The organism is Sphingomonas sp. ACRSK (assembly GCF_022346685.1).
Lineage (GTDB): Bacteria > Pseudomonadota > Alphaproteobacteria > Sphingomonadales > Sphingomonadaceae > Sphingomonas > Sphingomonas molluscorum.
On sequence record NZ_JAKRNR010000011.1, the window covers coordinates 1 to 55,476 of the forward strand.

The window sequence follows — 55,476 nt, forward strand, 5'->3', positions numbered from 1 at the left end:
GGGTAGACGCTTCCGGGCCCGTGTTCTGGATAGCGAGAGCGGGGGGGCATAAGGTCGCTATCCGAAGAACAAAACGTTGCGTGGGGGCGGTGGTTCCGGGGAAAAGCGCTCGGGGAGATTCTTTTTTCCGCAGCGGCGTAACGACCCGCGGAAAGCCGTGGATCAGCGCGCCGAACGCGCGCTGATCGCGATTTCATAGGCGCCCACCAGCGGATCGTGGTGGAGGGGGGAGCGCAGCTGACGCGAGAGGCCGAGCAGCACCCGGCCATAGCGCGAGGCAACCAGCTCGCTCAGTTCGGCGCTTTCCACCAGCGCCGGCGAACTCACCCGCAACACCACCTGTTCGGGCTGCGACACCTTGGCCGAGATGCGCGCCTGGGTGCTCGGATTGACCATCATCGCCAGCTCGATCAGCTCGGTCAGCAGGAACGAGACGGCGACGCCGACGTCCTGCGACACCAGCAGCGGCTCGACATCGATGGTGATGCCGAGGCCGGAGGCGTGTTCGGGGGCGGTCGCACGGATGTTGGAGGCGAGTTCGCCGATCACCGCGCGCAACTCCAGCCCGCGATTTTCCTCCAGCTCGGCGAAATGGTGGCGGTGCACCACGGCCAGCGCGTCCACCCGGCGCTGGATCGAGGCATAGGCCTCGCTCGCGTCGGCGCTGGGCGCGCTGCGCGCATGGAAGTTGATCAGGCTGGCGATGACCTGGAGGTTGTTCTTGACCCGGTGATGGACCTCGCGCGTGAGCTTGGTCTGGCGCACCAGCCCTTCGGCGAGGTTGCCCTCATGCTCCTGCACCGTGCGGGTGATCGCCTGGAAGGTCTCGCCGAGCTCGGCGATCTCGTGGGCGGGGACGGCGCCATAGTCGACGCTGCGGATCACTTCGCCCGGGGTATAGGAGGCGACGCTCGCGCGCAGACGGCGCAGCGGGCGGATCAGCAGGCGGTCCACCACGAACCAGCCGATGCCGGCGGCGGCGGCCCACATCAGCAGCGGCAGCAGCATCGCGACCAGCACGGGTGAGGTGATCGGGGCGCTGCGCACGGACATGGAGAAGGCGAGCTCGTCGAAGCCGAGCGGCACCACCAGCGTCTCGCGACGTTCGAGCGCTCCCCTGCGCGGCAGGCCCTGGAGCTGGAGCGGCATCTCGTCGCCGCGCTGCAGCTCGGCCGCATAGGGGGGCACGAAGCCGCTGGGGCGGGCGACGTCGGCAAGGACTTCGGTCGGGAAGAAGGCGTCGGCACGCGTGCCGTTGGGCGCATCGGGCAGGTGGACCAGCAGGCCCTGCGCCGGGAGCAGCGTCACCTGGAGGCGGCCGGGATCGGAAAGGGCGGGCAGCGGCACCGGCAGTTGCGCGCCGCACAGCGTGCGGCCGGTCGCATCGGCGATCTCGAAGCGGATGCCGGCGGCGGACTGCTGGGCGAAGATCCCCTGGACGCGGGCGCAGCTAGGCGCGTCCTGGACATCGCTGTCGATCGCCCGCAGCGCGACGCGCAGTGCCGTCAGGTCACCGACGAGCTCGTTGGCAAGCGCGCGCGACGCCTCCAGCCCGGCCACGCGCAGGCGGGCGCGCGTCTCTACGTCCACCGTCCGCGTCGTCTGCAGCGTCGCGAACAGGGCGATCAGCGCCAGCGGCAGCAGCGCGATGCTGAGAATCAGGAAAACACGCGCACCCGTCGTCAGGTGCTGAAACGCCGCCACAGGCACCATCGGCCTGCGGCGTTCGAGATCGTCTTCGGCCACGAAGGTGGCGCTATTTCAGCTTGCTGAGCAGGTCGAGCATCTCGTCGGGGATCTCTTCCCCAGCGGCATCCTGATAGACAGCGCGCAGCGCGTCACCGACGTTCTTCTGCTTGCCTTCCTCAGGCTTCTGCTTGCCGTCCGCGGTTGCGGCGCGTTCCTGCCGTTCCGTCTCGTTCGAACCCGTCACCAACTGCACACCCTAAGCCCCCTAAGCGCGGCACCCGTGCCGTGCACTACATGAACAAATGCGGCCACGCCAACCCGATGGATGCATGCAGGGGCTGCTGCCCGCATCCGCATGCAGGCAAAGCACCGGCGCATGGCGTGAAACCAAATTCGTCCTCGTTGGTTCCAACCCCGACGCGAAATCGGGGGAGAGCGTCTCTTCCGCCGTCGTGAAAGTGAATTGCAAACGTTTGGACGGCTCCCCAGAATGGCCGTCCACCTCTGGAGGAGACCTACCCGATCATGTCGCTTGGACAGCAACTGGCGCCGCATCTTCCTTTCCTGCGGCGCTACGGTCGTGCGCTCACGGGCAGCCAGTCGGAAGGCGACCGCTATGTGCGCGCCGCCCTGGAGGCGATCGTGGCGGCGCCCGAGGAATTCCCGCGGGACGTCGATCCCCGGCTTGGCCTCTATCGTACCTTCCAGGCGATCTGGTCGTCGACTCACCCTGCCGAAGACGCCGCACGCGAAGAAGCAAGCGGCGATCAGGAGGCGATCGCGCGTGCCCGGCTCGCCCGCATCGCGCCGCTGTCGCGTCAGGCGCTGCTGCTGACCGCGATGGAAGGCTTCACCAACGAGGACACGGCCTATCTGATCGACACCAGCGAAGAAGAAGTCGAATCGCTGGTGGCCGAGGCGCTGCGCGAGATCGAGGCGCAGACCCGTTCGCGCGTGATGATCATCGAGGACGAGCCGCTGATCGCGATGGACCTGGAAACCATCGTGCGCGACCTGGGCCATGACGTGACCGGCGTCGCCGTCACCCGCGATGAGGCGGTGGCGCTGGCGATGGAGGATCGCCCGGGCCTGGTGCTCGCCGACATCCAACTCGCCGACGACAGCTCGGGCATCGACGCGGTCAAGGACATCCTGGCCGAGTTCAACGTGCCGGTGATCTTCATCACGGCGTTCCCGGAGCGGCTGCTGACGGGCGAGCGGCCGGAGCCGACGTTCCTCATCACCAAGCCGTTCCAGCGTTCCACCGTCAAGGCGGCGATCAGCCAGGCGCTGTTCTTCGACCAGTCGACGGTGCCGACGATCTGATACGGAGCCAAAACGATCCTGGGGGGTTTAGGCAGAATGGTCGACGATAAGCGAACCCATCTGAACACCGATCGTGCCCGTGCGGGCACGACCCCCGGGATGACCCGCTACATCCTGGGGGTGTCGCTGGCGCTGGTGATCGTCATTTTCGCGATCATTCTCTGGTCCTGACCCGCGACCACGCGTCCGGCCGGCGCGCCCGCTGGCAATCGACGGACGCATCCCCTATGTTGGCAACACGGCGCCGTCGCGAGCTTGCGGCCGCCCACCGATCGGATTTTCATGACTGAACCGGAAGTTACGGGCGAAGAGACTGGTGCGACCGAGCACGTCGCGCTGTCCGACCCTGAGTTCAAGAAGCAGCTGGCGCAGGTCATCCCGCACCTGCGCGCCTTCGGACGCTCGCTTTCCGGCAGCCGCGATCTCGCCGACGACCTCGTCCAGGAAACGCTGTTGAAGGCGTGGGCTGCGCGCCAGCGCTTCCAGGCCGGCACCAACATGCGCGCCTGGACCTTCATCATCCTGCGCAACCTCTATCTCTCCCAGATGCGCCGTGCGCGCTTCAAGGGCGAGTGGGACGATCTGGTGGCCGACCGCATCCTGGCGGCTCCGGCGAGCCAGGATCGCCACGTCGAGCTTTCCGACATGCAGCGCGCCTTGCTCCACCTGCCGCAGCCGCAGCGCGAGGCGCTGATCCTGGTCGGCGCCGGCGGCTTCGCCTATGAGGAAGCGGCCGAGATCTGCAACGTGGCGGTGGGCACCATCAAGAGCCGCGTCGCCCGAGGCCGCGTGGCGCTCGAGACCCTGCTGACCGAGGGCCAGCTTCCCACCCGTGCCTCGCACCCGGGCAATGGCGAGCAGAGCGCGCTCGAGGCGATCATGGGCGAGGTCAACGAGCTCAGCCGCGACCGCTGACGGCTCTGCCGGGCTTCTGCGCAGGCGGGGCTCGGTCCTCGCCGCGCGACGCCGGTGTCCGCGCGCCTGCCTCCGGGCCGGTGCGGCACTTTCCAGAACGAGAAGCAAGGCCGGTGCGGCTGGGCCTCCTAGCTCGCGTCAGCCGACGGGCCGCGTCAGTGTCGGTGGCTGATCCCGTCCAGCAGGCGGAGGTAAGGAGCGAACTCGTCCGGCAAGTTCTCCATGCCGTCGAAGCTCTGACGAAGCGCGTTTCCGATCGCGTCGCGGGGCCGGGGGCGACGCACAACGACGCCGCGCGACCTGTTCGCGTCAGAAACGGCATCGGGGGCCCGGCGGGGTGGCGAAGTAACCATCGGCCTAACAACTCAACATCTTGATATTTGTTGCTTTCGCATCGCGCTTTTGTCGTTGCGCCCGTGTCCCGAACCATCGCACCAGAGGGCATGGACCTGAACTCGGCAATTCTGCGCGCGCGGGAGCACTCCCCGTTTCTTGCCCGGCTGCTCGAGCTGGAGGCGCCGCTGCTCGACGGCGAATGGGCGGACGATCCGCTCGCGCACGCACGGATCGACGATCCGGACATGGCGGTTGCGCGGCGGCTGCGGATCGAGCGGCGGCGCGTCGCGCTGCTGGTGGCGCTGGGCGACCTTTCCGGCGCCTATGACCTGCGCCGCGTGACGGGCCTGCTCAGCGCCTTTGCCGATCATGCGCTCGACGTGGCGATCCGCGCGGCGATCGAGGAGCGGACCCCGGGCGCGCCGCCGCAGGGGTTCGTGGCGATCGCGCTCGGCAAGCAGGGCAGCCGCGAGCTCAATTATTCGTCCGATGTGGACCCGATATTCCTGTTCGACCGCGCGACGCTGCCGCACCGCGAGCGGGAGACGCCCGACGAGGCGGCGATCAAGATCGCCCGGCGCGCGACCGAGCTGCTCCAGACGCGCGACGGCGACGGCTATGTGCTGCGCGTGGACCTGAGGCTGCGGCCCGCGCCCGAGGCATCGCCGATCGCGCTGCCGGTGGGCGCGGCGATCAGCTATTATGAGTCGCAGGCGCTGCCGTGGGAGCGCGCCGCCTTCATCCGCGCGCGGGCGGCGGCGGGCGACCTGGCGCTGGGGCGGCGGTTCCTGGTCGCGATCCGTCCGTTCGTGTGGCGGCGTGCGCTGGATTATGGCGCGGTGGCGGAGATCCGGCAGATCTCCGGGCGGATTCGCGATCATTATGCGCAAGGCCAGGCGTTCGGCCCCGGCTATGACCTGAAGCGCGGGCGCGGCGGCATCCGCGAGGCGGAGTTCTTCGCCCAGGTGCACCAGCTGATCCACGGCGGTCGTGACCGCAGCCTGCGCGCGCCGGCCACCCTGGATGCTCTCGCCGTGCTCGCCCGGGCGGGCTGGATCGACCCCGAACAGGCCGCCACACTGGCGGAGGGCTACACGCTGTTCCGCACCATCGAGCACCGGTTGCAGATGGTCGACGATCGCCAGACGCACAGCCTGCCGACCTCGCCGGAGGCGCTCGACAATGTAGCGCGGCTGCACGGGCTGGCGGACGGCGCCGCCCTGCTCGACCTGCTGCGCCCGCAGGTGGAGGGCGTGGCGGCGGTGTACGACACGTTGGGCGCGACCGATCGGCCGGCGGTGCCGGCGGACCCGCAGCTGCTCGAGGCGCGGCTGGGCGAGCTCGGCTTCGACCCTGCCGACCAGGCGGCGCGGCGCATCGCCGACTGGCGCAGCGGCCGCTATCCCGCGCTCCGCAGCCCGGCTGCCCGCACCGCGCTGGAGGCGGCGCTGCCGGAGATGCTGAGCAGCCTGGCGAGCGCGAGCGATCCCTATCAGGCGCTGATCCGGCTGGACGGCATGCTCGGGCGGCTGCCGAGCGCGATCAACCTGTTCCGCCTGCTGGAGGCGCAGCCGGCGCTCGCCAAGCTGCTGAGCGCGATCCTTTGCCATGCGCCGACCCTGGCGGAGGCGCTCGCCCGGCGGGCGACGCTGCTCGACGGGCTGATCGATGCGAGTGCGCTGGAGCCGGTGGGGGAGGTGACCGAACTCGCGGCCGAGATGGTCCCGCGCGAGGCGGGCGCGTCCTATGAGGCGGTGCTCGACCACGCCCGCGCGATCGTGGGCGAGAAGCGCTTTGCCCTAGGCGCGCAGATCATCGCCGGCACCAGCGACCCGATGACGGTGGCGGCCGGCTATGCGCGGGTAGCCGAGGCGGCGATCGAGACTCTCGTCGCCGCCACCGTCGCCGAGTTCGCGGCCCAGCACGGGCGGGTGCCGGACAGCGAGCTGGTGATCGTGGCGCTCGGACGGCTGGGCGGCGGGCTGCTCACCCATGCCTCCGACCTCGACGTCGTCTATCTCTTCACCGGCGACTATCGCGCGGAATCGGACGGGCCCAAGCCGCTTGGAGCGGTGCTCTACTACAACCGGCTGGCGCAGCGGGTGACGGCAGCGCTGTCGGTTCCAACCGCCTCCGGCCCGCTCTATGAGATCGATACGCGGCTGCGGCCGTCGGGGGCGCAGGGGCCGCTGGTGGTCTCGCTGGAGGGCTTTGCCCGCTACCAGCGCGAGAGCGCCTGGACCTGGGAGCACATGGCGCTGACGCGCGCGCGGCCGGTGTTCGGCTCCGCAGGGGCGCGCGAGCAGGTGGCCGGCATCATCCGCGCGGTGCTGGAAGGCGACCGGCCGGAGCGCGACATCGTCGCCGAAGCGCGGGAGATGCGGGCGGAGATGGCGCGGCACAAGCCGGCCGGCGGGCCGCTCGACGTCAAGCTCGCCCCCGGCGGTCTGGTCGACCTGGAGTTCGCCGTGCACGTCGTCCAGCTGGTCCATCGCACCGGCTTCCATGCCGACCTGCCGGGGGCGACCGCGGCCCTGGAGGCGGCGGGGCTGCTGCCCGACGGGCTGGTGGAGGCGCATGCGCTGCTGACGCGCGCGCTGGTGACGTTTCGCCTCGTCGCGCCCGATGCGCAGTTGCCGCCGCCCGCGTCGCGGGCGCTGGTCGCGCGGGCGCTCGGCCAAGCCGATTGGGACAGCACGGTTGCCTCGCTCGATGCGGCGCGGCAACGGGTTGCCGCTGCCTGGGCGGCAGTGAGCAACGGGAAGGACGCGGGATGAACGAGGGCGATGCCATTCCGGCAGTGACGCTGACGGCGAGCGACGGGACCGCCATCGATCTTTCGTCGGTGCGGCCGCTGGTGGTCTATTTCTATCCCAAGGCGGATACGACCGGCTGCACGCGCGAGGCGCTCGACTTCAGCGACCTCCAGCCGCAGTTCCGCGCGGCCGGCGTCGAGGTGATCGGCGTGTCCAAGGACTCGCCTGCAAAGCTCGAGCGGTTCGTGGCAAAACATGGCCTGTCGGTTCGGCTCGCGAGCGACGACGGCGCTGCGTGCGAGGCCTTCGGCGTCTGGGGCGAGAAGAAGCTCTACGGCCGCAGCTACATGGGGATCGAGCGGGCGACCTTTCTGTTCGATGGCGAGGGGCGGCTGGTGCAGGCGTGGCGCAAGGTGAAGGTGCCCGGCCATGCCGAGGCGGTGCTGGCCGCTGCCCGCGCCATGAAGGCGGCCGGATGACGAGCATCGCCGAGGCCTGCCGCGCCGTTCTGGAGACTGCCGACCCGCGCACCAAGGTGAAGCGGGCGCGGGCGGCGGCGCGGGCGTGGCGGCGGGGCGAGCTGGCGTTCGCGTTCGACGTCGCCATGCCGGACCGGCCGGGCCGGCCCGAGCGGCCGGAACTGCTGCCGCCCAATCGCATGCCCAAGCGCGGCAAGGGCGGATCGGAACGCGGGCGGCTGGCGCTGCTGCACGCGCTGGCGCACATCGAGTTCGTGGCGATCGACCTGGCGTTTGACGCCGCCGGACGCTTCGGGGCGGAGTTTCCGCGCGGCTTCACCGACGACTGGATCGGGGTGGGGGCGGACGAGGCGATGCACTTCGCCGTGCTCGAACGGCGGCTCCGGCACCTCGGCAGCCACTATGGCGCGCTGCCGGCGCACGACGGGCTGTGGGACTCCGCGATCGAGACCGCGCACGATGCGCTGGCGCGTCTGGCGGTGGTGCCGATGGTGCTGGAGGCGCGCGGCCTGGACGTCACCCCGGCCACCGTGGAGCGGGCGCGGGCGGGTGGCGACGAGGCGACGGCACGCATCCTCCACCGCATCTACACCGATGAAATCCGGCATGTTTCGGCCGGCACCCGATGGTTCCAACATCGTTGTAAAATCGAACGAATCATTCCCGCGCCGCATTGGCAGGCACTGGTGCGGCGGCACTTCCGTGGGGCCGTTAAGCCACCGTTCAACGATTCAGCGCGCGCGTGTGCCGGTCTGACGCGGGATTATTATGAGCCGCTTGCAGAAAGCTGACGCGTCGGGCCAATCAAGGCTCGTCAAAGCGCGGAGGGGCTGCAGCTGAGACATCGATGAAGGGCGAACGGCCTGAAACCGTTCGCGAAACTTGGATCGCCGGACTCAGTATGACCATCAGCAACGTCGTCTCAGCCAACGCCGCGATTGCTAAGCGGTTCCGTCGTTTCTTCACTTTCCGCGATTTCATCCTGCACGATGGCCGCTCCGGCCGCCGGGTTCGCATCGCTGCCCGCACCCAGGCGCTTGCCGCGACCGCCGCTGCGCTGACCCTCGGCTTCTCGGGCTATGGCGTCGCCAACGCCGCGGTGGACACCGCAGCGGCAGCCGGCCTCACCCCGCAGGCCGAACAGGCCGCCACCGTCGCCCAGATGCGGCAGCGGGTCCGCGCGATGGAGGCCAATGTCGCCGAGCTGCGCCAGGTCGCCGCTGCCCATGCCGCCCGCATCGACCAGCGCCAGGCGATGATCGCCGCAGTGCTGACCGGCGAAGGCGATCCGGCCGCGCTCGCCGATGCCGCGCTCGCCCCCCTGCCGCAGGGCAGCAAGGCGGTCGCGAGCGTGACCGCGCCGCTCCAGCGCGCCGAACAGCGCCAGGCAGAGCTTGCCGCCAAGGCACAGGAAGTCACCGCCGAGCGCTACGCCGAAACTGCCAAGCAGCTCCGCAAGCTGGGCCTGCGCCCTGAGAAGCTCGCGATGGGCGGCCCCTATGAGCCGGTGAGCACGACCGAGGCCGCCGCCGTCACCGCAGCGTCGAACGAGGCCGATGCCCAGTTCCGCAACCTGTTCATGACCTGGAAGAAGCTCGACACGCTCGAGCAGGCGGCGATCGCGATCCCGTCGCTCCAGCCGGTCGACAACATCAAGCTGTCGAGCAACTTCGGCGTCCGCTCGGACCCGTTCCGCGGCACCGCCGCGATGCACGCCGGCATCGATCTTCCGGGGCCGATCGGCACGCCGGTCTATGCCACCGCCGACGGCATCGTCGGCCGCGCGCAGCGCGCCGGCGGCTACGGCAACCTGGTCGAGCTGAACCACGGCAAGGGCATCCAGACCCGCTACGGCCACCTGTCGAAGATCCTGGTCGGGCCGAACAGCCGCGTGCGTCGCGGCCAGCTGATCGGCCTGATGGGCTCGACCGGCCGCTCGACCGGCAGCCACCTTCACTACGAAGTGCGCATCAACGGCGCTGCCGTGAACCCGATCCCCTATCTGCAGGCAGGCGACCAGCTGCTGGCGGCGCAGGATCGCGCGGCGCGCAACCGCCAGCAGGCGGTCGGCGGCCCGGCGAACTGATCGCGCGACTTCACGAGACGGAGAGGAGAGGGGCCACGGCGACCATGGTTGCCGATGGCCCCCGTACCTCTTATCTCCGGCCCATGGCCACCATCCCCGTTTCCGAAGTCGGCCTGACGCCATCCGCCGCGGCCCGTGTCGCCGCGATCGCCGCGCGTCAGGGCAAGCCCGCCATCCTGCGCCTGTCCGTCGAGGGCGGGGGCTGTTCCGGCTTCCAATACCGCTTCGGTCTGGCCGATGGCCCAGAGGGCGACGACAGCGTCACCGAGACCGACGGCGTCCGGCTGGTCGTCGATTCGATGAGCCTGGACCTGGTGCGCGGCGCCCAGGTGGACTTCGTGGAGTCGCTGGGTGGCGCCGCGTTCAAGGTCGAGAACCCCAATGCCGCGTCGGGCTGCGGCTGCGGCACCAGCTTCTCGATCTGACGCCCAAGCGTGCGCATCGTCACCTACAACGTCAACGGCATCAAGGCGCGCCTGCCGCGCCTGCTGGAGTATCTCGCCGAACAGACGCCCGACGTCGTCTGCCTGCAGGAGCTCAAGTCGAGCGACGAGACCTTCCCTGAGGCGGAGATCCGCGCGGCCGGCTATGGCGCCGTCTGGCACGGCCAGAAGGGGTTCAACGGCGTCGCCGTGCTGGCGAGGGGCGCCGATCCGGTCGAGCGCCAGCGCGGCCTTGCCGGTGAGCCGGAGGACGAGCACAGCCGCTATCTGGAGACCGAGGTCGACGGGGTGGTGATCGCGTCGATCTACCTGCCCAACGGCAATCCGGTGCCCGGACCCAAGTTCGACTATAAGCTGCGCTGGATCGAGCGCCTGTCCGATCGCGCGCGTGCGCTGCTGGCCGAGGAGCGGCCGGTGGTGCTGGCGGGCGACTACAACGTCATCCCCAACGACGACGACGTCTATTCGGTGCGGGCGATGGCGAGCGACGCGCTGATGCAGCCGGAATCGCGCCAGGGCTATCGCGCGCTGGTGGCGCAGGGCTGGACCGACGCGCTGCGCACCCGCTTCCCCAAGGGCGGGGTGTGGACCTTCTGGGACTATCAGGCCGGCGCCTGGCAGCGCGACGCGGGCTTTCGCATCGACCACCTGCTGCTGAGCCCGATCGCGGCGGACCGGATGCAGGACGCCGGCGTCGACAAGGAGTATCGCGGCCGCGAGAAGGCGAGCGACCACGCGCCCACCTGGGTGCGCCTGCGTTGAGGCGGATCGCCGGGGCCGCACTCGCGGCCGCGCTGCTGACGCCTGCGGCTGCCCAAGCGCGGGACTATTGCCCTACGCGCCCAGGCCTGGGCGAAAACCCGTGCGTGGTCGAGAAGGGCGCCGTCTCCGTCGAGACGGCGCTGGCCGACTGGGAGCATGATCGCAGCGCCGAGGAGCGCACCGACACGCTGCTCGTCGCCGACACACTGCTGCGTTTCGGCGTCGGTGACCGCGCCGAGCTGCAGCTGGAATGGCAGCCCTATGGCCGCGACGTGACGCGCGACCGGGTGCTTGGGGAAACGGAGCGCAAGGACCGCGTCGGCGACGTGACCCTCGGCGCGCGCGTGAACCTCGCCAATCCCGACGGCTCCGGCTTTTCCTGGGCGGTGCAGCCGTCGGTGACGCTGCCGGTCGGGCGCCAGCCGATCGGCGGCGGCGACTGGGGCGCGAGCCTGATCGTGCCCGTCGCCTATGCGCTGGGCGACACGCTCACGCTCGAACTGACGCCAGAGGTGGCCGCCGAAGTCGACGAGGACGGCCGCGGCCGGCACCTGGCCTATGGCAACGTCCTCGGCCTGGAACTGGAGCTCACCGACGCGCTCACGACCACGTTGGAAGGCGAGGTGCGGCGCGACGACGATCCGGTCGAGCCCGCCACCACGGTCCGTGGCGCCCTGGCGCTGGCGTGGATGGCGAACGACGACACGCAGCTCGATGTCGGCACCGCCTTCGGCCTCGACCACGACACGCCGGACCTGCGCCTCTACGCCGGGATCGCCCGCCGCTTCTGACGCCTGCCGGCGCGCTCCGCCAGCGTGGCCAGGTCGACGGCCGAGCGGGGGTGGAGCGGGCAACGAGCATCCGCCGCCCTTGTCCTAGTGCACTGCGGCTTTCGAGAAGACGTTCATCACGACCACGCCACCGATGATGAGGCCCATGCCGACCACGGCGGGGGCATCCAGCTTCTGCCCCTGGAACACTGCGGCGACGGTGGCGATCAAGACGATCCCCACCCCGGACCAGATTGCATAGGCGATGCCGGTCGGGATCGTCTTGAGCGTCTGTGAAAGGCAGAAGAACGCGACTGCGTAGGCCACGGCCGTGACCAGGCTGGGGGCGAGCTTGGAGAAGCCCTGGGACTGCTTCATGAACGTGGTGCCGATCACCTCGGAGAGGATCGCGATGGCGAGAAAGACGTAGTTCAGGGGGACGCTCCGTGCGCTGGATCAGCGGGCGGGCTTGTTCGAGCGCAGCGCCCCCTGACCGGGTCAGGTCGACGCCGTGGCAGGGAAGAACCCGCGATACGGGCGCAGGGGCTACCAGCCTGCTGCTCTATTTCCGGCAAGCCCTCCCTACACCGCCTTCGCCCGAGCGTCACGTCCGCAGCGAGCCCTTTGGAGTGGAGCGCTGCTGCGGGGCCGTTCGATCGCAGAGGGTATCTCCGCCCCAGCGATCGATCCAATTGGGGGAGGGCTCGGACTCCGCTCGCCGGCCAGGGCGATCCACACAGCACCGGACGGCCTGGACGGCGAATGAAAAGCGGCTTGACCCGCGCCCCGGACCGCTGCGATGCCGCCCTCGTTACGCGAATGGGGGGCAATCGCAGTGCACGTTCATATTCCGAAGATGCCGCATTCGGTGCGCGAATTCCTGGTCGAAATCAGCACCATCACCGTCGGCATCCTGATCGCGCTGAGCCTGGAGGCGGGCGTGGAAGCCTTGCACCACCAGGAACTGGTGGAGCAGGCCCGCGCGAACCTTCGCCGGGAACTCGAGGACAACCGCAACGGCCTGGAAAAGGCGCTGGCGACCGAACGCAGCGCCGTGGCCGGCCTGAACCGCATGTCGGCGTATCTTCAGTCTGAATCCGCTGGTGAAAAGGCGGCTGGCGAAAACATCGCCATCAACATCGATTTCACCGAGATGCGTACTGCAGCCTGGGAAAGCACGGTCGCTACGCAAGCTCTGGCCCACATGCCCTACGACGAAGCGCAGGCCTTGGCCCTGGCCTATTCCGCCAGCCGCACCTTCAACGGGCTCCAGCAAGAAGCGCGCAAGCCCTATGTCGAGATGGCGGCCACCATGGCTGACGATCCGACCTCGATGAGCAAGGAGCAGGTGGTTGAGACGCAACGCGCGATCCGCCTCAACCGGATGTATGCGACCACCACCGTGCAGACGGGGGAGGACCTGCTGAAGGTCTACGACCGCGCTCTAGAAAAGCTGGACTGATGCCCAGGCGCGGCGGCTTGCACCCGTTTGCCGCCGCAGGTGCCTTGGAAACCCTGAGGCTATCTCGTGAGCGTCCGCAACGGAGCGTCCCGGGACCCACGACCTAGTCGAGCATGCCGGCGATGGTGCGCACCGTGCGCAGGTTGCGGGTCGTCCAGATGCCGGCGCCCGGGCCCAGTCCCATCTTGGAGCGGCCGGCGCCGTCGCCGAAATAGAGCCACAGCGCGTCCCCGCGAAGCTCGACCCGCTCCCGCGCCCCGGCACGGCTGCGCAGCGCGGCGGCATCGGCGACTGTCGCCGCTTGCTTGCCGATGCAGAGCATCACCAGGTTCGGCTCCCTTTCGCCTTCGGCCGCGAAAGGATGGTCGACCAGATACGCCCGCCATTCGGCCGCCGATCGCGCGACCACGTCCACCGCAAAACCGAAGCGCCGCTCGATCGCTTGTTCGAGAACCTTCTCGGCCGCCCGAGCAGGCACGTCACTTGCGAACACCAGGTTGCCGCTCGCCACATGGGTGCGGGCGCCCCGGAAGCCGATGTCCTGCGCCAGCATCCGCAACTCGGCCATCGGCACCTGGCGATGGCCGCCGACGTTGATCCCCCGCAAGAGCGCGATGTGACTGGGCATGGCGACCTGCTGTTGTTGCCGCCGATACCTATCACAGGGCCGAGGGAGCGCCACTGTCCGACCAGGTAGGGACGCTGGCAAACGTTCGCTTGGAAACCGCGCCACCTGTCGGTGAAATCCACCATGGTTCGGCGGCGAAAGACGCCAGGGCCCGAGGCACGTCGAGCTAAGTCGTTGAAAAGGCGCGGCGCCGCTGTTTGGCACGCATGATGCACTACCCTGTTTGTCAGCCAAGTGGCTGCCTAGTCAGGGAGAAAGATCATGACCATCCGTGTTGTTGCCGCCGCCGCTGCCCTCGTCCTGGGCGTCGCCACCGTTGCAGCCCCGGCCATGGCCGAGCCCCGCACCGTGCCGGCTCCCGCCACCACCACCGAAAGCGCCGACACCGCGAGCACGACGTCGGGCACCAAGGCGAAGCGGGAGACCCGCTACTGCGCCGAGACGGAGATCACCGGTTCGCGGCTGCCGCGCCGCCAGTGCCAGACCCGCGAAGACTGGCTGCGCGACGGCGTCGACCCGCTCGACTATCTGCCCCGCTAAGAAAGACGGTGCGCCGGGGGCAGGGCCCGCCCCCGGCACCGCCGACCGGCGCTACAGCGCGCGCTGATAGACCTGGTAGACGCGGTTGATCCGGCTCTGGATCGCATCGGCGATCGCGATCATCCCCTGGTTGTCGTCCAGGATCCAGCCGATCTCGCCGCGCGACGCGCCATAATGGGCGACGGCATCGCGGCGGATATATTCGATCATCATGAAGGCGAGCTGGCTCGCCATCCGCGACGACTGCAGCCGCTTCACGACGCCCATCAGCGGCACGCGCATCGTCCGCACCTTCGGCCGGCGCAGCCACAGCAGCAGCTTGGCCCAGCCGAACGGGAGGAGCGAGCCGTTCAGCGGCTTGATCGCCTCGTTCATGTCCGGGAGCGTGATCATGAACGCCACCGGCTGCCCGTCCAGCTCCGCGATGCGGATCAGGTCCTCGAACACGATCGGCTTCAGCTTCTTGCCGACGTCGTCGATCTCGGGCTGGGTGAGCGGCACGAACCCCCAGTTGTCGGACCAAGCATCGTTGAGGATGCCCAGGATCACGGCCGCTTCCTCGTCGAACCGCGACTTGTCGACCTTGCGGATGCGGATGCGGTCGTTCTTCTCGCCCGACTGGATGATGCGGTTGACGATCGGCGGAAAGGACTGGGTGATGTCCAGCTCATAGGTGACGAGCTGCTTGGCGGGTCGGTAGCCGGCCGCTTCCACCCAGCCCTGATACTCGGCCCGGTGGTGGCCCATCAGCACGGTCGGGTCCTGGTCGTGGCCCTTCACCAAGAGGCCCGGTTCTTCCCACACCGACAGGCTCACGGGGCCGACGGCGCGAGTCATGCCCTTGCCGCGCAGCCATGCCTCGGCCGCGGCGATCAGCGCAGCGGCGGTGGTGGCATCCTCCGCCTCGAACATGCCCCAGAAGCCGGTGCCGGGACCGAAACCCTGCTCGGCCGGCATGGTGAGGGCGAGCGTGTCGAGATGCGCGGAGATGCGCCCCACCACCTGGCCCTCCCGCTCGGCCAGCATCAGCTGCACCTCGGCATGGCTGAACCAGCCGTTCTTCTTGGGATCGATCTGCCCGGCCACTTCGCTCTTGAGCGGCGGCACCCAGTGCGGGTCGTTCGCATAGAGGCGGAAGGGCAGGTCGATGAACGCCTTGCGGTCCGCCTTCGACTGGACGGGACGGATCGTCGGTTGGGTGGCCACGCATGCCTCCGGAAGAATGGAATGGGCCGCGTGTAGCGTCGCAGAACCCGGAAGGCGAGGGGAGGGATCGAGCGGGCCCGTCACAGTGATTGATTCAAGTCATCAAGCCGGCACAGTCCGGTGCCTACACATGCCACGCTGTCGCCACTATCTCAGCGCTATGGAACAGGTCATGGAACCCACGCTTGCCCTTTCGCGGGATGCCGCCGGATCGGCGGACGCCCGCGTCGTCCAGCCCAGGCCGCGCATCCTCGACGACAAGACGATGCTGCGCACGGCGGCCGAGCTGACGCGCGACCTCAACACGCCGAACCGCGCCTTCTACTGGGGCGACCTGATCGGATCGGCGGTGCTGGGCTATGGCGCGCTGGTGGTGGCGGTGCTGGCGTCCTCCACGGTGGTCACGGTGCTGGCGGCGGTGGTGTCGGTGCTCGCCTTGTACCGCGCGCTGCTGTTCATCCACGAAGTCAGCCACATGAAGCATTCGGCGCTGCCGGGCTTCCGCCTCGGCTGGAACCTGATCGCGGGCATCCCGATGCTGGTGCCGTCCTTCATGTACGAGGGCGTGCACAACCTGCACCATGCCAAGACGCGCTATGGCACCGCGGACGATCCCGAATATCTGCCGCTGGCGCTGATGAAGCCGTGGACGCTGCCGGTGTTCATCCTGGTCTCGCTGCTCGCGCCGATCGGCCTGTTGATCCGCTTTGCGATCCTGTCGCCGCTGTCCTGGCTGTCGCCCAAGCTGCGCGAGCTGGTGATCGCACGCTATTCGTCGCTGTCGATCAACCCCGCCTTCCGCCGCCGCATCCCGGCCGGCGAGCAGCGGGTGCTGTTCGACCGCCTCGATGCCGCGGCGAGCGTCTGGGCAATCGCGCTGGTGGCGCTGGTTGCGACCGGCGTGATCCCGATGCGCGGCTTCCTGATCGGGCTGGGCATCGGTTCGGCGGTGGCGCTGCTCAACCAGGTCCGCACGCTGGTCGCGCACCTGTGGGAGAATGAGGGCGAGCAGATGACGGTGACTGCCCAGTATCTGGACTCGGTGAACGTGCCGCCGCCGTCGCTGCTGCCGGGCCTGTGGGCGCCGGTGGGCCTGCGCTACCACGCGCTCCACCACCTGCTGCCGAGCCTGCCCTATCATTCGCTGGGCGAAGCACACCGCCGGCTGAGCGCGGTGCTGGAAGAGGGCTCGCCGTATCACAAGGCGAGCTACCGCAGTGCCTTGGGCCTGATGCACCGGATCGGCCGGAGCACGATGGTCCGGCGCTGAGGGGCGAGGAAGGAAGAGGGCGGTCCGAGAGGCCGCCCTTTTTCGTATCGGCTAGCTCCAGCGCGGACGCCTGTTCCTCCCCTCCCTGGAAGGGAGGGGCTGGGGGTGGGTACCGCCGAGGCACTCGGCGGCCTGCTCCAGAATGTGCTGCACGGCGCCGTCCGGATTGGCGAGCACCTCCGCATTCCACAGCCGCAGGACGCGCCAGCCCTGCGCTTCCAAATATGCCGTCCGGCGCGCATCCGCCTTCACGATGTCGAGATGCTGGCTGCCATCCAGCTCCACCGCCAGCCGCGCCTGTCGGCAGGCGAGATCGACGATGAACGGCGCGATGATCAACTGTCGGGTGAACGCCGGGCGATAGCGAGCGATGCGGTGCCAGATCGCAAGCTCCGCCTCGGTCGGGTTGTTGCGCAGCTCGCGCGCCCGGGCGGTTAGGGTTGGATCGACGCGGCGGAGCATGGGGCCAGCGTAGAGCGGCTTCGCTTCGCTCGCCAACCCACCCCCGGCCCCTCCCTTGCAGGGAGGGGAGTTGTTGTGTCGCTGAGGCTCATCTTCTCCCCTCCCTGGAAGGGAGGGGCTGGGGGTGGGTACCGCCGAGGCACTCGGCGGTCGTGCCCTCCGGGGGAGGATTAAGCGGCTATTCCTCCGTGCGGATCAGCACCAGTTCGCCGATCAGCAGGAACAGCAGGAACGGCGCCCACGCCGCGAGGAACGGTGGGTATGCCCCCAGGTTGCCCATCGCCAGCGCGAAGTTATCGGCGACGAAATAGGCGAAGCCGAGTGCCATGCCGATCACCGCGCGCACGAACAGCCGGCCGGAACGCGCCACGCCGAAGCCGGCGACCGCGCCCAGCAGCGGCATCAGCACGGACGACAAGGGGCTCGACAGCTTGTGCCACAACGCGCCGTCGAGCGCCTTGGTCGGCCGGCCGGCGGCCTCGAGATCGGCGATCGCGTCGCGCAGCGCACGGAAGGAGAGGCTGTCCGGGTCCACCGAGGCGAGCGTGAACTGGTCCGGCCGTACGCCCGAGGCGGCATGCAGCGTGCCGAGCTGCTCCATCTTGCCGGTGGCGACGGTGAAGCGGGTTGCGCCGTCCACGCGCCACTCGCGCCCGTTGAACCGGCCCTGCTTGGCCGTCAGGATCGACAGCAGCCGGCCGCCCTGGCGTTCGTAGACGGTGATGCCGCGCAGCACCGCGGCATTGCCGCGCCCCTGGATGCGATCCACGCGGATCAGGTTGGCGCCGTCGCGTACCCAGACGTTGCCGCGCTCGCCGCTGTCGACCGGCAGGGGACCGTAGTCGACCTTCTCCCACTGGGTGAGCGTGGCCGTCGCGCGCGAGACGATGCGGTCGTTGAACAGGAAGGAGATGGCCGCCACGCCGAGGCTCGCGACCAGCAGCGGGGCGAGCACCTGGTGCGCCGACAGCCCCGAGGCCTTCATCGAGATGACTTCGCTGTTCTGATTGAGCTGCATCAGCGTCAGGATCGTGCCGAGCAGCACCGAGAAGGGCAGGAAGCGCGCGATGATCTGCGGCATGCGCATCGAGACGTAATGCCAGACCTGCGCATCGGTGTTGCCGGGATAGGCGAGGATCTTGGCGCTTTCGCTCAGCAGGTCGAGCGCCTGGAGCACCAGCACCAAGGCGGCGAGGATGCCGAAGGTGCGCACCAGGAACAGCCGCACCATGTAGAGCGCGATCGTCTTGGACGGGAACGGGGAGTTGGCCTTCATGCCCTTTTCTCCCGCCGGCGGCGGCCGGGCAGGAAGCGCACCAAGGCCTTCAGCCCCTTGTCGAACACGCGTTCCAGGGCGCCGATCGGCTGGCCGCCCGGCACATGGGCGATCGTATAGTACATCCAGAACACCAGCCCGGCGAAGATCAGGAACGGCCCCCACAGCGCGATCGCCGGGTCGACACGGCCGAGCGATCCGAAGGCTTCGGCATATTCGTTCACCTTGTGATAGGTGACGATCATCACGATCGACAGGAACACGCCCAGCGCCGACGTCGAGCGTTTGGGCGGGACCCCCAGCGCCAGCGCCAGCATCGGCAGCAGGAACATGGTGGCCACCTCCACCAGGCGGAAGTGGAAATTCGCGCGCGCGCTGGCGCGCGTCTCCGGCGTCTCGCCCTGGTCGCGGCCGATGATCGCGAGCTCGGGCAGCGTGCGTTCGAGATCGCGGCCGCCGCGCGCGCGGAAATTGCCGAACTTGGGCAGGTCGATCGGCAGGTCGTGCGAGCTGAAGCTCAGCACCCGCGGCGTGCGAAAGCCCGGCTGGTCGTGCAGCAGCGTGCCGTTGGTCAGGCGGAAGATGATGGTGTTGGGATCGTCGGTGCCGAGGAACTGGCCGCGCTCGGCGGTCGCCGCCAGCCAGCCGCCGTTCGGCCGCGCCACCCGCACGAAGATGCCGCGCAGCTCGGCGCCGCCCTCATGGCTTTCCTCGATGCGCAGCGTCATGCGGTTGCCGAGGTTGGTGAACTCGCCGATCTTGATCGACGCGCCCAGCGCACCCGAGCGCAGCTCGAACCGCAGCCCCTCGTAGTTATAGCGCGCCCAGGGCTGGACGAAGCCCACGATCGTCAGGTTCAGCAGCGCCAGCGCGATCGCGTAGAAGTACGGCGTGCGCAGCAGCCGCCCGTAGCTCATGCCGACGCCGCGCAGCACGTCGAGCTCCGACGTGGTGGCGAGCTTTCGGAAGGCGAGCAGCACGCCCAGCATCAGCCCGATCGGGATGCCGAGCCCCAGATATTCGGGCAGCAGGTTGGCGAGCATCCGCCACACCACGCTGACCGGCCCGCCTTCGGATGCCACGAAGTCGAACAGCCGCAGCATGCGATCGAGCACCAGCAGCATCGCTGCGATGATGAGCGTCGAGAACAGCGGCACCGCGATGAGCCGCGCCATGTAGCGATCGATCGACTTCATGCGGGGGGCGATGTGCTTTCGAGGGCGGTTGCAGGAATCCCGCAGCTATAGCGGAGGGGCGAGCCTGTGCCAGCCCCTCGATCGGTGTTGGTCCCGCGCAGTCCACCACCCGTCATGCGCGTGCGCAGCGCGATCGCACTCCCGTATCCGTGCGCAGGCAGGGATCCAGGGTCCAGCAGGACAACGGCGGATTGCTCCTGAGGCCCTGGGCTCCTGCTTTCGCAGGAGCACGGAAAGCGTAGCAGAGGTCACTCCGCCAGAGGTAGCCGCGGGAATGCCTTACGCGAGAACGCCGACCGCCTTGCCGGCCGCCTGGAACATGCCCAGCACCTTCTGGATCTGCTCGGGCGTGTGCTCGGCGCACAGCGAGCAGCGCAGCAGATAGGTGCCGGCCGGCGTCGCAGGCGGGCGGGCCATGTTGACGTAGAGGCCGCCCTCCAGCAGCGCCTGCCACATCGCCACTGCCTGGGTCTGGTCCTCCAGGATCACCGCGAGGATCGCGGAATCGGGCGTCTCGGTGCCGAGGCGGAAGCCCATGTCCTTGAGGCCCGCGTGCAGCGTCCGCGCGCTTTCCCACAGGCGGGCGCGCTTCTCATGCGCATGCTGCAGCTTGCGGATCGAGACGGCGGCGGTCGCGACCACGCTCGGCGGCAGCGAGGCGGTGAAGATGTACGGGCGGCAGGCAAGCCGGATCGCCTCGAACTTCGGGTGGTTCGACACGCAGAAGCCGCCGACGGTGCCGACCGATTTGGAGAAGGTGCCGACGATGAAGTCGACCTCGCCCTCGCACCCTTGCGCCTCGTACACGCCGCGGCCGTTGGGGCCGTAGAAGCCCATCGAATGCGCCTCGTCGGACAGCACCATCGCGCCATGCTTCTTGGCGACGGCGACCATCTCTTTCAGCGGGGCGACGTCGCCGAGCATCGAGTAGACGCCCTCCAGCACCACCAGCTTGCCGGCGTCCTTGGGCAGGCGGCCGAGCCGCTTGTCGAGATCGGCGATGTCGTTGTGGCGGAAGCGGACGACCTCGGCATAGCCCTGCTTGCAGCCGTCGTAGATCGAGGCGTGGCTGTCCGCGTCGAGAATGACATAGTCGCCCTTGCCGGCGAGCGTCGAGATCATGCCGAGGTTGGCCATGTAGCCGGTCGAGAACACGATCGCGCCCGACACGCCGTAGAAGTCGCGCAGTGCCTGCTCGACTTCCATGTGGTCGCGGAAGGTGCCGTTGAGCATGCGGCTGCCGTTGGTGCCCGATCCGAACTGGTCGAGCGCGTCCTTGCCGGCCTGGATCACGTCCGGGTCGAACGTCATGCCCATATAGTTGTAGGTGCCGAGCAGGATCGTGTCGCGGCCGGCGATCACCGCCTCGGTCGGCGACTTCACCTGCTCCATGACGATCGCGAACGGATCGGTCACGCCGGTGTCGATCAGCGCCTGGCGTTCGGCGATCAGCGCGTCGAACTTGCTCATCAGATCGCGCTCCGGCGCGGCGGCCGGCGGATCGACGGGGAGCTGGTGCTGGGTGGCGGCGGCTTCGGTCATCTGTGTTTTCCTGGGGACACCATCGGGCCGATCCGGCGCGCGACGCGCCCGGTCCGCCCGAACGGCGTTAGTCCTGCTTGAGCTTGGCGACGGCGTCGGTGAGCTGGCCGACGGTCTCGATTTCCGCCTGCATGTTCATGGTGATGAGGATGTCGAACTCGTCCTCGACCGCTGCCACGAAGTCCATCACGGTCAGACTGTCCCATTCGAGGTCGCCCGCGAAGGTGGTGGTCTCGCTCAGCGCCACGCCCTTCTTGTTGAACGGCTCGATCAGGCGGGAGACGGTGTCGAAAATGGCGGCGCGATCGCTCACAGGGCGTCCTTTGCAGATGGGGCGGTTCCTGGGCTGCGTGGCGCAGAAATCCGGCACGATTTTGGCGCTCTATAGCAGCCGGTTGGCGCGATACCATGCCGCGGTGGCGGCGAGGCCGTCGGCGGTCGCGATCCGCGGGCGCCACAACGCTTCGGGCGGGCGCGCGTCGGGGGACGACGTCCAGTCGGGGTGCGCCATATAGGCGGCGCGATCGGGGGTGAGCTTTGCCTTGTCCCCGCGCGCCAGCCGGTCGAGCCGCGCACCCAGCCGCAGCACGCCGGCGGGAAGCGACAGCGGCAACACGCGGCGGCCGACGGCGGTGCCGATCGCGCGGGCAAAGCCGGTGTGCGTCCACGCGCCGGGCGTGCCGTCGTCCGGTTCGTAGATCGCGCGGCCGGTGTCCTGCCCGGCCAGCGCCAGCAGCAGCCGGGCGAGGTCGTCGACATGGATCAGCGACAGCCGCCCGGCCGGCGGCATCGGCAGCACGCCGAAGCGCGCGGCGCGGAACAGCTCCAGCATCTCCAGGTCGCCGGGCCCGTAGACGGCGGGCGGGCGCACCATGGTCCAGGCGAGCGGGGAGGCGCGCACCGCATCCTCCGCTCCCGCCTTGGAGCGGCCGTACTGCGACAAGCCCGGCTCGCGCGCGGCGAGCGAGGAGACGTGGACGAAGCGCCCGACGCCCGCGGCTTCTGCCGCGGCGAGCACCGCGCGGGTGCCGTCGATGTTGCCGCGGGTGAAGCCCTCCGGCGTCGGCGCGTTCACCACCCCGGCGATGTGGATCACCCCGTCGGCGCCGCGCACCAGATCGGCGAGCGCGTCCGGCGTGTCGAGCGCACCTGCCACCCAGGTCAGGCCCGCCTGCGGCGGCTGCGGCCGGCGGGTGAGCGCGCGGACGCTGTGCCCCGCCTCCAGCGCCAGCGCGAGGGTGCGGCCGCCGACGAACCCGGTCGCGCCGGTGATCGCCAGCACGCTCATGCGACCACCATGTGGTTGCGGTGGACCAGCGCGGCGCGCGGTGCGTGGCCGAGGATCGCGTCGAGTTCGTCGCTGCGGCGGCCGACGATGCGGACCGCCTCCTCCGCATCATATTCGCTCAAGCCGCGGGCGACCGGCTGGCCAGCCTCGTCCAGGATCATCACCAGGTCGCCGCGCGCGAACCGCCCTTCTACGCGGGTGGCGCCCGCCGGCAGCAGGCTGCGCCCGTCCTGGAGCGCGCGCGCCGCGCCCGCGTCGATGTGGATGGTGCCGCACGCGACGAGGCGCCCCTGCAGCCATGCCTTGCGCGCCGGCTGGGCGGGGCGGGCGACGAACACGGTGCCGCGGCCGGTGTCGGCGAAGCGGGAGAGCGGGCGATCCACCCGGCCCGAGGCGATGGCGAGGTGCGCGCCGGCCGCGGTCGCGATCCTGGCTGCCTGCACCTTGGACACCATGCCGCCCGATCCCATGCCGGAGGCGGAGCGGCTGTCGGCCATCGCCTCCACCGCCGCGTCGATGCGCTCGACGCGCTCGATAAAGCGGGCGTCGGGATCATGGGTGGGGTTGCGGTCGTAGAGCCCGTCGATGTCGGACAGCAGCACCACCCCGTCGGCCCCCGCCGCCTGGCCGACGCGCGCGGCGAGCCGGTCGTTGTCGCCGAAGCGGATCTCTTCGGTGGCGACGCTGTCGTTCTCGTTCACCACCGGCACGACGCCCAGCGTCAGCAGCCGGCCGAACGTGGCGGCGACGTTCAGGTAGCGGCGGCGCTGCTCCAGGTCGTCCAGCGTCACCAGCAGCTGCGCGGCGGTGAGGCCTCGGTCGGCCAGCAGTTCGGCCCATGCCCCCGACAGCGCGATCTGCCCGGTGGCGGCGGCGGCCTGCGCATCCTCCAGGCTGGCACGGCCGCCCTTGGGCAGCCCCAGCCGGCGCGCACCGAGCGCGATCGCGCCGGAGGAGACGACGATCACCTGCTGGCCGGCGGCGTGGCGCTCGGCGATGTCGGCGATCAGGCCGCCCAGCCAGTCGCGCCGGATCGCGCCGCCGGCGTCGACCAGCAGCGCGGACCCGACCTTGACCACCAGGCGCGGGCAGGCGGCGGGGGCGAACAGCGACATGGGGCTAGTCCGCCTGCCTCAGATCGGCGACCATTCGATCGGATCCTCGCCCTCATCGCTGTCGTCGACCTGCGGGTTTTCCGGATCCATCAGCTCGATCAGCTGGTCGAGCACCCAGTCGACGCCGACGCCGCTGGCACCCGACATCGGGATCACCGGCGCGCCGCTCGCCTCTTCCAGCTCAGCCGAAAGGGCGGCGATCAGTTCGTCGTCGAGCGTGTCGATCTTGTTGAGGACGACGATCACGCGCTTGTCGGTCAGGCCCGCGCCGTAATTCTCGAGCTCCGCGCGCACGATCCGATAGCTCTCGGCCACGTCGGCGTCATTGGCGTCGACCAGGTGCAGCAGCACGCGGCAGCGCTCGATGTGCCCCAGGAAGCGGTCGCCGATGCCGGCGCCTTCGGCCGCACCCTCGATCAGGCCGGGGATGTCGGCGATCACGAACTCGCGCATCTTGTGGCTGACCACGCCCAGCTGCGGGCGGGTGGTGGTGAAGGCATAGGCGCCGACCTTGGCCTGGGCGTTGGTCACGGCGTTGATGAAGGTCGACTTGCCCGCATTGGGCAGGCCCACCAGGCCGACGTCGGCGAGCAGCTTCAGGCGCAGCCACACCCAGGCTTCGTCGCCCGGCCAGCCGGTGCCGTGCTGGCGCGGCGCGCGGTTCGTCGAGGTCTTGTAGCTGGCGTTGCCGCGGCCGCCGTCGCCCCCGCGCAGGAACACCTCGCGCTGGCCGGCGCGGGTGAAGTCGAGCAGCACGGTCTCCTTGTCCTCGGCGAGGACCTGAGTCCCCACCGGCACCTGGATGACGAGATCGTCGCCGCCGCCGCCGGTCTTGTTCGAGCCCGAACCGCCCTTGCCGCGTGGTGCCCGGAAATGCTGGGTGTAGCGGAAGTCGATCAGGGTGTTGAGGCCGGGAACGGCTTCGAACACGATGTCGCCGCCCTTGCCGCCGTCGCCGCCGTCAGGGCCGCCGTACTCGATGTATTTTTCGCGGCGGAAGCCGACGGCACCCGGGCCGCCCGTTCCGGAGCGGACAAAAATCTTGGCTTGGTCGAGAAAATGCATGGAAGCCGCTTTACGTGCGCGCGGGGCTTTTATCCACCGCCCTCGTGCAGGACGCCATAGGAGGACAGAAGCCGCTGCCGCGCGAGCGCGCGGGCACGGTCGCGCGGCAGGCCCAGCGCCTTAGCCATCGCGCCGCCGAGCAGCGCGTCGCCGAGCGCGATCAGCACCAGGTGCAGCGTCTCGTCCGCGAGTGGCAGGTCGCTGAGGCCGGAGTCGGTCGCGAGTTCGTCGACCAGCCGGTGGATCGCATCCAGCACCGGATCGAGCAGCTGGTGGTTGCCCGACAGGATCATCCAGCTGGCGAGCGCGCCCGCACCCTGGTGCCCGAACGCGTCAAAGGTGAGGTCCACCACTTCGCTCGGATCGCCCTTGCTGCGCGCGCGCAGCGCCGCGGCGCCGATCTCCGCGGTGATGGTCGCGGCCATGCGCTCGGCCAACGCCTCCTGCAGCCCGGCGGCCGAGCCGAAATGGTGGAGCAGGTTTGCATGGGTACGGCCGATCCGCGCGGCGACGGCCTTTAGGGTCACGCTCTGCGGGCCGCTTTCGACCAGCAGCGCGCGGGCGGCATCGAGCGCCGCCTCCCGCGACTCTGCCGAAGACAGGCGGCGGCGCGTTATTGACATGAATGTAAGTAGTTCATAGCTCCATCCTGACTGGAGGAATTTCATGGCGAAGGCAAAGACTCCCGCGGACCTCACGATCACCCCGCGCGACCTGCGCTTCGGGCGTGGGCAGGCGCGGCGGCGCTGGTGGCTGAACGATGATCCCATCGGGACCGCGCTGTTCAACGCGCTGTCAGTCACCTTTCCCAAGGGCGAGGCGTTCTTCATCGAGAGCGTGCGGCGCTTCCGGGAGGGCGTGTCGCCGCGGCTGGCCGAGGAGATCGCCGCGTTCGTCCGGCAGGAGGCGATCCACACCCGAGAGCATGTCGCCTTCAACCGCCACGTCGCCGAGCAGGGCTATGACGTGTCGCGCCTGGAAGCGCGCGTGGACGAGGAACTGGCGATCGCCCGCAGCCGGCCACCGATCGTCTCGCTGGCCGCGACCCTGTGCCTGGAGCATTTCACCGCGATCCTGGCGCACGCGATCCTGGCCGATCCGCGCCATCTGGAGGGAGGTGACCAGAGTGCGGCCGACCTGTGGCGCTGGCACGCGATCGAGGAGATCGAGCACAAGGGCGTCGCGTATGACGTGTGGATGCACGCCACCCGTGACTGGAGCCGCTGGCGGCGCTGGGTGGTGAAGGCGCATGCGATGCTGATCGTCACCGCCCGCTTCCTGAGCGGCCGCACCCGCGGCATCCTCGACCTCCTGGAGCAGGACGGGTTCACCGGGCCTCGCGTGAAGTGGCGGCTGTTCCGCTATGCGTTCGGCCGGCCTGGCGTCGCGCGCAGCCTGGTGCGGCCGTGGATCGCCTTCTTCCTGCCGGGCTTCCACCCCTGGAACCACGACGACCGCGCGCTGATCAACAAGGCCGACAGCGAGTTCGCGGCGGCGCGACTGGCGACGGCGTAGAGGGAGATCCCTTCCCCAATACCCGTTCGCCTCGAGTAGCCGTCGAGCTTGTCGAGAGGGCGTATCGAGAGCTCGGTTGTTGTGGCTCTCTCGATACGGGCTCTCGACAAGCTCGATCCCTACTCGAGACAAACGGGGTGGGAGCGGGAGAAGGGTCGGAGCCCACTGGAACCCCGCCGCCCGATGCGGCATGGCAGACCCATGCGCACCATCTCGCACGATGTCGCCGTCCGGCTCTACCACCTCGACGACGAGGGAGGCGTGGCCACCACCATCCTCTACGGCACGCTGGCCGAGGCGCTGGCGCGCGCGGCGGCCGAGCCGGAGGAGGTCCAGGCCGGCCTCTATCTCCAGACCAGCAACGACGTCGTGTCGTACCTGGATTACTGCGAGGGCTGAGGCGCACCCATGCACCTGATCGCCGAGGCCATCCTGTTGTCCGTGCGCGGGCATGGCGAGCATGGTGCGGTGGTGCGGGCGCTGACCGAACGTGCCGGCGTGCAGCCGGGCTATGTCCGTGGCGGGCGCTCGCGGGCGCTGCGACCGGTGCTCCAGCCGGCGAACCTGGTGCGCGGCGAATGGCGCGCGCGCACCGAGGAGCAGCTCGCGGCGCTGACGGTGGAACTGGTGCACAGCCGCGCGCCGTTGTTCGCCGAGCCGCTCGCGGCCGCCGCGATCGAATGGGCATGCGCGCTCACCGCCACCGCCTTGCCGGACGGGCTGCCCTATCCGCGGCTGCACGCGGCGCTCTCGGCGGTGCTCGACGCGGTGGAGGCGGCGCCGGCGGCGCGGGGCTGGGCGGCAGCGCTCGCCCGCTACGAATTGCTGGTGCTGGCGGAGCTCGGCTTCGGCCTCGACCTGGAGCGCTGCGTCGCCACCGGCACCGACGAGGGCCTCGCCTATGTGAGCCCGAAGAGCGGCGGCGCCGTCAGCCGCGCCGCGGCTTCAGGCTATGAATCCCGGCTGCTCCCGCTGCCCGCCTTCCTGCGCGAGGGCGGCGAGGCGGATTGGCCCCAGCTGTTCGACGCGCTGCGGCTGACCGGCCATTTCCTGGAGCGCGACGTACTGGTCGGACGTGGGGCGGAGGCGCTGGCGGCGCGGCAGCGGCTGGTCGAAAGGCTGAAAAGGGCGGTTGCGTGAGCGAGGCGGGCGGGGCAATTCGCGAAACCCAGCCGAAGGGAATGGAATGTCGCTGATCGCCTTGTTGCCCGGAGACGGGATCGGACCCGAAGTTGTCACCCAGGCCCGCCGCGTGCTCGAGGCCTTGTCGCTCGACCTGGTGTTCGAGGAAGCGCCCGTCGGGGGCGCCGCCTATCTGCAGGAGGGGCATCCGCTGCCCGCAGCCACGCTGGCGCTCGCCAAGCGCGCCGATGCGGTGCTGTTCGGCGCGGTCGGTGATCCGCGCTTCGATGCGGTCGAGCGTGCGTTCCGGCCCGAGCAGGCGATCCTTGGGCTGCGCCGCGAGCTGGGGCTGTTCGCCAACCTGCGCCCGGCCAAGCTGTTTCCGGGGCTGGAGGACGCCTCCGCGCTCAAGCCCGAGGTTGCGGGCGCGATCGACATGGTGATCGTGCGCGAGCTCAACGGCGACGTCTATTTCGGTGAAAAGGGCCGGCGCACGACGCTCGAAGGTCTGCGCGAAGGCTATGACCTGATGAGCTACGACGAACGCGAGGTGGAGCGGATCGCCCGCGTCGGCTTCGAGACCGCGCGCGTGCGAAGCAAGCGCCTGTGCTCGGTCGACAAGGCCAATGTGCTGGAAACCAGCCAGCTGTGGCGCGATGTCGTCAACAGCGTCGCGACCGAATATCCCGACGTGCACCTCACCCATATGTATGTCGACAACGCCGCCATGCAGCTGGTGCGCAACCCCGGCCAGTTCGACGTGATCGTCACCGGCAACCTGTTCGGCGACATCCTGTCCGACCAGGCGAGCATGTGCGCGGGCTCGATCGGCATGCTGCCCTCGGCCGCGCTCGATACCGGCAAGAAGGGCCTGTACGAGCCGATCCATGGCTCGGCGCCCGACATCGCAGGGCAGGGCAAGGCCAATCCGTGCGCGACGATCCTGTCCGCGGCGATGATGTTGCGCTACTCGCTCGACGACGAAGCTTCGGCCGAGCGGATCGAGCGCGCCGTCGAAGCGGCGCTGACCGCGGGCGTGCGGACGCCCGACCTGGGCGGCACCGCCACCACTGCCGAAATGGCCGACGCGATCCTGGCCCGGCTGGCGTGAACCCGGCGCTCGCGCTCGCGGTCGTCGTCCCGGTCTTCAACGAGCGCGCCAATGTGGCGCTGCTCGTGGAGAAGCTGGCGGCGGCGCTCGCGGGCCGGGCGTGGGAGGTGATCTTCGTCGATGACGATAGCCCCGACGGCACCGCCGAGGTCGCGCGCGCCCTGGCGGCGACCGACCCCCGGGTGCGGGTGATCCAGCGGATCGGCCGGCGCGGGCTGTCGACCGCGTGCATCGAGGGGATGTGCGCCACCGCCGCCCCGGTGGTGGCGGTGATCGACGGCGACCTCCAGCATGACGAGACGCTCCTGCCGCGCATGTTCGACGCGCTGGAGGGCGACGCGGACCTCGACCTGGTGATTGGCTCACGCTTCGTCGACGGCGGCGGCACCGGGGAATGGGACGCCGATCGCGTCGCCAAGTCCGCCTTCGCCACCAGGCTGTCGCGCCGGCTGCTGAAGGCCGACCTGTCGGACCCGATGAGCGGCTTCTTCATGATCCGCACGCCGCTGGTGCGGGCGCTGGTGCCGTCGCTTTCGGGGATCGGCTTCAAGATCCTGCTCGACATCGTGACGGCGAGCCCGCGGCCCCTGCGGTTCGTGGAGCTGCCCTATGTGTTCCGCACGCGGGTGGCGGGCGAGAGCAAGCTCGACCATGTCGTGGCGCTCGAATATCTGATCGCGCTCTACGACCGCATGTTCGGGCGGATCGTGCCGGTCCGCTTCGTGCTGTTCTCCGCGATCGGCGCGGCGGGCGCGGCGGTGCACCTGGGGCTGCTGGCGCTGCTGCTCGAACTCGCGCCGATCGGCTTCGTCGCTGCCACCATCCTGGCGACGGTCGCGGCGATGACGTTCAACTTCTTCCTCAACAACGCGCTCACCTATCGCGACCGCCGGCTGAAGGGCGCGCGGGCGCTGCTCGACGGCTGGGTCTCCTTCTGCCTGGTGTGCTCGGTGGGGGCGGTGGCCAACGTCGGCGTCGCCGCCTTCCTCTACGACGTGCGCGGTGGCGCCTGGGCGGTGCCGGCGCTTGCGGGCGTGCTGGTGGGCGCGGTGTGGAACTTCGCCCTGTCGAGCCGCTTCACCTGGGGACGCTACGGCCGCAGGGCGGCGGCGTGAGCATTCGGTCGGATCGACATTCCGCGCTCCCCGTTTGTCTCGAGTAGGGATCGAGCTTGTCGAGAGCCCGTATCGAGAGAGCCGCAACCGCCGACCTCTCGACACACCATCTCGACGAGCTCGATGGCTACTCGAGGCGAACGGATGAGTGGAAAGGGCGCAACGCCTGCGCTGAACGTCGATTCACCGCCAGCTGTCGAACCACATCCACCGGTTGAACGCGCCCGGCCCGTCCAGCGGCGCGGCGCTCAGGATCGGCCAGAAGTGGAAAAAGGCGAACAAGGCCGCGAACAGGAAGGCGTCGTCCAGATAGCGGCGCCGACTCTGCGGAAAGGCGTGAAAGGCCGCGGCGATCGCCACGCACAGGAAGATCCCGGACAGGTGGTAGTAATAGAAGAAGCCGAGCGACTTGGGGATCGCCGCCCAGATCGCCAGCGACGCCACCCACAGCAGCCCCGCGCCGCCGATCGCGGCCGAGCGCCGCCGCAGCCCCGCCCACAGGCAGGCCGCCACCGCGACCAGGCCACCGAACCAGATCACCGGATTGCCGATCAGCAGCACGCCACGCTGCACGCCCCCGTCGGGCTCGTAGAAATACCAGATCGGGCGGATCAGCAGCGGCCAGCTCCACCAGTCCGACTGATAGGGATGCGGCGGCAGCAGCTGCGTCTGGCGCTCGTACATATAGTGCTGGAACGGGATCAGCTCGCCGAGCGTCATCGGATCGAGGCGGTAGAAGAAGGCCGGCAGGAAGGTGGCGAAATAGGTGGCGATGCTGACCAGCCCCAGCGCCAGCACCGCCGCGAATCCGTTGACGCCAGGAAAATAGCGGTCGCGGTCGCGCCACTTGGTCCAGAGGATCAGCAGGCAGGCAAAGGCGACATAGGGCGCCGCCACCCATTTCGTGCCCACCGACAGGCCGAACAGCACCGCCGATAGCAGCAGCCGCGGCCACACGCGCCCTTGCGGGCCACGCATCGCCCACAGCAGCGCGGCGATCGCGCAGGTGACAAACGCGCCGAGGAACCCCTCCAGCATCGCGATCCGCGCCTGGATATAGACGGTCTGGTTGAGCAGCACGAACACGGCGCCGAGCACTGCAATGCGCGCGCGGCCGAACAGCAGCCACAGGATCGCGAACACGCCCAGCACCGTGGCCGTCCCCGCCAGCGTCGACAGCGCCCGCCACCCGGTTGGATTGTCCCCGAACAGATGGATGCCGAGGCCGATCAGCTCCTTTGCGACCAGCGGATGTTCGGTATTAGCCGGCTCCGCCAGCGCCCAGAGGGTGCGCGCGGCCGGGACATAATGGACCTCGTCGAAGGTCAGCACCGACGGGGCGCCCAGCCGATAGCAGAACAGCAGCTGCGCGGCCGCGCCGATCAGCAGGGCCAGGGTCCACGGGCGATCGCGCAGGCGGGAGAGCATGGCCGTGCTGATAGGTCGGAAGCGCGAGCGGGGATAGGGGCGGGGTGCGGCGCGGCATACCCCCGGAGCGGAGCATCGGGCCTGCCCCAAGTGCTTGCACGGCTGGCCTCAAGGGAGCAAAGCGAGCGCCATGAAGCGTACCACCGGACAAGACCGCACGATCACCCGCAACTGGCGCCCGGCGACGCAGGCCGTGCGTGGCGGCACCGCCCGCAGCGAGTTCGGCGAAACCTCCGAGGCGTTGTTCCTGACCTCGGGCTATTGCTACGACAAGGCAGGCGACGCCGCCGCGCGCTTTGCCGGCGAGCAGCAGGGGATGACCTATTCCCGCCTCCAGAACCCGACCGTGGAGATGCTGGAGGAGCGGATCGCGCTCTTGGAAGGTGCCGAGGCGTGCCGGACCATGGCGTCGGGCATGGCGGCGATGACCGCGGCGCTGCTCTGTCAGCTCCAGCAGGGCGACCATGTCGTGGCCGGCCGCGCGCTGTTCGGATCGTGCCGCTGGCTCACCGACACGCTGCTCCCCAAGTTCGGCATCGAGACCACCGTGGTCGACGCGCGTGACGCGCAGCAGTTCGCCGACGCCGCGCGTCCGAACACCAAGGTGTTCTTCTTCGAGACGCCGTCCAACCCGACGATGGACGTGGTCGACCTGAAGGCGGTGTGCGGCATCGCGCGCGAACGCGGCATTGTCTCGGTCGTCGACAACGCCTTTGCAACGCCGGCGCTGCAGCGGCCGATGGAGTTCGGCGCCGACGTCGTCGCCTATTCCGCGACCAAGATGATGGACGGGCAGGGCCGCGTGCTCGCCGGTGCGGTGACCGGCACCAGCGCCTTCATCAACGATGTGCTGCTGCCCTTCACCCGCAACACCGGCCCGACGCTGTCCGCGTTCAACGCCTGGGTGGTATTGAAGGGCCTGGAGACGCTGGACCTGCGCATCCGCCGCCAGAGCGAGAATGCGCTCGCGGTCGGCCGCTTCCTGGAAACGCGCGTGCCGCGCATCAACCATCCGGGCCTGCCGAGCCATCCGCAGCATGCGCTGGCGATGGCGCAGATGGATGCGGCCGGCCCGATCTTCTCGTTCGAGGTCGACGGCGGGCGCACCCAGGCGCACGCGCTGCTCGACGCGCTGGCCCTCATCGACATCAGCAACAACATCGGCGACTCGCGCTCGCTGATGACGCACCCGGCCTCCACCACCCATGCCAGCGTTGCCGAGGACAAGCGCGTCGAGATGGGCATCGGCGAGGGGCTGCTGCGCCTCAACGTCGGGCTGGAAGACCCGCAGGATCTGATCGAGGATCTCGACCAGGCGCTCACCGCGGCGGGGCTGTGAAGGCCTTCTTCCCCTATGTGGCCGAAACGCGCGGGATCACCGTGCGCGTCTCCGTCAGCTATCTGGCGGAGCAGTCGGAGCCGGCGCAGGCGCGCTGGTTCTGGGCCTATCACATCCGCATCGAGAACAACGGCGAGCGCGCCGTCCAGCTGCTGACCCGCCACTGGGTCATCACCGACGGCCGCGGCGAACGGCATAGCGTCGAGGGCGAGGGCGTCGTCGGCGAGCAGCCGCTGATCCTGCCGGGCGCCAGCTACGACTATGTGTCGGGCTGCCCGCTCACCACTTCCACCGGATCGATGCAGGGCAGCTACCATATGCTCGACACCGAAGGCGCCGCGTTCGACGTGGTCATTCCGAAGTTTGCGCTGACCGCACCGGCGGTGGGCGCGTGAAGCGGACGCACCTGCCGCTGAACGGCCTGCGCGTGCTCGACGCCGCCGCGCGCCACCTGTCGTTCACCCGCGCGGCCGACGAGCTGGCGGTGACGCCTGCCGCGGTCGGGCAGCAGGTGCGTGCGCTGGAGGACACGCTGGGCGTGGTGCTGTTCCGCCGCACCACCAAGGGGCTGGAGCTCACGCCGGAGGGCGAGGCGGGTCTCGCGGCGCTGCGCGACGGTTTCCTCCAGTTCGAGGAAGCGGTGCGCGCCATGCAGGCGGGCCAGTCGTCCAAGTCGCTGACCGTCGCCGCGCCCCGCGACCTCACCCAGAAGTGGCTGATGCCCAAGCTCGCGGAAATCGCGCGCACCGACGGCGAGCTCCGCTTCGTGCTGGTTGCCGCCGACGACGCGGTGGAGTTCACCGAGGCGAACCTGGATCTCGCGATCCGCTGGGGTGAGGGGCCGGGCGTGCACGAGGGCGAGGCGCTGGAGTCCGAGGGGCTGGTGACGGTCGCCGCCCCTGGATCTGCCACCGACACCGTGATCGGCTGGCCGGGCTGCCCGGGGGGCGAGGCGCAGGCGCTGGTGCAGGTCGCCGACGCTGGCCTCGCGATCGACGCGGCCGCCGCCGGGCTGGGGCGCGCGACCGTGCCGGAGCTGCTCGCGCGCGCCGACCTCGCCGCCGGCCGGGTGGTCGCACTGGGTGAGGCGCAGGTGGGGCGGGAGGGCTATTGGCTGGTCGCCCCGCTGCCGCAGTGGCGCCAGAAGAAGGTGCGGGCACTAGTCGAGGCGCTGGGCGCGTGATCGCGGCACCGGCGGGGCTGCCGGTGCTGAAGACGGCGCGGCTGCGGCTGCGCCCGCTCGAAGCCGCCGATGCGGAGGCGCTGCACCCGACGCTCTCCGATCCGGTCAGCATGACCTGGTGGTCGCATCCGCCGATGGAGAGCCTGGCGGAAACGCGCGCGCACCTGGAGCGCAACGCCGCCACCCCCGACTGGCGCAACTGGGTGTTCGCGCGCCGGGAAGGCGGACCGGCGATCGGCTTCGTCGCGGTGGGCGAGAAGCGCAACGGCGCGTGCGAGCTCGGCTACATGATCGCCCGCGAACATCGGGGCTCGGGGCTGGCGCACGAGGCGGTGTCGGCCGTGCTCGACCAGCTCTTCGCCAGCGAGGGCCGCCGCCGGGTGTTCGCGGACACCGATCCCGACAACATGGCCTCGCGTGCATTGCTGGAACGTCTGGCCTTCAAGCTGGAAGGCCGCCTGCGCGCCGAGTGGGAAACCCACATCGGCATCCGCGACAGCCTGATCTACGGCCTGCTCCGCGACGAGTGGCTGGACGCACCCCCGCGCTGAGCCGCCCGGCTACAGCGCCGCCAGGTCGATCTCGACGTTGCGATCCAGCCAGTTGTCGGCCGGCGGCATCGGGTACTTCAGCCCGGTCGCGCAGTTGAACAGCACGCTGCGCTCCTCGGGATCGACCAGCCCATCGGCGAGTGCCTGGCGGTAGGCGGCAAGCGTCGCGCCGCCTTCCGGGCAGAGCAGCAGGCCGTCCTTGCGCGCGGCCTCGTCCACCGCAGCGAGGATCGCGGGGTCGCCGACCGCAAGCGCCCGGCCGCCCGACTCGCGCACCGCCCGCAGGATCAGGAAGTCGCCCACCGCGCGCGGCACGCGGATGCCGGCGGCGACGGTGGCGGCGTCCTCCCAGCGCTCGGCATGTTCCTCGCCCGCTTCGAACGCGCGGACGATCGGCGCGCACCCGGACGCCTGCACGGCGTACATCCGCGGGCGCTTTGACCCGATCCAGCCGAGCCGCTCCAGCTCGTCGAACGCCTTCCACATGCCGATCAGGCCGGTGCCGCCGCCGGTGGGGTAGAAGATCGCGTCGGGGAGCTCCCAGCCGAACTGGGCGGCGAGCTCCAGCCCCATCGTCTTCTTGCCCTCGATCCGATACGGCTCCTTCAGCGTCGAGAAGTCGAACCAGCGACCTTCCGCGGCACCGCGCGCGACGATCGCGCCGCACTCGTCGATCTGGCCGTTGACCCGCCACACGCGCGCGCCTTGCGCCGCGATCTCGCGGACGTTCACTTCCGGCGTCTCCTCCGGGCAGAGCACCACCGTCTCGATGCCGCAGCGCGCCGCATAGGCGGCGAGCGCCGCGCCCGCATTGCCGTTGGTCGGCATCGCAATGCGGGTGACGCCCAACTCGCGCGCCATCGCCACCGCCATCACCAGCCCGCGCGCCTTGAACGAGCCGGTGGGAAGCCGCCCCTCATCCTTGACGATCGCGCCTGGGCCGCCGGAGCGGGGGATCGGCACCAGCGGCGTCTCGATCTCGCCGAGCGATACGATGCTCCCGGTCCGCCGCACCGGCAGCAGCTCGCGCCAGCGCCACAGGTCGGTGGGCCGCGCGGCGATCGTATCGCGCGACACCGCCTGCCCGAGTGCCGCCAGGTCGTAGCGGACCAGCAGCGGCCGGCCGACTCGGGAGAGACCATGCAGCCGGTCGGCTTCATAGCGCTCGCCCGTCATCGAGCATTCGAGGTGGCTGACGAACGTCGGCCGATCGCGGTGCAGATTCTCGTTCACACCGCCTGCTTAGACCGCACGGCGTCGCGCTGTCACGCGCCCGCGGGCGAGCCGCCGCACACGACGCGCCCCTCGTCGATCAGGCCGCGAGCGGCGGTGCGTCGCGGGGATCGGGCAAGGCCGGATCGCCCGCGAGCCCGCGCGAATACCGCAGGGCGGGCACCTCGCCGCCGCGCGCGCGACAATGGGCGAGGGCCTGCTCCCCGGTCGGGCGGAAGCCCAGCTTGCGCAGCACGCGCCCGGAGGCGGGATTGTCGACGAAGTGGCAGGCGGACACCTCCGGAATCCGCAGCGTGTCGGCGATCGCGAGCACGGCCCGCGCCGCCTCGGTCGCATAGCCGCGGCCCCAGGCATCGGGCGTGATCCAATAGCCGAGCTCGTGCGCGCCCGCGTCGCTCCGGTGGAGGCCGGCGCCGCCCACCAGCCGGATGCCGTCGCCCTCGTGTGCGAACACCAGCAGCGAAGGGGTGCGCGGGGCCTGCGGCATGCGCAGGAATGCCTCGGCATCGCCCAGCGCATAGGGCCAGGGCATGCGGCTGGTGTTGCGCGCGACCGCTTCGTGGCCCGCGGCGCGGGCGAGCTGAGGGGCATCCTCGGCCCAGCCGGGCCGCAGCATCAGGCGTTCGGTACGGGCGAACATGTCCGCTCTCCTCTTGCGCGGGCGCCTACGCCGTCATGATGACAGCGGCGCGACCGTTTCGGGCAGAGGGAGCAATAAAAAAGGGAGCCGGGGCGGACCCGTCTCCCTTGTTGGCTGGTCCCGCTGGCTGCGGGACCCGGGTCGCCCTGGTGGGCAACCCGGTTGGTTGCCCTATTTATTCAGCCGCAATGGCCGGCATGTCGACCGAGCAGAATTTACGGCCGAGCTTGCCCTCGCGGAACGACACGCGGCCGTCGACGAGCGCGAACAGAGTGTGATCCTTGCCCATGCCGACGTTGGTGCCCGGGTAGAACTTGGTCCCGCGCTGGCGCACGATAATGTTGCCCGCGACCACTTCCTGGCCACCGAACTTCTTCACGCCAAGACGACGGCCGGCCGAATCACGACCGTTGCGCGACGAACCGCCTGCTTTCTTATGTGCCATGGTTCAAACTCCTCGTGTTCGCGCTCAGGCGGCTGCGCTGTCGTCAGCGCGGCTGTCGCCGATCGCGGTGATCTTCAGGATGGTGTGCTGCTGGCGATGGCCGTTCTTGCGGCGATAGTTGTGGCGGCGACGCTTCTTGAAAACGATCACCTTCTCACCCTTCGCCTGGGCGACGATCTCGGCGGAGACCGTGAGGCCCTCGACCGACTTCAGCTCGCTGCCCTCGCCGGCGAGCAGAACGTCGCCCAGGGTCACGTTGCTGCCGGCGTCGCCGTCCAGCTTCTCAACGACGATCTTGTCTCCGGCGGCGACGCGATACTGCTTGCCGCCCGTGCGCACGACTGCGAACATGGCCCTCATCACTTCCCAAAAGCATGTGCCCGCGCAGGGAAGCCCGGCGCAGGAGAGAGGGCGAGCTAGGCGAGCCCGGCCGTCGTGTCAAGGCTGAATGCCCGCAAGGGGCCGTGCGGGAGAGACGCAGGCTGGGCGGGAGGGGCGGTTAGCGCCGCCTGCGGGCGGAGACAAGCCCTGCGCGACTCGGGCGCGAATCACTCGGGAATGGAGTCGCTTCTCGTGGTCGCGGGCCGGGCCGGGTCGTAGCGTGCCGGGGAAGCGGAAGAAGGGGGCGCGGATGGGTGCGGGCGATCTGGTGGCGGCGGTGCTGGTCCGATGGCGGCTGGTGGTGCTGGTCGCAGCGGCGGTGCTGCTGCTGGTCGCCGGCTGGACGCTCGCCCAGCCGCGACTCTACCGCGCCTCGGCATCGGTGCTGTTCAACGTCGCCCAGTCCGATCCCGAAAGCATGGCCGGCGATGCGCCGCAAAGCAGCAACGCCCTGCTCGCCACCCAGGGCGACGTGCTTCGCAGTGCCCGGGTCGCGCGGGACGTGGCGGTTCGGCTCGGCGGCGGCGCAGCGGGTGCCGGGTCGGACGGCGCCGGGCTGGAAAGGGCGGCGGCGGCGCTGCGCGCGAAGGTCAGCGTCACCAATGCCAAGGCCAGCAACGTGATGGTCGTCAATGCCGAGGATCGCGATCCTGAGCGGGCGGCGCGCATCGCCGACGCCTTTGCCGAATCCTACCTCGCGCAGGTGCCGCAGCTGCGGGCGGTCGCCGCCCAGGGCTATTCGAGCTGGCTGGAACGCCGCACCCGCGACGTGCGCGGGCGACTCGAACGCGCGCAGGAGGCGCTGGCGCGCTATCAGCGGGAGCGGGGGCTGGTCGGGGCGGGTAGGTTCGACCTGGATGCGGAGTCGCTGCGCACCCTCAATGCCGAGCTCGCCCAGGCGGAGGGGGCGGCCGCCGAAGCGCAGTCGCGCGCCGGTTCCCGCAGCGTGCCGGAGGTGGCGTCCGACATGGCGGTGCAGCAGCTGCGCACCAGCGTCGCCACCCAGGCGGCGCGCGTGGCCGAACTCTCCCGCACGCTGGGACCGAGCCATCCGGACATGCAGGCCGCCACCGCACAGCTGGCGGCGCTCCAGGGCCAGCTGTCCGCCGCGATCGGCAGTGCGGCCGAATCGGTGCAGGCCGCCAGCACCGCGTCGCGCCGGCGAGAGGCGAGCATCCGCGCCCGGCTCGCGGCGCGGGAGCAGGCGATGATCGCGGGCTCCGACGACCAGAACCGGCTCACCGTCCTCCAGCGCGACGTCGACGCGGCACAGCAGATCTACGACCAGATGCGTCGCGAGATCGGGCAGCAGTTCGTGCGCAGCCAGGCGAGCCAGGCCAATGCCAGCCTGCTCGATCGCGCCGACCCGCCGCGCCTGCCCTACAAGCCCAACCTCCCGCTGATGCTGGTGCTGGGAACGGTGCTGGGCATCGCCGTCGGGCTCGCCTCGGTCATGGGGCTCGAGTTCCTGGAGCCGCGAGTGCGCACGGACCACGGCGTGGAGCTCGCCACCGGCGCCCCGGTGATCGCCCTGGGCTAGGAGGAACCCACGACGTCGGGTGCTCGCCTCAAGGCGCGTTGCGCACCGATCCGTGTATCCCCAACCGTTCAGGACGTCGGGCGGCCGAGGAACGCGCGCGAAACTACTCGCGGTCTTTACCTTCGCCCCGGCCAGGTCTTTGCAGACCGCGCGTGCCGTACTTCCGAGAAGCGATACCTCTGCGAAACCCCTGACGTGCTCCTGCGAAGGCAGGAGCCCAGGTCCCAAGCGCCGCAAGTCGTTGGTCTGCATGGCCCTGGATTCCTGCCTGCGCAGGAATACGGTGTGACCGAAGGGCGGCGCTTCCGACGTTCATCCTGCCCTTCGCGGCTGGGGCGCCTCTTTGCCATTGTTCGTTGGGTCAGGGACGGATTCGTCTGGTAGAAGCAACGGGTGCACCGGCGCGACCCTGGATGCGAGTCCATCTTTTCGCGCGCACTGCACCGGGACCGCTCGTCTTGAACTGCTGCGGCGGAGTGTGATGAAATGGGAACGCGCATAAAGGTTTTTGTGGCTTGCTGGATCGTCGCAAGCACGTTGCTGCTGAGCGGGATCACGCAAGGAATCCGTGGTTTTGCCGAACCTGGATTCATCCAGGAGCAGTTCGCGAACGCGAGCAAGCTGACCTGGTCTCCTTCGATCGAGATATCCGTTGAGGTAACGCTGAACCTCGCACGATGATCTTGCGCGCTCCCTGGTTTGGCGGGTGCGTGCAGCAAGGAAACCGCCAGCCCGCCGGGCAGGGACTGTGCGCGACGCCGTGAAGCCCAGGGTTTGTCTTGGAAGAAGCGCTCGGGATTGAAGCCGGAGTATCTTTGCAAGAGGGACTCGTGGTGTTCGGACGAGGTTCGGCATCTTCGCAGCCAGCTTGGGTTCCGCGGTTGATCTGGAGGGTGTCTGGGGGGCGACGCGGCTCCTGCAAAAGGGCGATTCCCGTCCAGCCGCAGGAAGATGCGCATCCAACCGCAGGAAAGAGCATGCCGCTTCTGCCGATGTCCGTGCTGCCCATCGGCGCGCTCCTCCGCCATCGCCCACCCGAGCATGCCCATTCTAGCCGGTGTGGATCGCCAATCCCGGCGCCCCGCCGCACGTCGCAACCCGTCTTCCCGGACCGCGTCTTTCCTACCGGACATGGGGCGCGGTACACCGGCTCCGTCCTCCAGAAGGGTGGAAGTGATGCCGGACCAAGAGCCTCATCGCATGGCCGAATTTCCTGTAGACTAGGGCCGCCGCGCCGGGGCCTCGCGCGAAGGGCGCGGAGCCTGTTCTTGGACTAACTTTCGGCTAACTTTCCGCGGTCGCATGGCCGCGGCCGGAGCCGTTCGCCCGGCCGGGCACGACCTGCCGGAATGCCGCCATCCGGAACGCTTGCCCCGGCAGCCCGTTGTTTCCGTCCTGCCACCCCCCGGCAGATCAGGGAAGGAAACCGCGTGCGCATGACCGACACACCCCCGGTGCTGGATGCGTCCGCGTTCGATCCCCCGCCCAATTCGCAAGGCTTCTACACCGACTCGCTCCGTCTGCTGGGCGAGTCCGGCGTGCCCTATCTGCTGTCCGGCACCTATGCGCTCAGCTGCCACACCGGCATCATCCGCCCGACCAAGGACATGGACGTGTTCTGCAAGGCGGGGGACGCGCCGCGGCTGCTCGCCTGGTTCAAGCAGCACGGCTACGAGATCGAGGTCGAGGACGACCGCTGGATCGGCAAGGTCTGGCAGGGCGAGCATTTCTTCGACGTGATCTACAACCTGTCCTCGGCAAGCATCCCCGTCACCGAGGACTGGTTCCGCGACACCTATGAGGTGGAGATCTACGGCAGCATCGTGCCGGTGACGCCGCCGACCGAGTTCATTCTGTCGAAGCTCTTCATCCAGGATCGCTATCGCTACGACGGTGCCGACGTGGCGCACGTCATCCTGAAGAAGCACGATGAGATCGACTGGAAGCGGCTGCTGGCGACCATGGAGCTGCAGTGGGAAGTGCTGCTGATCCACCTGCTCAACTTCCGCTTCATCTATCCGACCGAGCGCGACTGCGTGCCGCGCTGGCTGTTCGACGAGCTGATCGAGCGGGCGAAGCTCCAGGCCGACCTGCCGCCGGCGAACGTGAAGGTGTGCCGCGGCCGGCTGCTGAGCCCGCGCGACTATCTCGTCGACATTTGTGACTGGGGCTTCGCCGACGTAGTCGGCAAGGGACTTGAGGAGCAGCATGAGCGAAAAGCCTGAGCGCATCGTCCTCGCCGCGACCGGCGACCTGCACGTCAACGACGCCGACGCCAACCGCTACCGCGACCTGTTTGCGGAGATCTCCGAAAAGGCGGACGTGCTGGCGCTGACCGGCGATCTCACCAACTTCGGCAGGACGCGCGAGGCCGAGAATCTGGCCGAGGATCTGCGCCACTGCACGATCCCGGTGGTCGCCGTGCTCGGCAACCATGATTACGAATGCGGCCAGCCCGAAGAGGTGGTGCGCATCCTCCAGGGCGCGGGCGTGACGGTGCTCGACGAGCAGGCGGTGGAGATCGCCGGGGTCGGCTTCGCGGGCGTGAAGGGCTTCGTCGGCGGCTTCGATCGCGCCGAGCTGGGCGCGTTCGGCGAAAAGGCGATCAAGGACATCGTCGATGAGTCGCTGGGCGAGGCGCGCAAGCTGGAGAATGCACTGCGGACGCTGCGCACCGACCGGGCGGTGGCGCTGCTCCATTATTCCCCGGTTGCGGCGACCGTCGAAGGCGAGCCCAAGGAGATCTGGCCGTTTCTGGGCTCGTCGCGCCTGGCCGATGCGGTCGACCGCTTCGACAATGTGCGGCTGGTGCTGCACGGCCATGCGCATCGCGGCAGCTATGAGGGGCGCACCCGGCGCGGCGTTCCCGTCTACAATGTCGCGCAGTTCGTGCTGACCGAGCAGTTCGGCAAGCCGTACGTGCTGTACGAGGTCTAGCGAGGCTCGGGCCGGCCCAGCCCCATGCGGGCGAGCTCGCGCTGGCGGTCGACGAACTGGTGCTTGAGGGCGCCGGCGACGTGGAGCAGCAGCAGCGCAAGCAGGATCCAGGCACCGATGGCGTGAAAGGTCTCGATCCGCGCATGCACGGCGCGCTGTTCCGGCACCCCCGCGGGTGTGCGGCCGAGTTCCTGGACCGGGCCGATCATCGGCAGCGGGAACAGGCCCCAGATCTCGGTGGGGCCGCGCTTGCGCGGCGGCAGCCCGCCGCCCTTACCTTCCCCTGCAGGGCCGCCGCGCGCGGTCGTGTCGGACTTGAGCGTGGGTGCGGGGGGCGGACCCGGGGGGTTCTCCGCAGCCCAGGCGGCACCCGGCGAGTCCGCCGGCGGATTGGCCGAGATCATCGCCCAGCCGGAGAAGGGCATCAGCAGCATGGCGGCGTAGAGCAGGAGGTGCACAGCTTTGGCGAGCCGCTTCTCCCACTGCGCCATGGGCAGGAACGGCGGCGGCCGGTGCGTGAGCCGCCAGCCGACCAGGACGACCGTCAGCACCAGGATCGAGATCCCGGACGAAACGTGGAAGGCGAAGAAGCCGCGAGGTAGCACCGGGCGCAGCAGCCCGGAGGTGAGATTGTAGAGGATCAGCGCGGCGATCGCCCAATGCAGCGCGATCGCGACATTGGCGTAGCGCAGCCTTCGGCGCGCGCTCCCGTCGTAGGTGTCGACCCCCATGCGGACCCACTCCTTCAAACCTGCATCAACCTGTCCCTCGGCCGCGGCCGGGTCAAGCACGCGGAGGCGGTCAGGCGAGCAACCGCGTCCCGGTGATCACCAGCACCAGCGCCAGGGTCGGGCGAAGGACGCGGTCGGAGGCGCGGGAGGCGAACAGCGAGCCGGCGATGATGCCGGGGATCGAGCCCACCAGCAGCCCGCCGAGCAGCGGCGCGTCGACATTGCCCAGCGACAGGTGGCCGAGCCCGGCGACGAGCGTCAGCGGCACGGCGTGGACGATGTCGGTTGCCACCAGCTTCCGCGTGGTGAGGCGCAGCGGATAGAGGCCGAACAGGATGACGGCGCCGAGCGCGCCTGCGCCTACCGAGGTGAGCGTCACCATCACCCCCAGCAACGCTCCCGCGAGCACCGTCAGCGGCGGCTGGAGATGGTGGAAGCGGGCGGCAGACCGGGCGCGGAAGCGGATCGCCGCGCGTTGCAGCCGTGGGCGCAGCAGCGTCGCCCCCGCCGTCAGCAGCAGCACCACGCCCAGCGCATGCAGGATCAGCCCGCCCTTGATCGCATGGGTGTCGGTCCGCGCGAGCACCCATAGGGTCAGCCCGGCGGCGGGAAGGCTGCCGAGGCACAGCCGGCGCACGACCTGGAAGTCCGGGCCGCCGTCGGTGCCGCGGTGGCGATGATGGATGAAGCCGCCGACCGACTTGGTGATCGCGGCGAACCACAGGTCGGTGCCGACGGCGGTGATCGGCGTCACCCCCAGCAGCAGGATCAGGATGGGTGCCATCAGCGATCCGCCGCCCACGCCGGTCACGCCGACGAGCAGCCCGACACCCAGGCCGGCGATCACATTGTACAGGTCCATCGCCCCCCGCTGCGGCGGCTAGGCCGTCCGCTCGGCGACCAGCGCGAGCAGGCGGGGCGCGGCTTCCGGCCGGCAGATCAGCAGGTCGGGAAGGTAGGGGTTGGCGCAGTTGTAGACGAGCGGCTGGCCGTCGATGCGGCTGACGTGCAGCCCGGCCGCAGCGGCGACGGCGACGGGCGCGCAATTATCCCATTCATACTGGCCGCCGGTGTGGAGGTAGATGTCGGCCTCGCCGCGAACCACCGCCATCGCCTTGGCCCCCGCCGAGCCCATCGCCACCAGCTCCGCGCCGATCGCCTGTGCGACCGCGACCGCCTGTTCGGCCGGACGGCTGCGGCTCACCAGCATGCGCGGTGTGCCGCCGTGCGGCGGCGGGAGGACCGGCGGCGTATCCGATGCCAGTGTCACGCCGAGCGCCGGCAGCGCAACCGCGCCTGCCGCAGCGCGGCCGCCGACCGACAGCGCCACATGCACCGCCCAGTCGCTGCGCCCCTCGCTATATTCGCGGGTGCCGTCGAGCGGATCGACGATCCACACGCGCTCCGCCGAGAGCCGCGCGGCGTCATCCTGCTCCTCTTCGGAAAGGATCGCGTCGTCGGGGCGCGCCTGCGCCAGCGCCTCCAGGATGAAGCGGTTGGCGACGCAATCGCCCGCCTTGCCCAGCGCCTTGCCCACGAACAGGGTCGAGCCGCGGATTTCCATCAAGAGCCGGCCGGCACTCTCGGCGATGCGGCGGGCGAGCGCGGCGTCCTCCGCCAGCGTCGTCACGCCGCGGTGCCGAGCAGCTGGGCCACGATCCGTTCGGCAGCCGCCTCCGGCGTCTCCCGCGTGGTGTCGACGTGGATATCCGGCGTCTCGGGCGGCTCATAGGGGCTGTCGATGCCGGTGAAGTTCTTGAGCTCGCCTGCGCGCGCCTTGCGATAGAGGCCCTTCACGTCGCGCGCCTCGGCCACTTCCAGCGGGGTGTCGATGAACACCTCGACGAACTCGCCCTCGGGCAACATGCCGCGCACCAGCTCGCGTTCGGCGCGGAAGGGCGAGATGAAGGCGGTGAGCACGATCAGGCCGGCATCGGCCATCAGCCGGGCGACCTCGCCCACGCGGCGGACGTTCTCGACGCGGTCGGCATCGGTGAAACCCAGGTCCTTGTTGAGCCCGTGGCGGATGTTGTCGCCGTCGAGCAGGAAGCTGTGCTTGCCAAGCGCATGCAGCCGCTTTTCGACCAGGTTGGCGATGGTCGACTTGCCGGAACCGGAGAGGCCTGTGAACCACAGCACCTTGGGCGCCTGATGCTTCTGCGCGGCGTGCGCCTCGCGGGTGATCTCGACAGCCTGCCAATGGACGTTCTGGCTGCGACGGAGCGCGAACTGCAGCATGCCGGCGGCGACGGTCGCGTTGGTCAGCTTGTCGATCAGGATGAAGCCGCCGAGGTCGCGGCTGTCGGCGTAGGGCTCGAACGCGATGCCGCGATCGGTATAGACCTCCGCCACGCCGATGTCGTTGAGGCCCAGCGTCTTCACCGAAAGCTCGGCCATCGTGTTCACGTCGACCGCATGCTTGGGCGGCTGCACCGTCGCGCTGACGGTACGGGTGCCGATCTTCATCCAATAGCCGCGGCCGGGGAGCAGATCCTCCGCATCCATCCACACGATCGTCGCCTGGAACTGGTCGGCAACCTGCGGCGACGCGTCGGCGGCCACCAGCACGTCCCCGCGCGAGCAGTCGATCTCGTCGGCGAGCGTGAGGGTGACGGACTGGCCGGCACCTGCCTCCTCCAGGTCGCCGTCCAGGGTGACGATGCGGGCGATGGTGGAGGTGCGGCCGGAGGGAAGCACGCGCACCGCATCGCCCGGTTTCACGGTGCCGCTGGCGATCAGGCCGGCAAAGCCGCGAAAGTCGAGGTTGGGGCGGTTGACCCACTGCACCGGCATGCGGAACGGGCGGCGGCGGTCGGCGGCAAGGTCGACCTCGACCGTCTCCAGATGCTCGATCAGCGTCGGGCCCTGGTACCAGGGCGTCTGGTCCGAACGGCTGGCGATGTTGTCGCCGCCAAGGCCGGAGATGGGGATGGCGGTAAAGTCCTCGATGCCGATCGAGCTCGCAAAGGCGCGATAGTCGGCGACGATCTCCGCGAACCGATCCGCATCATAGCCGACCAGGTCCATCTTGTTCACCGCCAGGACAATGTGGCGGATGCCGATCAGGTGGGCGAGATAGCTGTGGCGGCGGGTCTGGGTGAGCACGCCCTTGCGCCCGTCGATCAGGATCACCGCCAAATCGGCGGTGGACGCGCCGGTGACCATGTTGCGCGTATACTGCTCATGGCCGGGGGTGTCGGCGACGATGAACTTGCGCTTTTCGGTCGCGAAGAAGCGGTAGGCGACGTCGATGGTGATGCCCTGCTCGCGCTCGGCGGCGAGGCCGTCGACCAGCAGCGCGAAGTCGATGTTCTGGCCCTGGGTGCCGATGCGCCGGCTGTCGTTCTCCAGCGCCGCGAGCTGATCCTCGAAGATCATCTTCGAATCATAGAGGAGGCGGCCGATCAGGGTCGACTTGCCGTCGTCCACCGACCCGCAGGTGATGAAGCGCAGCAGCGTCTTGTTCTGGTGCGCCTCCAGATAGGCGTCGATATCCTCGGCGATGAGGGCGTCGGTCTTGTAGATCGGATCGTCGAGCACGGACATCAGCAGGCCTCGTCATGCTGAACGTGTTTCAGCATCCACCGCGCCGCAGGCAGCGTCGGTGCGCGGGGAGGAATGGACCCGGAAACAGGTCCAGGGTGGCAGGAGAGAAGGGACGCGACCGGCATCAGAAATAGCCCTCCTGCTTCTTCTTCTCCATGCCGGCGCCGCCTTCGTCCTTGTCGATGGCGCGGCCCTGGCGTTCGGAGGTGGTGGTGAGCAGCATCTCCTGGATCACTTCCGACAGGGTCGCCGCCTCGCTCTCCACCGCGCCGGTGAGCGGGTAGCAGCCGAGCGTGCGGAAACGGATGGAGCGTTCGACCGGAGTCTCGCCCGGCCGCAACGGAAAGCGCTCATCGTCCACCATCAGCAGCATCCCGTCGCGCTCCACGGTGGGCCGGGGTGCGGCGAAGTAGAGCGGCACGATCTCGATCCCCTCGGCAAGGATGTATTGCCAGATGTCCAGCTCGGTCCAGTTGGAGAGCGGGAAGACGCGGATCGACTCCCCCTTGGCCTTCCGCGCATTGTAGAGGCGCCAGAGTTCAGGCCGCTGCGCCTTGGGGTCCCAGCGGTGGCTTGCCGAGCGGAAGCTGAACACGCGCTCCTTGGCGCGGCTCTTCTCTTCGTCCCGGCGGGCGCCGCCGAACGCCGCGTCGAAGCCGTATTTGTCGAGCGCCTGCTTCAGCCCCTCCGTCTTCCAAAGATCCGTGTGCAGGCTGCCGTGGTCGAACGGGTTGATCCCGCGCGCCATCGCGTCCGGATTATGGTGGACCAGCAACTCCATGCCGGCATCCGCCGCGGCCTTGTTCCGCAGGTCGTACATCGCCCGGAATTTCCAGGTCGTGTCGACATGGAGCAGCGGGAACGGCGGCGGCGCGGGGAAGAACGCCTTCTTGGCGAGGTGCAGCATCACGGCCGAGTCCTTGCCGACCGAATAGAGCATCACCGGCCGCTCTGCCTCTGCCACCACTTCACGCAGGATGTGGATGCTCTCTGCCTCGAGCCGCTGGAGGTGCGTGAGGCTGGACCCGGACGGCCGGCGGATGGGCGAAGAGGCGTTCATAGCCCGGAGTTGGCAGAACGTTCCGGGCCGTACAATGGCGAATTGGCCCGTTTACTCGGTCCGTCCCGGAGAGATCTTGGGCGGGTAGAAGCGGAACTTTAGGAGGGGCTGGAAAGCAGCGGAAACCGCAAATGATAAGTTCGCGGGATGATAGAGATGCTTGGATCGGCGGGTTTGTTGCGACGTGCGGCTGGAGTGCCACGGGTGCGAGTCTCGATCGGCGACATGGTCATTCTGGTGTGGCGCAGCGATGAAGGGGCCACGGCGTTGGGAAGTGTTGGCCTTCCCGTCGGGTGCAGTACGCAAGAGGATCGTCTGCGCTCGATCGCATGGCGATGGGGCGCGCAGCTTCTTCTCTGGGGTCGGCAAGACTGCATCGCCGGGCGGCGGAAGGCGGGCGCGCTGCCCGCTCGGGCTCGACGATCCGGAGGGAGCGACATGGACTCCCTTGTTCCCCGCCGACGCGTTCTACCGCGCCAGGTGGTGGCGTAGGACCCGCATCTGCGGCCGCTCGCCGCCCGTGCGGCTCGGCTGCACGCTGAAGGCGTAGCTGGCCGGCCACCAGGGACCCGCCGCCCAATAGGTCCAGCCGGACCAGACATCCCCGTTCCGGTCCATATAGGCGAGCATGCGGTCGAGGGTTGCCAGGCATTCGGCGTCGCCGCCGGCGCCGAACTCGGCCAGGAAGCCGCGCGCCCGTACCGAGCGCAGCCAGGCGGTGGCAGCACGGAGTCGGTCGACGCCGGTATCCGGGCCGCCGCAGCCGGAGTGGGTGCCCGAGGAGTCGTTGTCGAGATACTGGTGCATTTCGAACGCGAAGTTGCCGCCGGGGTCGCGAAACCCGGCGAACGCATCGGCATTGGAGCCGCCCCCGCCGGTGCGGGTCCAGCTGTGGGCGCCGGTCCACTTGGTGCCGGGCACCAGCACCAGATTGCGGGCGCCCGTGGCGCGGATCGCGCTCACCACCCGATCGACGATCCTGCGCCATGCGGTCGCGGCAATGCCGTGCGGCTCGTTCATCAGCCCGAAGGCGACGCGCTTGCCCTGGTAATGCGCGGCGAGGCGCTTCCAAAGATCGACCAGCCCGTCGGCGACCACCGGCTCGATCACGCTGCGGCCGGCATATCTGCCGTAGTTGTGCACATCGAGGATCACCGTCAGTCCATAGGCGGACGCGCTGGCGACAACCGCATCGAGCCGCCCGACTTCCTCCGGGGAGAGCGCCTGCGAAAGCCCGGGCTGCACGCGCTCCCAGCGGAGCGGCACGCGCACGACGTTCATGCCCGCTTTGGCGAACGTCGCCAGATCGGCGTCCCGTGGGTAGAGATAGTCCTTGCCATGGACGCCCGGGCGCCTCGCAGGCTTGAACTCGCCGCCTGCGATGTTGACGCCGGTCAGCTGCGGCCTGGCCCGAGCGACGGAGGCGGCGGGCGAGGGCAGTAGCGCGAGGATGAGCGGGAGCACGACGGTGCGAACGCCGCCGGTCACGGCACGATCACCGTCCCCAGCAGCGGCACCCCGCTTTCCTCCAGCAGCATGGTCAACCGCTGGAGCGGGCGGAGCGCGCTGGCGTTGCGGCTCGCCAGGACCAGCGCGCCGTCGAAGCCGCTCAGGATCGTGTCGACCGCGCCGAAACGGGTCGACTCCCCGCGCGCGGAAAGGCTGAGGAGGAGCAGCCGGTACCGGCTGATGCGGCCTTCCAGCGCGTCTGCCAGCGGTTTGCGCTCGATCAGCTCGGCACCATCACCCGCTGGGGGGCCCGCCGGCAGCAGCGATAGCCGCTCGATCGCGGTCGGCTGGACGGCAGCGCGTCCCTCCGCCTCTTGGAGCAGCGTCGATAGACCCGCTTGGTTCGCTGTGCGAAAGAGCCGGTCCTGCGCCGGGGCCTGGATATCGCCGTCGATCAGCAGCGTCGGCCAGCCGAGCTGCGCGCAGACGACCGCGAGGTTCGCCGACACGCGTGCCACCTCCACCGTCGTGTCGAGGCCGATCAGCGCGACGGCTCGGCGGTCATCGGGGGTGTCGCTGTGCCAGCGGCTCGACAAGGCGCTGCGTAGGTCGCGGATGCGGGCCACCGCGTCGCCTCCCGCCTCGAACGCGGCATAGACCGACGGGTCGACGCGCGGGTCGCCCGGATGCAGCAGAGAACCGTGCCGGACCGCTCCCGCTGCGGCACTGCGGGAGGCGGATGCACCGTCGTGCGCCGCGCCTCCGACCTCCTGCGGATGCGAGGCCATCGGATCGCTGAAGGAGCCGAAGGGCGGCATACCTGGCGACGGCAGCGGGCCTCGATCCGAGTCGCCGGGGGCATCGTTCGGCCACAGCCGCACGCCCTCCGGGCTGCGTGCATCGAATGCGGTGGAGCGCAGTCTCATGGCAGGACTCTCCCGATCATTTTATTCTGCGGCCGCCATCGCCGGCCGGGGCTCGGAGGCTGCGAGCTGAAGCCGCGCGAGCAGGAACTGGGGTGCGAGCGAGTCCGCGAAGACGGCGGTCCCGGCATCGTTGAACAGCAGGGCGGGGGCGAGCGCCTGCGGTACCCGGTCGGCGGCAACCGTCTGGTGCGCGGCGGCATCGCAGGCGAGCGCCCGCAGCCGCTCGCGAAGATCGGCAAGCCGGCAAAGGCGTTCGAACAGCGCGGCGGCGGACGCGTTGACGCTGGCCCATTCCTCGAAGCTCGCGGCCAGTCCGGTGCGCACCGCCGCCACATCGACCGTCCCGGTGCCGGCCTCTGCCGCCGCCAGGCCGGCTGCCTGGCAGAACAGGCGGACATGATAGGGAGAGCCCGCCGCGGCGGCGCCGATCAGCACGCGCGCCTCGGCAGGGAAGAGCAGGCCGCTGCGCCGCGAGCCCTCGTCGATCACCGCCTCCACGGCGCGCGATCCGAACGGGCGGATCGGGACGGCGGTGAGGTGACGGCGCAGCGACGGATGGGCCTCGAGCAATTCGTCCACATCGGCGGCGATCCCGACGAGCAGGAACTGGAGCGGGGCGCGCGTGTCGGACAGCAGCTTCAGCAGGCTCGCCATCTGCGCCTTCGTCTGCGCGTTTTCGATGCGATCGAACTCGTCCACGATCAGAAAGACTCGCCGCGCGAGCCCGGGCGCGGCCGCGCTTACGAAGTCGCGCGCCGTGAAATCGCGCTCCGCGAGCGCGGCAAGTGCGGCCCGGCCGGCGGGACGCGCCTCCGCCTGCAAGAAGGGAAGATAGGGACGCAGCAGGTCTACGAACTCGGTGTCGCCGGTCGCCGCGTGATAGAGGGCAACGCATTCCGCCTCGTCGGCGAGATCCCCGAAGATCCGCGCGAGCGACGTTTTGCCCGAGCCGCGGGCGCCGAAGATCACTGCATGCTGGCGCCGCTCGACCACGCCATCGACGAGGCGGTTGAGCTCGGCCATGCGCCCGAGCAGTTCGTAGCGGTCGTCCACCGGCTGCGCGGCATTGAAGGCGGCGATGACGCGGGCGCGCTGCGACCGGGCCCCCATCGCCGCCGCAAAGCGTTGCGCCGGGGCCTGGGTGCATTCCGCCTCGGGACGGGCCGGCATTGCATCCATGATGGAAACAATCGCCGTGTCCCCGCTTGCCGGCGCTCCCACCGGGATTGCCGGTGCGCTGCGGTGGCGCAGGGCCGAGGGAGCAGGCGACGGCCGCTCGTTCACCGCCCAACGCACGATGCGATGGACGGCCCGTCGAACCCGGCGCCACCACCCGCGTGTCTTGCCATCCTCTGCCATGGCCAAGTCGTACGGCGCATGCGGAAAGTAGAAAAGTGGAGGGGTCCAACAAGTGCGTCAGTATTGAACCAATTCAGCATTGTGCGCACCTGGGGGCCGCGCGATCGTGACTGGCAGCTGCGTTGCAGCCGGTGGATCGAGGGGCGGGATGGCGGCCGATTTTTTGTTCGACAGCGGAAAAGACGGCGGCGTGGAGCCGCCTGCCGCATTCCTCTTCACCCAACAGACGATCGGCCTGCAGGCGCGCAAGACCAGCATGGTGTTCCTGGCGGAGGCGCTGGTGCGGCGGGGCTACCGGGTCCATGTCGTCACCGTGCAACTGAGTTGGCTCAGCGGGCTGCGGCGAGGGAGCAAGCTCGGCGCCCTGCGCGGCGTGCCCCGCAATCGCTGGTACGCGGCCGACGGGATGCGGGGCTTCCTGTGGGTCCCGCCGGTGCATCCGGTGGGTGCACGCCGCCGGCTGTGGCAGTGGGCGGCGGCACCGCTGATCGCCGCGTACGCCGCCCTGTTGCCGCGCGCCGTGGTGCAACCGCTGCAAACTGCGGAGCTGGTGGTGATCGAAAGCTGCGCGGCGGTCGCGCTGTTCCGGCGCATCCGCCGGATCGCCCGACAGGCGCGGATCCTCTACAGCATGAGCGACCGGCTGACGGTGGTCGGCATGCATCCGGGACTCGAGCGAAGGCTGCGGGCGGACGCGGCGGGCTATGATCTGGTGCGTGTCCCCGCGGCTGCGCTGCTGGATGACCTGCCGGGCGCGCGCGCGGCGCTCGTCCGCCATGGCATCGATCGGCGCGCCTTCGACCGCGTCTCGGCCTCCCCGTACAGCAGCGGCCCGAACGCGGTGCTGATCGGCGACATGATGCTGGACCAGCCACTGCTGGAGCGGCTTGCCGGTGCGTTCCCCGACGTGCGGTTCCACTATTTCGGGCGCACGCCGCTCGCGTTCCCGCTGCGCGCGAATCTCACGGCATGGGGGGAGCAGCCGTTCGAGCGACTCGTGCCGTTCGTTCAGCATGCGGACGTGGGGCTGGCGCTCTATCGGCGGGTGCCGGGGCTCGCCTACCTGGCCGAATCCAGCCTGAAGAACCTCCAATATCGCTACTGCGGGCTGCCGGTGGTGGGGCCGGCGTTTGCGATGCGCGGCGTGCCGGGGGCGCTGTCCTATGACCCGGATCGCCACGAGAGTGCGGCGGATGCGCTGCGCAGGGCGCTGGAGAAGGGGCGAGGCCCCCCGGAGGCAGTGGCCGATTGGGACGAGGTTGCCGGCGAATTGCTGGGCCTTGTGGGCGCGGTGGGGGCAACTTCCCCTCCATCCATTTCGGACCTCCAAAATGGACGAATTGCCCAGCCCAATCGGAGCAATCTCCGGGGATGAGGCTGCGCTTACAATTGCCAGAAGATGAAATTCAGAAGTAAATTGCGCTGCGGTGCGTAGTACCGATCTTACAAAATACTCAGATCAGGCAAGTCGCCTGATAGCCGATACTGCGCCCTTTGTCGGGAGGTAAGCATGGCCTATTATAACGGTACTTCGGGTGACAGCGTGATCGTCGCGGATGGGAACGGAGAAGACGTCCTCAAAGGCGACGCCGGCAATGATCGTCTGAACGGCACCCATGGCACGGACCGGATCAAGGGCGGGTCGGGCAACGACAATCTCGCCGGGCAGCAAGGCAACGACTATCTGCAGGGGGACGCCGGCGACGACATCCTTTTCGGCGGATCGGGAAGCGACTTCCTGTTCGGTGGATACGGCGCCGACAAGTTCGTCTTCGACGACTTCAACCACAGCGACGGCACGAACGACATCATCAAGGACTTCAAGTTGACGCAGGGCGATACGCTCCTGCTCAAGAACGGGGTGACGATCACCGCCGCGGTGATCACCGATCTTCCCGACAGCCTCTATGCCGACAATGAGCGGCCGGACATCCGCATCACCCTGACGTCAGACAACGGCTCGACCCAGCAGCTGTGGCTGGCGGACGTTATGACCGAGAAGGACAATGCGGCGCAGGACCGCCAGATCGCCGCGCTCGAGGATTATCTCGAGAGCCTGGGCTACACCGGCGGCCTCGCGTTCGCGGCGTGAGCGAGGCACCGGCACTCCGGCTGGTCTCGCAGGATATCGGCTCCGCCTCGCGCGGGGCCGGTATCCCGGCCGACCACGAGCCGATGACGGCGCTCGAGACGCAGGTCGTGGTGCCGTGTCCGTTGTGCGACCGCCGGGAGGCGTGGGGCTGGGGATGCGAGAACGGCTATTCGGCGGTGAAGTGCGTCGGGTGCGGGCTCGTCTATGTCTCGCCACGCCCTGCCGACGAGACGATCAGCGAGGCGACGCGCACCGGTCAACACCGGCATGAGGTGGGCGCGATGTCGGTGGTCTACTCGCCCAGCCGCCGCAAGCTCGCGCGCTATCGCAACCGGATGCAGCGGGTGCTCGCGGGCGAGCTGGGGAACGATCCGGTGACCTGGCTCGACATCGGCGCCGGCTTCGGCGAACTGCTTGAGGCGTTGCGAGACGTGCTTCCTGCCGGCTCGCGGATCCGCGGAATCGAGCCCATGGGGACCAAGGCGGCGCACGCGCGGGCGCGTGGGCTGCCGGTCACCTCCGAACCGCTTGCGCAGGTGACCGAGCGGTTCGACTTCGTGTCGCTGATCAACGTGTTCTCGCACTTGCCGGACCCGGGCAGTTTCCTGTCCGACCTCCGTCGGCTGGTGCGCCCCGGGGGCACGCTGGTGCTGATGACCGGAAATGGTGCCGAGCTCGACAGCGCGGACAGCTATCCCGACCGGCTCGACCTGCCCGACCATCTGGTGTTCGCCGGGCGTCCGCAGCTCGACGCCTTCCTCGGCGAGGCGGGGTTCGAACCCTATCGTCGCGACCTGGTGCGGCTGGACACCGCGAGTTGGGCAGCCAAGGCTCTGATCAAGAAGACGCTCGGGCAGCCGGTGCCGCTGGTGATCCCCTACCGCTCCCGGTTCCGGGACATGCTGTACCTCGCAAGGCGGGTGCGATGAGCGTTGCGCTGCGACACCGGCCGGAGGTCGACGCCAGTGCGACCAGCGTGCCGATCGACTTCCTGGTGCTGGGCGCCCAGAAGTGCGGCACCACCTGGATCCACCATGTGCTGAGCCAGCACCCTGGTGTCTTCATCCCGCCGGCCAAGGAACTGCACTTCTTCAACAAATCGTCGGCGCTTTCGCGAGGATGCGGCTGGTATGCGGACCAGTTTGCCGCGGCCGGCGCGGGACAGCTGCGCGGGGAGTGCACGCCGAATTACCTGTGGAACTACCTCGATCCCCGCGACCGGCCGGTGCCGGGCGAGCACCATGATCTTGCGCCCAAGCTGGCCGAGCTGCGCCCGCAGCTGCGGCTGGTGGCGACGCTGCGCAACCCGGTCGACCGGGCTATCTCCGCCTTTCACCATCACATCAACCAGGGGCGGATCGCGCCGGATGCGCGGATCCTCGACCATCTCTGGACGCTGGGCATCGCCTCGATGGGCATGTACGCGCGCCACCTGCGGCACTGGATCGACGCGTTCGGGCGGGAGCCGCTGATGGTGCTGATCTATGAGCAGGACGTCGCGCCCGACAGGGTCAAGCCCGCGACGGCGCAGCGGCTGTTCGCGCATCTTGGCCTCGCGCCGTTCGAGGTGCCGTCGCTCTACGAGCAGCTGAATGCGCGCCGAAGCTATCTGGCAATGCGGCTCGCGCGCCATTTGCCGCCTTCCGGGCTGGCCGGGCGTGTGGTGCGTCGCGGAATCGACACGGTGACGCCCGCGCGCGTGGATCGCCTGTTCCGCTTCGGTGTGTCGAAGGAGGAGCGCGTGGAGCTTTCGAGACTGTTCGCCCCGCACCAGGCGGAGCTGGAGGCGTTGCTCGGGCGACCGATGCCGTGGGGATGATGGCAAGCAGTCGGTCGGTCCCAGCGCCAGGGCTTCGCCATTGCACGAAGCGGTGTAGCAGAACGGGTGGCTTTTACGCTCGGGCAGTCGCGCCACGCGCCGGAACGCGGCACGCGGAACTGGCGTTCGGCACGCTTGGCCTATCGATGCGGGACATGGCTCGCCGCCTGTAGGCAACGGGGCCGCGATGGCGTGCGACTTGGAAGTCGCCAATGGCCGATCGGCTCATGCTGGCGCTGCACCAGACAGCAGAGGGGGCGAAGGCGGTTCCCCCCGCAATCAGAAGGATGGCACCGGAACGCGTCGATCACCCGATGCGGCTCTCGGACGGCTCGCGAAGCTCGGGCGGCGCGATCTCCAGGCGGATCCGGCGGATTGTCCAACGGGCTGATCGGCGTGTCCGCCGCTTTGGCAACGCCCTGTAGGAAGCTGTCCCCGTGGCAGGATACGACGGTGACGACGCCTAGCGTGGATCGACATTCAGGATTCCTAAGCGTGTTGAGGACTGATTCATCGGCATCCGTGTTGAGGCGCGGAGCGGATGATAGCGGGCAAGCGGTATGAGTTGAGCGATGCGCAGTGGGCGAGGATTGCCCTTCTGCTGCCGGGGAAAGTGGCCGATCCGAGTCGTTCTTGATCGGATAACCGCTTTTTCGTGAACGGATATCTGTGGGTGCTCCCGTCAGGCGCGCACTGGTGCGACCTGCGGAACGCGACGGCAAGTGGAAGCCGGTGCATCGCGCTTCAGTCGCTGGTGCCATGCCGGCGTCTGGGAGCGGGTGTTCGATGCGCTGACCGCCGACCGGAACAACCAGTATCCGATAATCGACAGCACCATCGTTCGCGCGCACCAGCAGGCAACGACCGGAAAGGCGGCGCGCGATCAGGCGCTGGGGCGTTCCCGAGGCGGACTGACGACCAAGATCCACATGCTGGCCGACGAACTCGGCCGACCGCTGCGCTTCATCGTCACGCCCGAGCAGGCAAGCGACGTCACTCAGGCGCCCGCCTTGCTCGACAGGCAGCAGGGTGATGCGGTGCTCGCCGGCAAAGCCTATGACAGTAAGACCTTATGAGCGGTCGTCGCTGGCGTGGGAGCCGAGGCGGTGATCCTCTCCAGCCGCTCCCGCAAGGTCCCTATCCCTCATAACGCAACCGCTTACAAAATGCGCAACCGCATCGAGCGGTGCTCCGGACGGCTCAAACACTTCCGGCGCTTCGCCGCCCGCTACGACCGACGCACCATCCACTTCGCCGGCGTCGCCCACCTCGCCGCTCCATGATCTGGTTACGCGGAATGTCGATCCGCGCTAGCCCCCCACTCCTTAAGCGCGGTCACGAG

57 protein-coding genes and 1 pseudogene are annotated in these 55,476 nt (G+C 69.2%); 31 read left to right on the top strand and 27 right to left on the bottom strand.

Annotation, left to right across the window (positions count from 1 at the left end; translation table 11 throughout):
* Positions 1-162 precede the first annotated feature (162 nt).
* Together MHZ35_RS07680 and MHZ35_RS07685 are read right to left on the bottom strand one after the other, a co-directional pair.
* On the bottom strand, positions 163-1,746 hold the full coding sequence (locus MHZ35_RS07680) for a sensor histidine kinase (protein ID WP_272695240.1): 1,584 nt from the start codon (positions 1,744-1,746) through the stop codon (positions 163-165).
* Positions 1,747-1,756: 10 nt separating this feature from the next.
* Positions 1,757-1,933 carry a NepR family anti-sigma factor gene (locus MHZ35_RS07685; protein WP_164521170.1) on the bottom strand — a complete coding sequence of 59 codons (177 nt, stop codon included), beginning with the start codon at positions 1,931-1,933 and terminating at the stop codon, positions 1,757-1,759.
* Positions 1,934-2,214: 281 nt separating this feature from the next.
* Here MHZ35_RS07685 and MHZ35_RS07690 point away from each other — a divergent pair, with 281 nt between their 5' ends.
* From MHZ35_RS07690 to MHZ35_RS07730, 10 genes are all read left to right on the top strand, one after another.
* Positions 2,215-3,015 (top strand): response regulator, encoded by an 801-nt coding sequence (locus MHZ35_RS07690; protein ID WP_125959014.1) that lies wholly within the window; start codon positions 2,215-2,217, stop codon positions 3,013-3,015.
* A 36-nt stretch (positions 3,016-3,051) separates the two neighbouring features.
* Positions 3,052-3,186 (top strand): hypothetical protein, encoded by a 135-nt coding sequence (locus tag MHZ35_RS18010; RefSeq protein ID WP_260153890.1) that lies wholly within the window; start codon positions 3,052-3,054, stop codon positions 3,184-3,186.
* Positions 3,187-3,297: 111 nt separating this feature from the next.
* Positions 3,298-3,930, top strand: a complete 633-nt coding sequence (locus MHZ35_RS07695; protein WP_125959013.1) for a sigma-70 family RNA polymerase sigma factor — start codon at positions 3,298-3,300, stop codon at positions 3,928-3,930.
* 443 nt (positions 3,931-4,373) lie between these two features.
* Positions 4,374-7,043 carry a bifunctional [glutamine synthetase] adenylyltransferase/[glutamine synthetase]-adenylyl-L-tyrosine phosphorylase gene (locus tag MHZ35_RS07700; RefSeq protein ID WP_239435084.1) on the top strand — a complete coding sequence of 890 codons (2,670 nt, stop codon included), beginning with the start codon at positions 4,374-4,376 and terminating at the stop codon, positions 7,041-7,043.
* Entirely contained in the window at positions 7,040-7,501 is a 462-nt protein-coding gene (locus MHZ35_RS07705) for a peroxiredoxin (RefSeq protein WP_239435085.1), read from the top strand. The genes MHZ35_RS07700 and MHZ35_RS07705 overlap by 4 nt, the downstream gene beginning before the upstream one ends.
* The gene (locus MHZ35_RS07710) at positions 7,498-8,292 is read left to right on the top strand and encodes a ferritin-like domain-containing protein (RefSeq protein WP_239435086.1); all 795 of its coding nucleotides are present in this window, start codon (positions 7,498-7,500) and stop codon (positions 8,290-8,292) included. The genes MHZ35_RS07705 and MHZ35_RS07710 overlap by 4 nt, the downstream gene beginning before the upstream one ends.
* Before the next feature lie 110 nt (positions 8,293-8,402).
* Entirely contained in the window at positions 8,403-9,587 is a 1,185-nt protein-coding gene (locus MHZ35_RS07715; protein ID WP_239435087.1) for a peptidoglycan DD-metalloendopeptidase family protein, read from the top strand.
* Between the two features lie 83 nt (positions 9,588-9,670).
* Positions 9,671-10,012 carry an iron-sulfur cluster insertion protein ErpA gene (gene erpA, locus MHZ35_RS07720; RefSeq protein WP_129341889.1) on the top strand — a complete coding sequence of 114 codons (342 nt, stop codon included), beginning with the start codon at positions 9,671-9,673 and terminating at the stop codon, positions 10,010-10,012.
* Between the two features lie 9 nt (positions 10,013-10,021).
* The gene (gene xth / locus MHZ35_RS07725) at positions 10,022-10,792 is read left to right on the top strand and encodes an exodeoxyribonuclease III (RefSeq protein WP_239435088.1); all 771 of its coding nucleotides are present in this window, start codon (positions 10,022-10,024) and stop codon (positions 10,790-10,792) included.
* On the top strand, positions 10,789-11,583 hold the full coding sequence (locus MHZ35_RS07730; protein WP_274615741.1) for a transporter: 795 nt from the start codon (positions 10,789-10,791) through the stop codon (positions 11,581-11,583). The genes xth and MHZ35_RS07730 overlap by 4 nt, the downstream gene beginning before the upstream one ends.
* Before the next feature lie 84 nt (positions 11,584-11,667).
* Here the strand turns inward: MHZ35_RS07730 and MHZ35_RS07735 are convergent, their stop codons facing one another.
* Entirely contained in the window at positions 11,668-11,997 is a 330-nt protein-coding gene (locus MHZ35_RS07735; protein ID WP_274615747.1) for an SMR family transporter, read from the bottom strand.
* Positions 11,998-12,397: 400 nt separating this feature from the next.
* On the opposite strand from MHZ35_RS07735, the gene MHZ35_RS07740 reads away from it, so the two are divergent.
* Complete coding sequence (locus MHZ35_RS07740; RefSeq protein ID WP_239435091.1) at positions 12,398-13,024, top strand: hypothetical protein; 627 nt, start codon at positions 12,398-12,400, stop codon at positions 13,022-13,024.
* Between the two features lie 103 nt (positions 13,025-13,127).
* On the opposite strand, the gene MHZ35_RS07745 is transcribed toward MHZ35_RS07740, so the two are convergent.
* A complete protein-coding gene (locus tag MHZ35_RS07745) occupies positions 13,128-13,652 on the bottom strand; it encodes a DUF1697 domain-containing protein (RefSeq protein WP_239435092.1) in 525 nt (174 codons plus the stop codon).
* Between the two features lie 261 nt (positions 13,653-13,913).
* Between MHZ35_RS07745 and MHZ35_RS07750 the strand changes: the two genes are divergently transcribed.
* On the top strand, positions 13,914-14,192 hold the full coding sequence (locus MHZ35_RS07750) for a hypothetical protein (RefSeq protein ID WP_239435093.1): 279 nt from the start codon (positions 13,914-13,916) through the stop codon (positions 14,190-14,192).
* 51 nt (positions 14,193-14,243) lie between these two features.
* Here MHZ35_RS07750 and MHZ35_RS07755 read toward each other — a convergent pair whose 3' ends face one another.
* Entirely contained in the window at positions 14,244-15,398 is a 1,155-nt protein-coding gene (locus MHZ35_RS07755) for an N-acetyltransferase (protein WP_239435094.1), read from the bottom strand.
* A 172-nt stretch (positions 15,399-15,570) separates the two neighbouring features.
* Between MHZ35_RS07755 and MHZ35_RS07760 the strand changes: the two genes are divergently transcribed.
* On the top strand, positions 15,571-16,668 hold the full coding sequence (locus tag MHZ35_RS07760) for a fatty acid desaturase family protein (RefSeq protein WP_239435095.1): 1,098 nt from the start codon (positions 15,571-15,573) through the stop codon (positions 16,666-16,668).
* 51 nt (positions 16,669-16,719) lie between these two features.
* Here MHZ35_RS07760 and MHZ35_RS07765 read toward each other — a convergent pair whose 3' ends face one another.
* From MHZ35_RS07765 to MHZ35_RS07805, 9 genes are all read right to left on the bottom strand, one after another.
* The gene (locus MHZ35_RS07765) at positions 16,720-17,130 is read right to left on the bottom strand and encodes an endonuclease domain-containing protein (protein ID WP_239435096.1); all 411 of its coding nucleotides are present in this window, start codon (positions 17,128-17,130) and stop codon (positions 16,720-16,722) included.
* Between the two features lie 178 nt (positions 17,131-17,308).
* Positions 17,309-18,406, bottom strand: coding sequence for an LPS export ABC transporter permease LptG (gene lptG, locus MHZ35_RS07770; protein WP_164521168.1), 1,098 nt, complete (start codon positions 18,404-18,406; stop codon positions 17,309-17,311).
* Positions 18,403-19,602, bottom strand: a complete 1,200-nt coding sequence (gene lptF / locus MHZ35_RS07775) for an LPS export ABC transporter permease LptF (protein ID WP_204991321.1) — start codon at positions 19,600-19,602, stop codon at positions 18,403-18,405. Before lptF ends, lptG begins: the two co-directional genes overlap by 4 nt.
* Before the next feature lie 279 nt (positions 19,603-19,881).
* Positions 19,882-21,144 carry a serine palmitoyltransferase gene (gene spt, locus MHZ35_RS07780; protein WP_239435097.1) on the bottom strand — a complete coding sequence of 421 codons (1,263 nt, stop codon included), beginning with the start codon at positions 21,142-21,144 and terminating at the stop codon, positions 19,882-19,884.
* A gap of 67 nt (positions 21,145-21,211) precedes the next feature.
* Complete coding sequence (locus MHZ35_RS07785; protein WP_229362588.1) at positions 21,212-21,457, bottom strand: acyl carrier protein; 246 nt, start codon at positions 21,455-21,457, stop codon at positions 21,212-21,214.
* A 69-nt stretch (positions 21,458-21,526) separates the two neighbouring features.
* On the bottom strand, positions 21,527-22,432 hold the full coding sequence (locus MHZ35_RS07790) for an SDR family oxidoreductase (RefSeq protein WP_239435098.1): 906 nt from the start codon (positions 22,430-22,432) through the stop codon (positions 21,527-21,529).
* Positions 22,429-23,547, bottom strand: a complete 1,119-nt coding sequence (gene proB / locus MHZ35_RS07795; RefSeq protein WP_239435099.1) for a glutamate 5-kinase — start codon at positions 23,545-23,547, stop codon at positions 22,429-22,431. Before proB ends, MHZ35_RS07790 begins: the two co-directional genes overlap by 4 nt.
* A gap of 18 nt (positions 23,548-23,565) precedes the next feature.
* The gene (obgE, locus tag MHZ35_RS07800) at positions 23,566-24,612 is read right to left on the bottom strand and encodes a GTPase ObgE (RefSeq protein ID WP_125958996.1); all 1,047 of its coding nucleotides are present in this window, start codon (positions 24,610-24,612) and stop codon (positions 23,566-23,568) included.
* Between the two features lie 29 nt (positions 24,613-24,641).
* Positions 24,642-25,235 (bottom strand): TetR/AcrR family transcriptional regulator, encoded by a 594-nt coding sequence (locus MHZ35_RS07805; protein ID WP_239435100.1) that lies wholly within the window; start codon positions 25,233-25,235, stop codon positions 24,642-24,644.
* Positions 25,236-25,278: 43 nt separating this feature from the next.
* On the opposite strand from MHZ35_RS07805, the gene MHZ35_RS07810 reads away from it, so the two are divergent.
* The 5 genes from MHZ35_RS07810 (at position 25,279) to MHZ35_RS07830 (ending at position 29,475) form a co-directional block, all read left to right on the top strand.
* Positions 25,279-26,127 carry a metal-dependent hydrolase gene (locus MHZ35_RS07810; RefSeq protein WP_239435101.1) on the top strand — a complete coding sequence of 283 codons (849 nt, stop codon included), beginning with the start codon at positions 25,279-25,281 and terminating at the stop codon, positions 26,125-26,127.
* A 201-nt stretch (positions 26,128-26,328) separates the two neighbouring features.
* Positions 26,329-26,526: a hypothetical protein gene (locus MHZ35_RS07815; RefSeq protein WP_125958993.1), complete on the top strand. Its 198-nt coding sequence runs from the start codon at positions 26,329-26,331 to the stop codon at positions 26,524-26,526.
* 9 nt (positions 26,527-26,535) lie between these two features.
* Positions 26,536-27,267 carry a DNA repair protein RecO gene (recO, locus tag MHZ35_RS07820; RefSeq protein WP_239435102.1) on the top strand — a complete coding sequence of 244 codons (732 nt, stop codon included), beginning with the start codon at positions 26,536-26,538 and terminating at the stop codon, positions 27,265-27,267.
* A gap of 46 nt (positions 27,268-27,313) precedes the next feature.
* Positions 27,314-28,360 (top strand): 3-isopropylmalate dehydrogenase, encoded by a 1,047-nt coding sequence (gene leuB, locus MHZ35_RS07825; RefSeq protein WP_239435103.1) that lies wholly within the window; start codon positions 27,314-27,316, stop codon positions 28,358-28,360.
* The gene (locus MHZ35_RS07830; protein ID WP_239435104.1) at positions 28,357-29,475 is read left to right on the top strand and encodes a glycosyltransferase family 2 protein; all 1,119 of its coding nucleotides are present in this window, start codon (positions 28,357-28,359) and stop codon (positions 29,473-29,475) included. The genes leuB and MHZ35_RS07830 overlap by 4 nt, the downstream gene beginning before the upstream one ends.
* 183 nt (positions 29,476-29,658) lie before the next feature.
* On the opposite strand, the gene MHZ35_RS07835 is transcribed toward MHZ35_RS07830, so the two are convergent.
* Entirely contained in the window at positions 29,659-30,903 is a 1,245-nt protein-coding gene (locus tag MHZ35_RS07835) for a phospholipid carrier-dependent glycosyltransferase (protein ID WP_239435105.1), read from the bottom strand.
* Positions 30,904-31,033: 130 nt separating this feature from the next.
* On the opposite strand from MHZ35_RS07835, the gene MHZ35_RS07840 reads away from it, so the two are divergent.
* The 4 genes from MHZ35_RS07840 to MHZ35_RS07855 are packed head-to-tail and all read left to right on the top strand — an operon-like array spanning position 31,034 to position 33,976.
* Positions 31,034-32,242, top strand: a complete 1,209-nt coding sequence (locus tag MHZ35_RS07840) for a trans-sulfuration enzyme family protein (protein WP_129341908.1) — start codon at positions 31,034-31,036, stop codon at positions 32,240-32,242.
* A complete protein-coding gene (apaG, locus tag MHZ35_RS07845; protein ID WP_125958987.1) occupies positions 32,239-32,637 on the top strand; it encodes a Co2+/Mg2+ efflux protein ApaG in 399 nt (132 codons plus the stop codon). Before MHZ35_RS07840 ends, apaG begins: the two co-directional genes overlap by 4 nt.
* Complete coding sequence (locus MHZ35_RS07850) at positions 32,634-33,425, top strand: LysR family transcriptional regulator (RefSeq protein ID WP_239435106.1); 792 nt, start codon at positions 32,634-32,636, stop codon at positions 33,423-33,425. The genes apaG and MHZ35_RS07850 overlap by 4 nt, the downstream gene beginning before the upstream one ends.
* Positions 33,422-33,976 carry a GNAT family N-acetyltransferase gene (locus MHZ35_RS07855; RefSeq protein WP_239435107.1) on the top strand — a complete coding sequence of 185 codons (555 nt, stop codon included), beginning with the start codon at positions 33,422-33,424 and terminating at the stop codon, positions 33,974-33,976. Before MHZ35_RS07850 ends, MHZ35_RS07855 begins: the two co-directional genes overlap by 4 nt.
* 9 nt (positions 33,977-33,985) lie before the next feature.
* On the opposite strand, the gene MHZ35_RS07860 is transcribed toward MHZ35_RS07855, so the two are convergent.
* The 4 genes from MHZ35_RS07860 to rplU form a co-directional block, all read right to left on the bottom strand.
* Positions 33,986-35,209, bottom strand: coding sequence for a threonine synthase (locus MHZ35_RS07860; RefSeq protein WP_239435108.1), 1,224 nt, complete (start codon positions 35,207-35,209; stop codon positions 33,986-33,988).
* Positions 35,210-35,288: 79 nt separating this feature from the next.
* The gene (locus MHZ35_RS07865; protein ID WP_239435109.1) at positions 35,289-35,849 is read right to left on the bottom strand and encodes a GNAT family N-acetyltransferase; all 561 of its coding nucleotides are present in this window, start codon (positions 35,847-35,849) and stop codon (positions 35,289-35,291) included.
* A 175-nt stretch (positions 35,850-36,024) separates the two neighbouring features.
* Positions 36,025-36,294: a 50S ribosomal protein L27 gene (gene rpmA, locus MHZ35_RS07870; protein WP_125958983.1), complete on the bottom strand. Its 270-nt coding sequence runs from the start codon at positions 36,292-36,294 to the stop codon at positions 36,025-36,027.
* Between the two features lie 24 nt (positions 36,295-36,318).
* Positions 36,319-36,645, bottom strand: a complete 327-nt coding sequence (gene rplU, locus MHZ35_RS07875) for a 50S ribosomal protein L21 (RefSeq protein ID WP_125958982.1) — start codon at positions 36,643-36,645, stop codon at positions 36,319-36,321.
* 280 nt (positions 36,646-36,925) lie between these two features.
* On the opposite strand from rplU, the gene MHZ35_RS07880 reads away from it, so the two are divergent.
* The 4 genes from MHZ35_RS07880 (at position 36,926) to MHZ35_RS07895 (ending at position 41,152) form a co-directional block, all read left to right on the top strand.
* A complete protein-coding gene (locus MHZ35_RS07880; protein ID WP_239435110.1) occupies positions 36,926-38,215 on the top strand; it encodes a GumC family protein in 1,290 nt (429 codons plus the stop codon).
* Between the two features lie 486 nt (positions 38,216-38,701).
* A complete protein-coding gene (locus MHZ35_RS07885; RefSeq protein ID WP_239435111.1) occupies positions 38,702-38,896 on the top strand; it encodes a hypothetical protein in 195 nt (64 codons plus the stop codon).
* Positions 38,897-39,651: 755 nt separating this feature from the next.
* Positions 39,652-40,440 (top strand): nucleotidyltransferase family protein, encoded by a 789-nt coding sequence (locus MHZ35_RS07890; RefSeq protein ID WP_239435112.1) that lies wholly within the window; start codon positions 39,652-39,654, stop codon positions 40,438-40,440.
* Positions 40,424-41,152, top strand: a complete 729-nt coding sequence (locus MHZ35_RS07895; protein ID WP_239435113.1) for a metallophosphoesterase family protein — start codon at positions 40,424-40,426, stop codon at positions 41,150-41,152. The genes MHZ35_RS07890 and MHZ35_RS07895 overlap by 17 nt, the downstream gene beginning before the upstream one ends.
* Here MHZ35_RS07895 and MHZ35_RS07900 read toward each other — a convergent pair.
* The 8 genes from MHZ35_RS07900 to MHZ35_RS07935 all read right to left on the bottom strand — a co-directional run bounded on the left by MHZ35_RS07900 (position 41,149) and on the right by MHZ35_RS07935 (position 50,043).
* The gene (locus MHZ35_RS07900; protein ID WP_239435114.1) at positions 41,149-41,883 is read right to left on the bottom strand and encodes a cytochrome b; all 735 of its coding nucleotides are present in this window, start codon (positions 41,881-41,883) and stop codon (positions 41,149-41,151) included. The two genes, MHZ35_RS07895 and MHZ35_RS07900, sit on opposite strands and share 4 nt — an antisense overlap.
* A 70-nt stretch (positions 41,884-41,953) precedes the next feature.
* Positions 41,954-42,745 carry a sulfite exporter TauE/SafE family protein gene (locus MHZ35_RS07905; RefSeq protein ID WP_239435115.1) on the bottom strand — a complete coding sequence of 264 codons (792 nt, stop codon included), beginning with the start codon at positions 42,743-42,745 and terminating at the stop codon, positions 41,954-41,956.
* An 18-nt stretch (positions 42,746-42,763) separates the two neighbouring features.
* Positions 42,764-43,513, bottom strand: a complete 750-nt coding sequence (locus MHZ35_RS07910) for a 3'(2'),5'-bisphosphate nucleotidase CysQ (RefSeq protein ID WP_446741028.1) — start codon at positions 43,511-43,513, stop codon at positions 42,764-42,766.
* Positions 43,510-45,429: a sulfate adenylyltransferase subunit CysN gene (gene cysN, locus MHZ35_RS07915; RefSeq protein ID WP_239435116.1), complete on the bottom strand. Its 1,920-nt coding sequence runs from the start codon at positions 45,427-45,429 to the stop codon at positions 43,510-43,512. Before cysN ends, MHZ35_RS07910 begins: the two co-directional genes overlap by 4 nt.
* 124 nt (positions 45,430-45,553) lie before the next feature.
* On the bottom strand, positions 45,554-46,489 hold the full coding sequence (gene cysD / locus MHZ35_RS07920; RefSeq protein WP_239435117.1) for a sulfate adenylyltransferase subunit CysD: 936 nt from the start codon (positions 46,487-46,489) through the stop codon (positions 45,554-45,556).
* A 468-nt stretch (positions 46,490-46,957) separates the two neighbouring features.
* The gene (locus MHZ35_RS07925) at positions 46,958-47,977 is read right to left on the bottom strand and encodes a glycoside hydrolase family 5 protein (RefSeq protein WP_239435118.1); all 1,020 of its coding nucleotides are present in this window, start codon (positions 47,975-47,977) and stop codon (positions 46,958-46,960) included.
* Positions 47,974-48,864 carry a hypothetical protein gene (locus tag MHZ35_RS07930; protein WP_239435119.1) on the bottom strand — a complete coding sequence of 297 codons (891 nt, stop codon included), beginning with the start codon at positions 48,862-48,864 and terminating at the stop codon, positions 47,974-47,976. Before MHZ35_RS07930 ends, MHZ35_RS07925 begins: the two co-directional genes overlap by 4 nt.
* Positions 48,865-48,885: 21 nt before the next feature.
* The gene (locus MHZ35_RS07935) at positions 48,886-50,043 is read right to left on the bottom strand and encodes an ATP-binding protein (RefSeq protein WP_239435120.1); all 1,158 of its coding nucleotides are present in this window, start codon (positions 50,041-50,043) and stop codon (positions 48,886-48,888) included.
* A gap of 328 nt (positions 50,044-50,371) precedes the next feature.
* Between MHZ35_RS07935 and MHZ35_RS07940 the strand changes: the two genes are divergently transcribed.
* The 5 genes and pseudogenes from MHZ35_RS07940 to MHZ35_RS07960 all read left to right on the top strand — a co-directional run bounded on the left by MHZ35_RS07940 (position 50,372) and on the right by MHZ35_RS07960 (position 55,417).
* Complete coding sequence (locus MHZ35_RS07940; RefSeq protein ID WP_239435121.1) at positions 50,372-51,598, top strand: GumK N-terminal domain-containing glycosyltransferase; 1,227 nt, start codon at positions 50,372-50,374, stop codon at positions 51,596-51,598.
* A 135-nt stretch (positions 51,599-51,733) separates the two neighbouring features.
* The gene (locus tag MHZ35_RS07945; protein ID WP_125958971.1) at positions 51,734-52,315 is read left to right on the top strand and encodes a calcium-binding protein; all 582 of its coding nucleotides are present in this window, start codon (positions 51,734-51,736) and stop codon (positions 52,313-52,315) included.
* Entirely contained in the window at positions 52,312-53,244 is a 933-nt protein-coding gene (locus MHZ35_RS18140; protein WP_239435122.1) for a class I SAM-dependent methyltransferase, read from the top strand. The genes MHZ35_RS07945 and MHZ35_RS18140 overlap by 4 nt, the downstream gene beginning before the upstream one ends.
* The gene (locus MHZ35_RS07955; RefSeq protein ID WP_239435123.1) at positions 53,241-54,134 is read left to right on the top strand and encodes a sulfotransferase domain-containing protein; all 894 of its coding nucleotides are present in this window, start codon (positions 53,241-53,243) and stop codon (positions 54,132-54,134) included. Before MHZ35_RS18140 ends, MHZ35_RS07955 begins: the two co-directional genes overlap by 4 nt.
* 541 nt (positions 54,135-54,675) lie before the next feature.
* Positions 54,676-55,417 (top strand): annotated as a pseudogene (locus MHZ35_RS07960) (IS5 family transposase).
* Positions 55,418-55,476 lie beyond the last annotated feature (59 nt).

Bases quoted from the DNA above. Each gene is read 5' to 3' on its own strand.
- MHZ35_RS07690 (WP_125959014.1), top strand. From the start codon at position 2,215: ATGTCGCTTGGACAGCAACTGGCGCCGCATCTTCCTTTCCTGCGGCGC.
- MHZ35_RS18010 (WP_260153890.1), top strand. From the start codon at position 3,052: ATGGTCGACGATAAGCGAACCCATCTGAACACCGATCGTGCCCGTGCG.
- MHZ35_RS07695 (WP_125959013.1), top strand. From the start codon at position 3,298: ATGACTGAACCGGAAGTTACGGGCGAAGAGACTGGTGCGACCGAGCAC.
- MHZ35_RS07700 (WP_239435084.1), top strand. From the start codon at position 4,374: ATGGACCTGAACTCGGCAATTCTGCGCGCGCGGGAGCACTCCCCGTTT.
- MHZ35_RS07705 (WP_239435085.1), top strand. From the start codon at position 7,040: ATGAACGAGGGCGATGCCATTCCGGCAGTGACGCTGACGGCGAGCGAC.
- MHZ35_RS07710 (WP_239435086.1), top strand. From the start codon at position 7,498: ATGACGAGCATCGCCGAGGCCTGCCGCGCCGTTCTGGAGACTGCCGAC.
- MHZ35_RS07715 (WP_239435087.1), top strand. From the start codon at position 8,403: ATGACCATCAGCAACGTCGTCTCAGCCAACGCCGCGATTGCTAAGCGG.
- erpA (WP_129341889.1), top strand. From the start codon at position 9,671: ATGGCCACCATCCCCGTTTCCGAAGTCGGCCTGACGCCATCCGCCGCG.
- MHZ35_RS07745 (WP_239435092.1), bottom strand. From the start codon at position 13,652: ATGCCCAGTCACATCGCGCTCTTGCGGGGGATCAACGTCGGCGGCCAT.
- MHZ35_RS07750 (WP_239435093.1), top strand. From the start codon at position 13,914: ATGACCATCCGTGTTGTTGCCGCCGCCGCTGCCCTCGTCCTGGGCGTC.
- MHZ35_RS07760 (WP_239435095.1), top strand. From the start codon at position 15,571: ATGGAACCCACGCTTGCCCTTTCGCGGGATGCCGCCGGATCGGCGGAC.
- MHZ35_RS07765 (WP_239435096.1), bottom strand. From the start codon at position 17,130: ATGCTCCGCCGCGTCGATCCAACCCTAACCGCCCGGGCGCGCGAGCTG.
- lptG (WP_164521168.1), bottom strand. From the start codon at position 18,406: ATGAAGGCCAACTCCCCGTTCCCGTCCAAGACGATCGCGCTCTACATG.
- lptF (WP_204991321.1), bottom strand. From the start codon at position 19,602: ATGAAGTCGATCGATCGCTACATGGCGCGGCTCATCGCGGTGCCGCTG.
- spt (WP_239435097.1), bottom strand. From the start codon at position 21,144: ATGACCGAAGCCGCCGCCACCCAGCACCAGCTCCCCGTCGATCCGCCG.
- MHZ35_RS07790 (WP_239435098.1), bottom strand. From the start codon at position 22,432: ATGAGCGTGCTGGCGATCACCGGCGCGACCGGGTTCGTCGGCGGCCGC.
- proB (WP_239435099.1), bottom strand. From the start codon at position 23,547: ATGTCGCTGTTCGCCCCCGCCGCCTGCCCGCGCCTGGTGGTCAAGGTC.
- obgE (WP_125958996.1), bottom strand. From the start codon at position 24,612: ATGCATTTTCTCGACCAAGCCAAGATTTTTGTCCGCTCCGGAACGGGC.
- MHZ35_RS07805 (WP_239435100.1), bottom strand. From the start codon at position 25,235: ATGTCAATAACGCGCCGCCGCCTGTCTTCGGCAGAGTCGCGGGAGGCG.
- MHZ35_RS07810 (WP_239435101.1), top strand. From the start codon at position 25,279: ATGGCGAAGGCAAAGACTCCCGCGGACCTCACGATCACCCCGCGCGAC.
- MHZ35_RS07815 (WP_125958993.1), top strand. From the start codon at position 26,329: ATGCGCACCATCTCGCACGATGTCGCCGTCCGGCTCTACCACCTCGAC.
- recO (WP_239435102.1), top strand. From the start codon at position 26,536: ATGCACCTGATCGCCGAGGCCATCCTGTTGTCCGTGCGCGGGCATGGC.
- leuB (WP_239435103.1), top strand. From the start codon at position 27,314: ATGTCGCTGATCGCCTTGTTGCCCGGAGACGGGATCGGACCCGAAGTT.
- MHZ35_RS07835 (WP_239435105.1), bottom strand. From the start codon at position 30,903: ATGCTCTCCCGCCTGCGCGATCGCCCGTGGACCCTGGCCCTGCTGATC.
- MHZ35_RS07840 (WP_129341908.1), top strand. From the start codon at position 31,034: ATGAAGCGTACCACCGGACAAGACCGCACGATCACCCGCAACTGGCGC.
- MHZ35_RS07865 (WP_239435109.1), bottom strand. From the start codon at position 35,849: ATGTTCGCCCGTACCGAACGCCTGATGCTGCGGCCCGGCTGGGCCGAG.
- rpmA (WP_125958983.1), bottom strand. From the start codon at position 36,294: ATGGCACATAAGAAAGCAGGCGGTTCGTCGCGCAACGGTCGTGATTCG.
- rplU (WP_125958982.1), bottom strand. From the start codon at position 36,645: ATGTTCGCAGTCGTGCGCACGGGCGGCAAGCAGTATCGCGTCGCCGCC.
- MHZ35_RS07880 (WP_239435110.1), top strand. From the start codon at position 36,926: ATGGGTGCGGGCGATCTGGTGGCGGCGGTGCTGGTCCGATGGCGGCTG.
- MHZ35_RS07885 (WP_239435111.1), top strand. From the start codon at position 38,702: ATGGGAACGCGCATAAAGGTTTTTGTGGCTTGCTGGATCGTCGCAAGC.
- MHZ35_RS07890 (WP_239435112.1), top strand. From the start codon at position 39,652: ATGACCGACACACCCCCGGTGCTGGATGCGTCCGCGTTCGATCCCCCG.
- MHZ35_RS07895 (WP_239435113.1), top strand. From the start codon at position 40,424: ATGAGCGAAAAGCCTGAGCGCATCGTCCTCGCCGCGACCGGCGACCTG.
- MHZ35_RS07900 (WP_239435114.1), bottom strand. From the start codon at position 41,883: ATGGGGGTCGACACCTACGACGGGAGCGCGCGCCGAAGGCTGCGCTAC.
- MHZ35_RS07905 (WP_239435115.1), bottom strand. From the start codon at position 42,745: ATGGACCTGTACAATGTGATCGCCGGCCTGGGTGTCGGGCTGCTCGTC.
- cysN (WP_239435116.1), bottom strand. From the start codon at position 45,429: ATGTCCGTGCTCGACGATCCGATCTACAAGACCGACGCCCTCATCGCC.
- cysD (WP_239435117.1), bottom strand. From the start codon at position 46,489: ATGAACGCCTCTTCGCCCATCCGCCGGCCGTCCGGGTCCAGCCTCACG.
- MHZ35_RS07930 (WP_239435119.1), bottom strand. From the start codon at position 48,864: ATGAGACTGCGCTCCACCGCATTCGATGCACGCAGCCCGGAGGGCGTG.
- MHZ35_RS07935 (WP_239435120.1), bottom strand. From the start codon at position 50,043: ATGGATGCAATGCCGGCCCGTCCCGAGGCGGAATGCACCCAGGCCCCG.
- MHZ35_RS07940 (WP_239435121.1), top strand. From the start codon at position 50,372: ATGGCGGCCGATTTTTTGTTCGACAGCGGAAAAGACGGCGGCGTGGAG.
- MHZ35_RS07945 (WP_125958971.1), top strand. From the start codon at position 51,734: ATGGCCTATTATAACGGTACTTCGGGTGACAGCGTGATCGTCGCGGAT.
- MHZ35_RS07955 (WP_239435123.1), top strand. From the start codon at position 53,241: ATGAGCGTTGCGCTGCGACACCGGCCGGAGGTCGACGCCAGTGCGACC.